Origin of the sequence: Thiobacillus denitrificans, from assembly GCF_001530125.1 — a bacterium.
Lineage (GTDB): Bacteria > Pseudomonadota > Gammaproteobacteria > Burkholderiales > Thiobacillaceae > Thiobacillus > Thiobacillus denitrificans_C.
This window is the reverse complement of record NZ_LDUG01000014.1, coordinates 1-57,671: the sequence shown is the minus strand read 5'-3', so window position 1 is coordinate 57,671 and position 57,671 is coordinate 1. Positions and strand designations below refer to the sequence as shown.

Here is a 57,671-nt window from a genome sequence, read left to right as displayed (position 1 = left end):
CGGATCGGCACTGCCGCCGCCAGCGCGGGATCGGGCTCGATGCGCACCGTGGCCTGCGCGTAATAGCCGCTCATATCCAGCGCCGCCTGGTAGTCCAGCAGATCCTGCACGCGATACGGCTGGCCCGGCTTCAGCGGGCTCAGATTGCGGATGATCGACTCGGGGTAACGCTGGCTGCCGCTGATGGCCGGTTCACCGTAAAAAAACGCTGGTCCGCTGTCCACCGTCGCCGTCAAATCCGCCGCCTGCGCCGCAGGATCGATACGCGCCTCGCTCGCCGCCAGACGCGCAGCAGGATAACGGACAGTCAGCAGCGGTCGCAGCAGCGCCACCTTGGCCGCATCCCAGTCGGCCTGGCGAAACGGCATCCCCGGCTGCAGCGTGAAACTGGGCTCTGAACGCGCGCGCAATCGCGGCCCCGCCTCGCCCGCATCGGCCAGCGCCCCGGCATAGTCGATCTTCACCGTGCGGACCCGGGTGCGTGGCCCCGGCGTCACCCTATAGCGCAGCACCCAGTCGTTCCCCACCTGCGTCAAGCTGCTGTCGATCTGCGGCGAGAAATACCCCTCCGTCGCCAGCAACTCGCGCGCGGTTCCCGCACTCACACTGCGCAACCGCTCCAGTTCCGCCTCGTCCAGCACCTCGCCCAGCCGCGCCGCGCGCGCCGCTTCCAGGTACTGAACCAACAGTGGCTTGAGTTCTTCCGGCGCCTCCACCTCCACCGTCAGGGCGTGCGCCGGCGTCGCGCACAGCGCGGCAAGGAACACCAAGACTTTGAAAAGGCGAGGAGGCAAGACAGCCCACAAAAAATAAAGTCGTCAGCTCATTCTAGGGGGTGCACTGGAATCGGGCAAAAACCATGAGCGAAATAAGCGGACGACGGATACGATTGAGCGTTGGCGCCGAGGGACCGGTGCCGGCCAGGAACGGACCGTCAGGGTATTCGTACAGACAGTCCGGTTGAGAGTGGAAGCGGTCATCCAGAGATGGCGCGTGATCGGCAGGATGCGCCCAATATAGCCACTCCGTCCTGATAGTTTCTTTGTAAGACGTGGGCAATGGCACATGATTGCCGCAGCCTGATTTTCATCAGGACAAGACGCCCAGCGCGACCAGCACGACGATGACGCCCACGATTACAGCGCCTGCGCTTAGTAGCAGAACCGCCCCCGCCGCGCAGTCCTTGGCGGTCCCGATCGCGGGGTGAATCTCGGGGTGCAAATGGTCGATGAGCGACTCCAGCGCTGTGTTGAATAGCTCTGCCGCCAGCACCAGCAAGGCGATGATCAGGCATAACGCCCACCATACGGCGGATACCCGCAGCAGCAGGAGCGCGACCGGCAGGGCGAGGGCGAAGATGGTCTGGATGCGAAAGCTGCGCTCGTTTCGCCACGCTGCGGCGATGCCTTCCCAGGCAAAGCCGAGTCGTTGTCGCATCCCTCTGTTCTTCATGTCATTCACTCCGGTTGATAAACCAGCAGCACGCCTTTATCCCATACAACGTCTTCGCTGACCGACTGAGGCACGCCGTCACGCCCGACAAGTCGTGTTGGCAAACCTGAAAGACTCTCGAACAAAATCTGGCGTGGCGTGTTGAAATCCTGGCCGTCCTGCGGCAGGTTAAACCAGGCCAGCGGGCGGCTTATTCTTTCCTCTGTCACGGTGCCGACCCATATCGGTGTGCGCGGAGCCTGCAACATTTTGTCTGATGACCACAAGCGCAACACCAGACGCTGGTCTGGCTTGCCCTTGAGCGGGTAGATCAAAGCCAGCATTTCATGACGGCCGTCGTGAACATGCGGCAGCAGCGGTAATTGCATGGCCGGGCGACGGGTGTCGAACCAAAGCAACAGGCTCTTGCCGGTAACGGGCAATGCTTCCCGCCATCCTCGCGCCGCCAGCCTGGCGCGCAGGAATTCGAGCGATCCGGCCCACTGAATGGTCAGCGGCTGCTCGTACTCGCCCTCGATGTCAATGCGCCAGGCAGGCAGGGTTTGCCAGCCCTGGCTCCACCAGTCCTGCTGGGCAATCAGTGTGGATGGATGGCGAACCGCGTAGCGTATGGTATCGGTGGCGCGCTGGTTCGCTGCATGAACGCCCGCGCCCACGATGAGTGCGATAGCCGCCACGACCAGCAGGCCGCGCGCCGATACCGAAGGTGCCGGACGGCGCAAGTACGCGATGCCCAGCAGTGCCACCCATGCCACCCCGAAACTTAAGCCGCCCAGCACGTCGGACAGCCAGTGCGCGCCCAGGTAAATGCGCGAGAAAGCGATCAGCCCCCCGAGCAAGGCCATGACGCTGAACACCGCGAGTTGTCCGCGCAAGGACAATTCGCGCGCGGTCAGCACGGCCAGGAAACCGAAGATGACGATGCTCATGGCTGCATGGCTGCTGGGGAAGCCGAATGCGATCATGCCATCGTACAAAGGCAGCGGGCGCGGCAGGCCGAATCCCGCTTTGAGAATCACGGTGAGCGCCGCGCCAAAACTCGCTGCGGCGAGCCAGTAGGCGACCGGCCGCCAGGCACGTTTCCATACCAGCCATAGCAGCACTGCCGTGATGACTGAAAGCGTTACTGCGGCATCGCCCAATTGGGTGAACGCGATCATCACGCTGTCGCCCAAGGGCGTGCGTAGCCCCTGCAGCAGGTGATATAGCGTCTTGTCGACAACCACCAGTGGGTCGCCGGTAAGCACATCCTCGATAATCCCGAAAAACATCCAGGCGGCGGCGATCAATACCGCCGCGAACACCAGCAAGGCGCGGGATTCGGGGCGCGCCGGATCGAGCAGCGATGCGACCATGCCACGGAATGACCAGGTTCTCGCCGGCCGCGCGTTACCCGCCCAGGTCTGAAGTTGCGCTATCCCTTGTTCGACGCGCGGTTGCAGCCAGACCAGGCTGCGGCTGACGATCCAGATGCCGCTCCAAATCATGATCAATAGCAGCACGAGGATCAAAGCGAGACGCGTTGCCACCGCCCCCGCCAAACCCAGCGAGGCGCCGAAGACGACACCGGGCAGGATATAGGTCGGCGCCCAACCGAGCGCTGACAGGATGTTGGCCGCGTAAAAACGTGTCGGAGGCATGCCGAGCATGCCAGCCACCGCAGGAATCACGGGGCGAATCGGTCCAACGAAGCGCCCCAGGAAAATGCTCATGCCGCCATGCCGATGAAAGAACGCCGTGCCCTTTTCCAGCAGGGTCGGATAGCGCCTGAAAGGCCAGCGATTGGGCAGTTCGGCACGGTAGTGGCGTCCCAGCCAGTAGCTACCGGCGTCTCCGGCGATCGCGCCTGCGACAGCCCATACCAGCGTGACCCACAACTCCAACGAGCCGACCGCTACAACGGCGCCTGCGCCGAACATAACGAGCGCGCCAGGAATGAACAGTCCCACGACCGCGAGAGATTCGCTGAACGCGGCGAGAAAAACGGTCGCATAGGCCCACTCAGGGTGTCGGGCAATCCAGGCGATTAAAGTATTAAAGTTGGCAATGTCCACTATTGCTTGCCTTTAGCCTGAGACAAATCAGCTTACCATGCCCCCCTTGGTCGTCTGGGTGTCGCAGGGCGTTGATTTCCTGCGTGGCGGGCAGAGCCAAAACACTGCTCATCTATCCTCGCCCGGTGGCGGGTTTTGCGTCGAGCAGGACTTTGCCTATCAGGTCGGCGCGCAGCAAGAGGTTCTTTTCCTGCAAGCGGATAATGAAAAATAAGATCAGTCACTCGACCCGCACAGAAACTTTGCCCATGAAATCGAGTACACCGCCGCCGGATACCGAAAGCACCGCCATCCCTGCCCGTATACCCCTGGCCATCTGGACGCTCGGCTTTGTCAGCTTGTTGATGGATATCTCGTCCGAGATGATTCACAGCCTGTTGCCGGTCTTCCTGGTCACGACCCTGGGCGCAAGCGTATTCGTTGTAGGCCTGATCGAGGGGGTGGCGGAGGCCACCGCACTGATCGTCAAGGTGTTCTCGGGCGCGCTTTCCGACTACTGGGGGCGGCGCAAGCCCCTTGCCGTTTTTGGCTACGGGCTGGGGGCGCTCTCCAAGCCCTTGTTCGCGCTGGCAACAAGTTCCGGGCTCGCCTTCGCCGCGCGCCTGATCGACCGGGTCGGCAAGGGTATCCGGGGGGCACCGCGGGATGCGCTGGTGGCGGACATCGCGCCACCCGAACTGCGCGGGGCGGCCTTTGGCCTGCGCCAATCCCTCGACACCGTGGGCGCCTTCCTCGGCCCGCTGCTTGCATTGGGCTTGATGATGCTATGGGCGAACGACTTTCACGCCGTCTTCTGGGTGGCCGTTATCCCCGGTTTTCTCTCTGTCGCCTTGTTGCTGTTTGGCGTTCAGGAGCCCGAGACTAAACGGGCCGGCCATCCCGTCAATCCCATTCGCCGGGAAAACCTGCGCCGGCTGTCGCGCGCTTACTGGTGGGTCGTGGTAATCGGCGCCATGTTCACCCTGGCGCGGTTCTCCGAGGCATTTCTTGTCTTGCGTGCCTGGCAAGGCGGCTTGCCCGTCGCGTCAGCGCCATTGGTGCTGATCGCCATGAATGTTGTTTACGCGCTTTCGGCTTACCCATTCGGCAAGCTATCGGATGGCATGAATCACGCCAGCTTGCTCGTGTTGGGACTTGCGATTCTGATCGGCGCGGATGTCGCGCTGGCTTACAGCAACCACTGGGGCTGGGTGTGGCTGGGCATCACACTGTGGGGCTTGCACATGGGCATCACCCAGGGCCTGTTGGCGAGGATGGTGGCCGATACCGCGCCGGCAGAATTGCGGGGCACCGCCTACGGCTTCTTTAATCTGGTGAGCGGTATGGCGATGCTCGTGGCCAGTGCACTGGCCGGCCTGCTGTGGGATCGCTTCGGCGCATCGCAGACGTTCATCGCAGGGGCCGTATTCAGCGGCCTCGCATTGATGGCGATCGTGTTGCGTGGCCGCATTCCGGCGCTGCGGAGGTGACCCTACATAGCCGTTCGTTCATACTTTCTTTCCAGCCGGATTTTCACATTCCGCCTCACGTGAATGCCTACTGTTAGCCGATAGTTCCAGTTTCCTGAGCGAACAGGAATGTCTGCTTACCGCTGCGAAGCGGGCGTTGAGACTGCAAGCCCACCGGCTGTTCAGGGTCGACTGCTGCCGGTCACGCGCCATCTCTGACTGTCCGCTTCCAGTTTGGGGCTGACGGTAGACAACATATGTTCGACCTGCCAAAAGGTGGTCGCGCCCCACTTTCAGGCCAGAAGTGCCCCGACGTAGAGTCGTTGGGAGCTAACCGGATAAGCACGCAATAATCAACTTCTGCGTTACATTTTGATCCATGGTCGGGCATCCCTGCAGGTTTTGCTTGGGATACTTATTGTTCTTCCTCGAAGTTGTACGCAGGCAATGTGCTGAGCCGTCCGTCATCAACTGGGCCGCCCACCGTGAAGTGGTAGAAACTCTGCCACTCGCGTGAAGCGATGCCGAAAGCCGCATGGACTGGATCGTCGAAGTAGCAGCCGATCCCGGTGGCGCGGATGCCTGCCTCTTCGGCCTCCAGATAAAGTATCTGGCCCACCATGCCGGCCTCCCAGAACAGGTTGCGGTAGAACGAGGCGCCGTAGCTGGCCAGGCTATCCATGTAGTCGGCGATCATGGCCAGGCTGAAGGCACCATCGCCGGCGATGTCCTGGCCGCAGGAGACGGTGATCGCCAGCGCTCGACAGTCTCCCTCCTTGAGGAGGTACAAGGGGAGCCCGGGCGGGCAGTCTGGCACGCGCTGCCAACAAAATTCTGAACCCATCACTCGCTTGAGAATTTCGATCTTGTCCGGATCTCGGACGAGCACGTAGAGGCCAGGCACTAAGCCATCGACGCGGTGAACGAAGAGCCCGAGGTGGATGCGTGGTCGCCAGGGAATTGCGTCCCAGGGCATACCTTGCCGCTCATGTGTTGGGATCAACCGGGCGAACATGCGAAAGAACGCGGCGCGCGAGATCGACGTTGAGCCATCCATCGCTACCGCGCTGCGGCGGCCAAGGATGGCCTTCTCTGCGCTGAGCAGACCCTGACGGACAGGTGTCCCAAAAAGTTCATCTTCCGAAGGAAAACCGGAGAAGTCTTCCTTGATAGGCGTGCTTTCGCAGCGTCGAGTCGCCTGCGCAACCTCATCGATCACGGGCCATGCGACGCCGTGTTCTGGGCTAAGCATGTTTGCCATGCCCTGCCAAAGCACGCCAGCTTTGTAGGCCATCAGCGGCTTCGAGTCGGTCGCAAGCGGCATCGAGCCCGGTGTAATTAACACGAGCAACTCAGCTTCCTCGCGCTCTGACCCCGCAAAGTCTTCTTCGCGGTCTAGCCCCAGCAGGCTGGAGAGGGTGCTATTGCTCACGCCATTGAGGAGCATCAGTCTCCAGCCGAGCGCCGCTGCCGCGATACGCAGGCCGGCCAGCGCGTGTCCGACATCGTGCTGGCAATAGCGGAACGCACGCTCGCCGTACTTCCAGGCTTCTCGCCAATGCACCGACGACAGACCCACGAGGAAGGAGCCATCAGGAAAAGCCCCAACCAGCTCGGTCCACCGCTCCGCGTCGAGCGCTGCTCGTCGTTCAAGAGCGTGTTCCCTAGGCGCGTAGTGGTACACGGCGGCGGTCTCGCCGATCTGATCGACCGCAGGCAGTAGGGCGTAGCCTTCGGTCGGATGAAGATTCCCGCTCGAAGGATTTGCGCGCAACGGCCACTTAGTCTCGCCGACTTGCTTCCATGCCGTCAGTGAGAGTGCGTAGCGAAAAAACAGCGAGACCGACTCCAGCGACAGTGGCACTGGCGGCACAGTCGCGCTCGCATAAAGCTGCCAATAGGGCAGTGGGCAACCCGCTTTGGGCAGAGGGAGGCGAACCAGGTCCGCTCCCGCGTAGCGCCGAAACGGATCGGGCTGTGTCGCCCAGTCCATGTAACCGAGCGCGGCGGCGTAGCGATGGAAGTGATGCTTGGTCCGCTCGTGGTAGGCGACGACCACCGTTTCTGAAGATGACTCTCCCTCAAGAAGGTCGGCTCGTTTCAGTGCAGTTGGCTCCGCCGACAAGGCTGAAAGACGATGGGATGTCATGGCAATCTTAGTCATGCTGTGCCGTAATCAAAGACCCTTCGCGCTCATCAGCGGCGCGTCGCAGCTACGGTTAAAGTCATTCCTGACACGCTTCACGCTACCGCTACTCAGTGGGTGTCCGGGTCTTCAGGCTGTCGACGGCATGCACCGGAGCCCTGTCACCGTTCATCAGCTCGGCGATAGTACCGTACACCATGCGATGACTTTCCAGCATGCTCTTGCCGGCGAACACGGGCGACGTCACCTCGATGATGTAGTGGCCGCCGCCTCCGTTCACTTCGGCCCGTGAATCGGGAATTTGGCGCTCGATGGCCTCACGCAGCGCATCGATGACGGAACCTTGGAAGTCAGTTGGATGGGATGACATGTGTTTCTCCTTAATACATTAGTAACGCGGCACTGGGGCATCGTTGCCGCCTTTGATGTGTAGACGTGCCCGAGGCCTTCGTGAAGCATCTGTTGGGTAGCTGCCTGGCTGTGGATTCAACGCAGCATCGGGGGATTTCATTATCCTATTCCCACTGCCCACAAAGCTCATGAACTCGAAAGACGAACAAAGCAGAAGGGAATAAAACTGACTGCGAACGAAGATATTAACGCCTACAACCAACAGGTGTTCGTTTACAAATGTCCGCTGGCAATAGCTGAACGGACATTCGATGAATATACCTCGACTGTCTCTTGAGGGTCGATTTCGGAAGAAATCAAGGAGGCCCCGGCTCGCATCATTCTTCCCGCACTCTATGCAGGCTTGCGTCCCGCCAGCCCGCTTTCATTGCCCCTCTATTTCGGCGGCACGACCGAACCCGCGTAGAACACGTCGCACTCTCCACCCGGAAAGAGGCTCCCCACCTGCTTGAGCAACTTGACCACTGGCCCGGTGAGTGACTTGAGGGTGCTCGGGTTTTCAACCACCGGGTTCTTGAAGGCGCCATGGATGGTTTGCTGCGCCCGGATGCAGCCCTTGTCGTCGATCAAGACCACGGTCACGTCGTCGAACCGCTCGTTGACGAAATCGAGCCCGCCCTGGAGGGCGACGCGGTTCTTGTTCGTCGCGATGGCCACGTCCTGCGACAGCGCAACACCTCGCTCGACTTTCCAGTCCGAGACGAGCGTCCGGATCTCGCTGCGGCCCGCCGATCCTTGCAGGATGCTCGCGAAACTGTACCCCTTGGTGACCGCCAGGCCGACAGGCCCGGCAAAGAAGAAGGCGCCCACATCCACGAGATTGAAGGTCTGGCTGGACTCGAACCGGTCGAACTCCTGATCGAGATTGCGGCCATTGAGGATGAGATTCTTGCCACGCAGCGAGACCTGCCCCTCCATGCTCTGCTTCATTTTTCTTACGGTCTCGCCCTGCATCGACAGGTTTGCGGTGAGGTCCACCGACCCTTCCGTGGCATTTTGCGGCGACAGGGGTTTGAGGAATGCATCAACGTGGAACCGCGAAAGGGCATAGCTGACGTGGTAGCGGGGAACAGCGCCCGTAAAGTCCGCCCGTAGGTTCCCGAACCCTGCCCAGCGTAGACACGCATCGTGAAGGGCTTGAGATCGAACACCCCGCGCTGCCCGGCGACCGTGAATTTCAGGTCGGATGCGGCGTGCGCCTTGGTCCGGACCGCCCCGCAAGCGACTCCCGCCGAAAGGGAAAGCTTCTTCATGTTGCCTGGGCGATCCCTGTCCGAAAGCTGCAGGCGGCTCGCGTCCAGGGGAAAAAACAGGGCGATCGCGGTGAGGACAAGCAGTCCGATGAGCGCGCCGGTGGCATAGATAATGGCCTTAAGTGATTTTGGCATGAGTCTGATCCAGGCGCGTTCAACTTCAACCGGGAGCCTTCATGGGTTGAAGACAATTTAATCCAAAGCGTTGCTGCACGGTGGGTTTTGAAAGGCGTGTGCTACTTTGAGCAACCGGCCATAAAAAAGCGGCCCACTTCCAGGGCCGCTTTCAACTCCACTTGCAGGGCTCTGGCTAGGGTCAGCCAAGCAGCCCCCTGAAGAACAACCGAATGCTGTCCCAGATGCGGCGGAAGAAGCCGCCCTCTTCGACTGCTTCGAGCGCGACCAGCGGCGCCTGCATGACGACCTTGCCGTCACCGCTCACCAGCTCGACCTGCCCCAGTGGCGCGCCGGCGGCGATGGGAGCGACCGGCTCGTCCGCTGCCAGCACGATGCGCGTCTGGTACTCGCCGCTGGTGCGCTTGGGCAGTGCGGCGGCGAAGTCGGCAGCGACGCCAGCCTTGACCGTTCGCGCGGCGCCTTTCCAGACGTCCACGCTCTGCACCGTTTCACCCTTTTTAAAGAAAGTTTTGCTGTCGAAGAAATTGAAGCCATACGCGAACAGCTTGGCCGTCTCGGTCGCCCGCGCGGCTTCGCTGTCGGTGCCGAACACTACGGCGATCAGGCGCTGGCCGTCGCGCTTGCTCGACGCGACCATGCAGTAGCCGGCTTCCTCGGTATGGCCGGTTTTCAGGCCGTCGACGGTGGGGTCGCGCCACAACAGCAGGTTGCGGTTCGGCTGCTTGATGCCGCTCCAGACGAATTCCTTTTCGGCATACATCGCATAATGTTCGGGATCCTCGATGACGATGGCCCGTGCGAGTTTGGCCATGTCGAGCGCGCTCGAATAGTGGCCTTCGGCCGGCCAGCCGGTGGCGTTGACGAAATTCGTGTCGGCGAGGCCCAAGCGCTTCGCTTCCTGATTCATCAGCGCGGCGAAGGTGTCCTCGCCGCCCGCGAGATGTTCGGCCACTGCGATGCTGGCGTCGTTGCCCGACTGTACGATGATGCCGCGCAAGAGGTCGCTCACCGCAATCTGGTCGCCGACCTTAACGAACATTTTCGAGCCACCCATGCGCCAGGCTTTTTCGCTGATGGTGACGAGATCGGTTTCCTTGATTCGGCCACGCTGAAGTTCCAGCGCGGCGACATGCGCGGTCATCAGCTTGGTCAGGCTGGCGGGCGGCAGGCGCGTGTCGCCCTGGTGATTAACCAGGACATTGCCGCTGACTGAATCCATCAGCACCCAGGATTTCGCCACCAGTTGCGGCGGCGGAGGAAGGGAGGAATCGCTCCAGGCGGCGGGCACCATCAACACACTGAAAAGCAATACGAGTCGCTGCAGAAAATACGGGGTCGTCATGGGTTTGTCGATTAGTGAGAAAACGGGATGGACATTGATGAAACTTACAGACACGCGCAATCACGCGTAGGTTCAGGATAGCATCGCCTGCCGGTCATGCAACAGCCTGACGGCATCGCCCTGTTAAACTCGCGTCATGCCGACGCCTGCACTGGCTCCCCATGGCCGCACCTGAATCTCACCGCCTCACCCGCCAGATCGTCATTGCGATGCTCGCGGGCATCGTGCTGGGCGTTGCGCTGAATCAGCTCAGCGCGGCGCCCTGGGTGCAGAATTTTGTGGTGGACGGGCTGCTGCATGTCGTCGGTTCGGTGTTCGTGGCGGCGCTGAAGATGATGGTGGTGCCGCTGGTATTCGTCTCGCTGGTGGTGGGCGTCACTGCCCTGTCGGACCTGAAGGCGCTGGGCCGCATCGGCGCCAAGGCGCTGGCGCTGTACCTGGCGACCACCGCCATCGCGGTGTCGATTGCGCTGACGCTGGCAGGCCTGGTCGGCCCCGGACAGGGATTCGATGCCGGGGATACTGCTGCCCGCTTCAGCGGCAAGGAGGCCCCATCACTCACCCAGGTGCTGATCGATATCATGCCGACCAATCCGGTGGCGGCGATGGCCGAAGGCAATATGTTGCAGATCATCGTCTTCGCGCTGCTGTTCGGCGTGGCGGTGACGATGTCGGGCGCACGCGGCAAGCACGTGCTCAACCTGTTCAACGACCTCGACGCGGTGATCATGCACATGGTCGAGTGGATCATGCGGCTCGCGCCCTATGGCGTGTTCGCACTGATCACCCGCACCTTCGCCAGCCAGGGACTGGATCTGCTGCTGCCGCTGGCGGCCTATTTCCTGACGCTGACCGCGGCGCTGGCGATCCAGCTGTTCGGCGTCTATTCGCTGCTGCTGCGCCTGCTGGGTTCGCTCAACCCGATCACCTTCCTGAAAAAGATGCGCGACCCGGCTGCGTTCGCGTTTTCCACCGCCAGTTCCGGTGCCACCATCCCGGTCACCCTGCACACGGTGGAATACAAGATGGGGGTACCGAACAGCATCGCCTCGTTCACCGTGCCGTTGGGCGCCACCATCAACATGGACGGCACCGCCATGATGCAGGGTGTGGCCACGGTGTTCATCGCCAACGTCTACGGCATCGACCTGTCGCTCACCGACTATCTGCTGGTGGTGCTGACCGCCACCCTCGCCTCGGTCGGCACGGCCGCCGTGCCGGGCGTCGGCCTGGTGACGCTGACCATGGTGCTGGGCCAGGTCGGCCTGCCAGTCGAGGGCATCGCGCTCATCATCGGCGTCGACCGGCTGCTCGACATGATGCGCACCACGGTCAACGTCACCGGCGACTGCGTGGTGAGCTGCATCGTCGCCAAGAGCGAAAATGCGCTCGATCAGGCCGTGTTCGACGACCCGGAAGCGGGTTCGGTCGAGGCCGCCACGCGCCACGCCATTCCAACCCACCCGGCTGCCTGAACCATGCTCTATCCGCTGCTCCGCCCGGCGCTTTTCTCGCTCGACCCCGAGGACGCGCACCGCTTCACCCTTGCCAGCCTCGACATCGCGCATCGCCTCGGCCTGCTGAACCTGCTGAACCTGCTGCCGCGTGCAACCGGCAAGCCGGTGCACGTAATGGGCATCGACTTCCCCAATCCAGTTGGTCTCGCGGCCGGGCTCGACAAGGACGGCGCGCACATCAACGCGCTGGCGGCGCTGGGCTTCGGCTTCATCGAGATCGGCACGGTGACGCCGCGCCCGCAGCCCGGCAACCCGAAGCCGCGCCTGTTCCGTTTGCCGCAGGGCGAGGCCCTCATCAACCGCATGGGCTTCAACAACCTCGGCGTCGACAATCTGGTGAAGAACGTCGAGGCCAGCGGATTCACTGGCGTGCTCGGCATCAACATCGGCAAGAACAAGGACACACCGAACGAACAGGCAGTCGACGACTATCTGGCCTGCCTCGGCGCCGTCTACGCGCACGCCCGTTACGTGACGGTGAACATCTCCTCGCCCAACACGCAGGGCCTGCGCGAACTGCAGAAGGACGAGGCGCTCGATGCGCTGCTGTCGGCGATCAAGCTGCGCCAGTCCGAGCTCGCGCAGCGCCACGGCAAATACGTGCCGATCGCGCTGAAGATCGCGCCCGACCTCGACGACGCGCAGATCGCCGCGATTGCCGCACTGCTGATGATGCACCGCATCGACGCCGTGATCGCCACCAACACCACCCTCGCGCGCGATGCCGTCGCCGGCCTGCCGTATGCCGATGAAACCGGCGGCCTGTCCGGCGCGCCGGTGCGCGCGGCGTCCACCCGCGTCATTGCGGCGCTGGCGCATCACCTGAAGAACGAAGTGCCGATCATCGGCGTCGGCGGCATCCTGTCGGGCGCCGACGCGCAGGAAAAAATCGCTGCCGGCGCCTCGCTGGTGCAGTTGTATACCGGGCTGATTTATCGCGGCCCGGCGCTGGTGCGCGAATGCGTGCAGCACCTCGCCTGACCCCAACAAGGAATAAGCCCGCATATTTCTAGGGAAGCGCTGATTTATTCATATTTCGTCATTGCGACCGCGAGCGTAGCGCGGCGGGAAGCAATCCAGAATGTCTGCTAAAACAAAGCTCTCTGGATTGCCGCGTCGCTGCGCTCCTCGCAATGACGGAATTAATCAGCGTTTCCCTAGCGTGTGACCACATTGGTTATGCTGCGGGTTATCCATCCCCGCGAGGCTCACCATGCACATCGGCATCCCCAAGGAAATCAAGAATCACGAATACCGGGTAGCACTCACCCCCGAGGGCGCGCGCGAACTGAGCCTGGCCGGCCACAGCGTCAGCGTCGAGACCGGCGCGGGCGCCGTGGCGGGATTCGGCGACGATGCCTATCGCGCGGCCGGCGCGGCCATCGTGGCCACCCCGGCCGAAGCCTGGGCGGCCGACCTGGTCGTCAAGGTGAAGGAGCCGCAGCCCACCGAGCTGACCCACCTGCGCAGCGGACAACTGCTGTTCTGCTACCTGCATCTGGCCGCCGCGCCGGAACTGGCGCACGAACTGGTGGCGCGCGGGGTGACGGCGATTGCCTACGAAACCGTCACCCGGCCTGCCGGCGGCCTGCCGCTCTTGCAGCCGATGTCCTATATCGCCGGACGGCTGGCGCCACAGATGGGCGCGCTGGGACTGCTCACCTCGCACGGCGGCAATGGCAAGCTGATCAGCGGCATGCCTGGCGTGCCCCCCGCACATGTGGTCATCATCGGCGCCGGCATGGTCGGTATGACGGCCGCGCGTACGGCGGTCGGGCTCGGCGCGCGCGTCACCCTCATCGACCGCCAGACCGACACGCTCGCGCATGCCGAAATCCTGTTCGGCGCGCAGATTGAAACGCGCTTTTCCTCGCCCGAGGCAATCGCCAACAGCCTCGCGCAAGCCGACATCGTCATCGGCGCCGCGCAAATTCCTGGCCGCCACGCGCCGCGCCTGATCAGCCGCGAGCTATTGAACCGGATGTCGCCAGGTTCGGTGCTGGTCGACGTTTCCATCGACCAGGGCGGCATTGCCGAAACCTCGCGCCCCACCACCCACAGCGATCCGTTCTTCGTCGCCGCAGGCGTCGTCCACTATTGCGTCACCAACATGCCCGGCGCCGTCGCCCGCACCGCCACCGAGGCACTCACCCACGCCACCCTGCCCTACGTGCAGACCCTGGCGGCGCAGGGCCTCGCCGCGCTGGATACCGATGCCGGGCTCAAACAAGGGATGCAGGTCCACGCCGGAAAAATCACCCACGCCGGTCTGGCGCAGGATCTGGGAATAGGCCTGTAGGCGGGGCGCCCCCGCCCCGAATTTCGCACCGTCGCACCGTCGCACCGTCGCACCGTCGCAACCCCGCAACCTCCATAGCTTCGGCCCGAGGGCGGGCCTCCTACATCTCCCATCCTGCGGAAGCTCTCGGTGCTCGCAGCCCGCTTTCGCAAGTTTTTTTGCTGTAGAAATGGAATCAGGCGGCTGGCGCAACACCCGGCACCGCCAGCCACTCACGCCCCACCACACGCAGGTCGGGCGCAAAGCGGTAAACCAGCGGCACCGCGTATGGGATCTCCATCCGCTCCGTGTCCCCCGCGCTCAGTCCGTCCAGATGCATCACCAACCCGCGCAGCGTGTTGCCGTGGCTCACCACCAGCAGGCGGCGCCCCGCACGCAGCCGCGGCACCAGCACCTCGTTCCAGTACGGCAAGGTACGCCGCTGGCAGTCGCGCAGGCTTTCGCTGGCCGGCAGGTCCTGGGGGTCGAGCGCCGCATACAGCGGATCGAAACGCGGATGGCGCGGGTCATTGTGATTGAGCGGTGGCGGCGGTTCGACATAGCCACGCCACCAGCGGCGCGAGGCTTCCTCGCCCCAGGCCGCAAAAATCTCATGCTTGTCCATGCCCTGCAGCGCGCCGTAATGCCGCTCGTTCAGGCGCCAGGTGGTGAACAGCGGCACCTCGGGCGTGCCCATCGCGGCCAACAGCGCCCCGACCGTCTGGCGGGTGCGCTGCAGCACCGAGCCATGCACCTCGTCGAAGGCAAACCCCGCCTGCGCCAGCCGCCGTCCCGCCGCAGCCGCCTCGGCGAGGCCGACTTCGGTCAGCGGAATGTCGGTCCAGCCGGTAAAGCGGTCGGAGAGATTCCATTCGCTGTGGCCGTGGCGAAACAACACCATCCATTGTGCCGGCGCGTTCATTCGGGGGATTCCGTCAACACTTCGTGCAGATGGTGGCGATCCGCCCAGGCGTCGAGATGCCAGCCCTGGCCGTCGAAATGAAACCAGTTGAGCGCGCAGTTTGGAATGACGAAATCGCGCGGTGTGTGCAGCGGGCGGCCGGTGGCGCGGCGATAGATCACATCGAGAACGCCGCTGTGGCACACCGCCGCAATCGTCTGCCCGCTGTGATGCCGCACCAGCCAGTCGATGCCGTCCGCCACCCGTTCGGCAAACCGGCGCAGCGACTCACCCGTCTCGAAGTCGTAATCCAGATCGCGCGCCACATAGTGGGCATGCGCCGCCGGATATAGCCCGGCACCCTCGGCAGCCGTGATGCCCTGGAATATGCCGTAATGCCGTTCGCGCAACTGCGGCAGCACCGTCACCTCCAGGCCCTCACGCTGCGCCAGCACCTGCGCCGTTTCTATCGCCCGCACCAGGTCGCTGCTGTAGATCGCGGCAAACCGCTGGTGCGCCGCGTTGAACGCCATCGCCAGCGCCTGCGCCCGCCCCACCTCGTTGAGCGGCACATCGGTATGACCCTGGATCCGTTTCTCCACATTCCAGTCGGTTTCACCGTGGCGGATGATGCAGATGAGGGTCGTGAGGGGTTTGGGAATGAGGTGCATGAAAAAAGTGTGCGTACAAAACCATGCGGATTTTCAATCTGGCACAAAACCTGAATTGCGTCAGATTGAAAGAAAAATCGCGGGCGCCGCAGGATGATAGCCTATCGCTTGTGCCTATTGCGGGCTGAAACGGCATCGGCCCCGCCAAAGCCTTCGGCTGCGGTTTGCTCTTGGTGCGGCGAATAGGATGACTTGCTTGCGGAATAAAGCCCACCTACACTGTATTGCATATGCAATGCATAAAGGATAAGCCATGAAAAACGCGACATTACCGCCGTTGCGGGTAGACAGCGCACTGCGCGCTGCGGCCGAATCGGTACTGCAAGATGGCGAAACCCTGTCGGGCTTTGTGCTGGAAGCGGTGCGCCTGAACATCAAGCGTCGTGAGACGCAACGCGAATTCATCGCACGTGGGCTGCTGGCGCGCGACGAAGCCAAAGCATCCGGGCAGTATGTTTCGTCCGTCGAGATGCTCAAGCGCCTGGATGAATCGCTCGCCAAAGCACGTACCAATCAGACAGACCGCGATCGGTGAGCTATCAAGTCCGCTTAGCGCCCCGCGCGGCGGATGATTTGCAGCGATTGTTTGATTTTCTGGCCGAGCACGATCTGCCGGCGGCCGAGGATGCGCGCGTTGCCATCGGCAAAGCGATTGAATTTTTGCAAACCTTTCCTTTCGCTTGCCGCAAAGCGGCAAGCGATCAACCTTTACTACGTGAGATGGTGATTGAATTTGGACAGGCAGGTTATGTCGCGCTTTACGAGATCGAGAACCCTGGCATGGTGACAGTTCTGGCGGTGCGACATCAGCGCGAAAGCGATTTTCACTAGGCTGGCCGACGTGGGCGCCCAGCTTGACCCGTGTTCCCCGCTCACGCGGGGATGATGCATATTAATTGCGTGCGAACTGAGCTATACAAAATCTGAATCTGACTTAAACAGGGATGGCGTCAGTTTTCGCAAACAAACAACACTTGGTTTGCACAGCCCGTTCAAAATGGGGTGCGTCAACTTGACACATTCTTATATAAGTCGATATATTTATCCGCATATGCGAAACAGATCATCACATTCGCATGCACTAATTCAGTCATCAATCACGGGAGACGTGTATGGAAGCGACAACCTATAACTATAAGGTCGTCCGCCAGTTCGCCATCATGACGGTGGTATGGGGGATCGTCGGGATGCTGGTGGGGGTGATCCTGGCGGCGCAGTTGATCTGGCCGGATCTGACTTTTGGCATCGAGTGGCTTTCATACGGTCGTCTGCGGCCATTGCATACCAATGCGGTGATTTTCGCTTTCGGCGGTTCGGCGATGTTTGCGGTGTCCTACTACATCGTGCAACGCACCTGCCAGGTGCGGCTGTGGGCCGAAAAGCTCGCGGCCTTCACCTTCTGGGGCTGGATGGCGGTGATCGTGCTGGCTGCAATCACGCTGCCCATGGGCTACACCACCTCAAAGGAATACGCCGAACTGGAATGGCCGATCGACCTGCTGATCGCTGTGGTGTGGGTGTCGTATGCGCTGGTGTTCTTCGGCACCATCATCAAGCGCAAGGTCAAGCACATCTATGTTTCCAACTGGTTCTTCGGCGCCTACATCCTGGTGATCGCGATTCTGCATATCGTCAACAGCGCCGAGTTGCCGGTGACGATGACCAAGTCCTACTCGGCCTACGCCGGGGTGCAGGACGCGATGGTGCAGTGGTGGTACGGCCATAACGCGGTGGGCTTCTTCCTCACCACCGCCTTCCTCGGAATGATGTACTACTTCATTCCAAAGCAGGCCGGCCGCCCGATCTATTCGTATCGACTTTCCGTTGTCCACTTCTGGTCGCTCAACTTCATCTACATGTGGGCGGGCCCGCACCACCTGCAGTACACCGCGCTGCCGGACTGGGCGCAGTCGCTCGGCATGGTGTTCTCGCTGATGCTGCTGGCGCCTTCCTGGGGCGGCATGATGAACGGCATCATGACGTTGTCGGGCGCGTGGCACAAACTGCGCACCGACCCCATCCTCAAGTTCATGGTGACGGCGCTTTCGTTCTACGGCATGTCGACCTTCGAAGGCCCGATGATGTCGATCAAGACGGTGAACGCGCTGTCGCACTACACCGAATGGACCATCGGCCACGTGCACGCCGGCGCGCTGGGCTGGGTGGCGATGATCACCATCGGCTCGATGTACTACCTGATCCCGCGCCTGTTCGGCCGCGAGTCGATGTTCAGCACCAAGCTGATCGAGTGGCATTTCTGGCTGTCGACCATCGGCGTGGTGCTCTACATCGCCGCATTGTGGATTGCCGGTGTGGCGCAGGGCTTGATGTGGCGCGCATCGAACGCCGACGGCACGCTGACCTACAGCTTCGCCCAGGTGCTGAACACCATGTACCCGTTCTACGGCATCCGTCTGCTGGGCGGCGCCATGTTCTTTGTCGGCATGTTGATGATGGCGTACAACGTCTGGAAAACCGTGCGGCTGGGCCGCGTGGTGGATGACGCCCCCATCCCGCAAGCTGTCCACGCCTAAGGAGACCGAACATGATTTCGCATGAAACCATCGAAAAGAACATCGGTCTGCTGATCGTGCTGACCATTCTCATCGTCAGTGTCGGCGGCCTGGTGCAGATCGTGCCGCTGTTCTTCCAGACCTCCACCACCACCCCGGTGGCGGGCCTCACGCCCTACACGGCGTTGCAGCTGTCGGGACGCGATATCTACATCCGCGAAGGCTGCGTCGGCTGCCACTCGCAGATGATTCGCCCGTTCCGCGCCGAGACCGAGCGTTACGGCCACTATTCGGTGGCGGGCGAGTTCGTCTACGACCGTCCCTTCCTGTGGGGATCCAAGCGCACCGGACCGGACCTGCATCGCGTCGGCGGACGTTATTCCGACGCCTGGCACGTGGCGCACCTGCTGAATCCGCGCGACGTGGTGCCGGAATCCAACATGCCCGCCTACCCGTGGCTGGACCGGCCGCTGAAGGACGCCGCCATCCAGCGCAAGATGCGCACCCTGAACGTGGTCGGCCACGGCTACACCGAGCAGGAAATCAGCGACGCGCCCGCCGCACTGGACGGCAGGACCGAGATCGACGCGGTCGTCGCCTACCTGCAGGTGCTGGGCATCCACGCCCCGAAGAACTGAGTCAGCCATGGACAGCGGAATGATCAGCGGCATCGTCACGGCGGCCTTCGTCGTGGTGTTCATCGGCATCGTCTGGTGGGCCTACAGCCGCGGCAACAAGCAGCGTTTTGAAGACGCCGGCCGCCTGCCATTCGAAGAAGACGACGCCCAAGGGATACCGTCCCAGCGGGACATAACGCCCGCCAAACAAGGAGACAAGCAATGAGTGATTTCACACACGGTTTCTGGCCGATTTACATCAGCGTGCTCACCCTGGCGAGCATTATCGGCACTTGGGTGTTTCTCAGGTCGCAGACCACCCGCAAGCTCGCCCCCGGCGAAAAGCCCGAGCTGATGAAACATACCTGGGACGGTGATTTGCAGGACTTGAACAACCCGCTGCCGCGCTGGTGGCTGGGCCTGTTCTACGGAACCATGGTGTTTGCCGTTGTGTATCTGCTGCTGTGGCCAGGGCTGGGCAGCTACCCTGGCCTGCTGAAATGGACGCAGATCGGCGAATACGAGGCCGAAGTGCGAAAAGCCGAAGCCCAATTCCAGCCGGTGTATGCAGGCTTCATGCAGCAGGACGTCGTCACCGTGGCCGCCAATCCCGATGCGCGCGCCATCGGCAGGAACCTGTTCCTGACCTACTGCTCGCAATGTCACGGCTCGGATGCGGCGGGCGCCAGGGGCTTCCCCAACCTGACCGATGGCGACTGGCTCTACGGCGGCGACCCCGACACCATCCGGGCCACCATCACCGATGGCCGTTCGGGGATGATGCCGCCGATGGGTGAAGCGCTGGGCGCGCAGGGCACGAAGGAAGTGGCGAACTATGTGTTGTCGCTGGCGGGGCGCCCGCACGATGCTGCGCTGGCCGATGTCGGCCGTCCGAAATTCGCGGAAAACTGCGCGGCCTGCCACATGCCGGACGGCACCGGCATGCAGGCGATGGGATCGCCCAACCTCACCAACAATGTGTGGCGGTACGGCGGCGCCGAAGCGGCGATCATCGAGTCCATTACCAAGGGCCGCAACGGCGTGATGCCCGGCATCGACCAGACGCTCGGCACCACCTCCAACAAGGAAGCCAAGCTGCATCTGCTGACGGCTTACGTGTACGGCCTGTCGCAAAAGCAGTAAGCAGGAAACGGCCCGCCGGAATGTTCCGGCCGGCCGCTTAAACGTATTGCGCTGGCCTCATCAGTCAGTACGTTCAAGCGGCTCAGACCTTCCACGGAAAACGCAGTGACAGACGACAAGCAGCCCGCTCCATCATCCGCCGACGTCCCGATCGAACAGCAGCTCTATGCGATCCGGCAAATCATCCAGCCGCGCGCGGTGCATGGGGTGTTCGCCAACTGGCGCGTCGCGCTGGTGCTGCTGACCCAGGCGGTGTATTACGGCCTGCCCTGGCTGCAATGGGACAACCGGCAGGCGGTGCTGTTCGATCTGGCCGCGCGCAAGTTCTACATCTTCGGCCTGGTGTTCTGGCCGCAGGATTTCGTTTACCTGACCGGTCTGCTGGTCCTGGCGGCGCTGGCGCTGTTCCTGTTCACGGCGGTCGCCGGTCGATTGTGGTGCGGCTATGCCTGCCCGCAAACCGTTTACACCGAAATCTTCATGTGGGTGGAAAGCTGGCTGGAAGGCGACCACCTCGCGCGCAAGAAACTCGACAAGTCGCCGTGGAATGCCAACAAACTGCGCCGCCGCGGCCTGAAGCATTTTGTCTGGGTGCTGATTGCGCTATGGACCGGCTTCACCTTCGTCGGCTATTTCACGCCGATCCAGCTACTGGTGGCCGAAACGCTCAGTGCCAGCCTCGGCCCGTGGGAAAGCTTCTGGATTCTGTTCTACGGCTTTGCCACCTGGGGCAATGCCGGTTTCATGCGCGAGCAGGTGTGCAAGTATATGTGCCCCTACGCGCGCTTCCAGAGCGTGATGTTCGACTCCGACACACTGACCGTGACCTACGATACCTCGCGCGGCGAACCGCGCGGGTCGCGCGGCAAGAAGGCAGCCTACAAGGCACTGGGGCTGGGCGACTGCGTCGACTGCGCCGTCTGCGTGCAGGTCTGCCCGACCGGCATCGACATCCGCGACGGCCTGCAATATGAATGCATCGGCTGCGCCGCCTGCATCGACGGCTGCGACCAGATCATGGACAAGATGGGCTATCCGCGCGGGCTGATCCGCTACACCACCGAGAACGCGGTGAAAGGCAAATATCCCGACAGCGGCATCCTGAAGCATGTCCTGCGCCCGCGCACCCTCATCTACACCGTGCTGCTGGCGCTGCTTTCCGGCGCCTTCGTTTACAGCCTCGCCACCCGGGTGCCGCTGCGCGTCGACGTGATACGCGACCGCGTGGCACTGTCGAAGGAAACCGACGAGGGCCTGATCGAAAATGTCTATCGGCTGCAGATCATCAACAAGGACAGCCAGCCGCATCGCTACACCATCCAGGCACAGGGAATTAACGGCCTGAGCGTGGTGATGGCACGCCGCGAAATCGCAGCCGCCCCCTTGCAGACCATCGACATTCCCGTGAGCCTGGTGGCCGATCCGGTCGAACTGAAAGGCCGCTCGATCGAGGTGACGTTCACCATCCAGTCCATCGACGATCCACGCATCAAGGAAGCCGTCGCCACCAAATTCTTCAACAGGTGACCCTATGGTTTCGAAAATCATGAACAACACACTCAGCAACCCTGCAAGCAAGCCCTGGTATCGCGAATTCTGGCCGTGGTTTCTCATCAGTCTGCCCGCCACTGCGGTCATCGCCGGCCTCACCACGGTCTGGATCGCCTATAACAGTGCCGATGGCCTGGTGGTCGGCGATTATTACAAGGCCGGGTTGGCCATCAACCAGACGCTGGCGCGCGACGACACCGCCCGGGCACTGGCGCTGATTGCCACCCTGCAAAACGATGATGGCGCCCTGACGCTGACGCTGGCGGGCCACCTGCAAACCTATCCGGATCAACTCAGCCTCACGCTGGCCCATCCGACCCGCCAGGGCCAGGATCAGACGCTAACCCTCAGCCATGCCGGCGGCGGGCATTACCGCGCCGCGTTGCCCGTCCTGCCGGACGGGAAATGGCTCGTCCAGCTCGCCGACGCCGCGGCCACCTGGCGGCTTTCCGGTGTGCTGCACACCCCATTCAGCCAGTCCGTCACCTTGACGACGGATGCTGAATCCACCGTTCAATAATAGGGAGACTGAAATGGACGTCATATTCAATTTGCTGTTTACTAGCCCGATGGGCCTGTTGAGCCTGTTCGCCATCCTGTTCATGATCGGCATGGCGATTTACCTGGTGAGCTGGTACAAGCGCAAGATGAACGACCCGGACGAATAACGACATCCCAACGAGGAATCCGCCATGATGCAGCGCCTGATCCACATTCTGTGGCCGTCCTTCCTCGTTGCCGGGGTGGCGGACATCATCTTCACCACCCTGTTCGACCCGCTGGAGATCATCTATCGCGGCGAGGCGCTGATCGAGCATCGCATCGCCGCCTACACCATCGGTTTTTTCGTTTTCTGGCTGTTGTGCATCGCTTCCAGTGCCATGACCTGCTATTTCCAGCGCGGCGCCGACGAGATCAACCGCTGTCCGCTGCCCCCGCGCAACCGTCCCGAAGGCTGTCCCAAGCGCGATGATGGAAGCGGTTTCTGCTGACGCCTGCTAGGGAAACGCTGATTAATTCGGTGTGACTGTCATTGCGAGCGAAGCGCGGCAATCCAGCGCATTGGTTAAGCAGACATTTCTGGATTGCCGCGTCGCTACGCTCCTCGCAACGACGGATTGATCAGCATCGCCCTAGGGAAACGCTGATTAATTCGGCCCGTTCGCCCTGAGCCCTTCGGCATGGCTCAGGACAGGCTTGTCGAAGGGCATTTCACAAGATTGATTGTGCTGAATTTATTCCGCTCATGGTTCGACAAGCTCACCACGAACGAAATAAATCAGCGCATCCCTAGGGAAACACTGATTAATTCGATATAGCCGTCATTGCGAGCGAAGCGCGGCAATCCAGCGCATTGATCAAGCAGGCATTTCTGGATTGCCGCGTCGCTTCGCTCCTCGCAAAGACGGATTAATCAGCGTCTCCCTAGGCCGTTTTGGAATACCGCGGCCGCTCACCGGCAGCCTGCTTCAGATAGCGGTCAAAGCACATGCCGATGTTGCGCAGGAAAAGACGGCCAGCAGGGGTGACGCTGACCCTGTCCGCAGCGATGTTGACCAGGCCATCGTCCGCCAGCGGGCGCAGGTCGGCCAGTGCGTCGGCGAAATAGTCGGCAAACGCGATCCCCCACTCGCCGCCAAACGCAGCGAAATCGAGTTCCAGATCGCACATCACGCGGGTGATGGCTTCGCGGCGGATCTGGTCGTCGCGGGTGAGCTTGATGCCGCGCTCGACGGCAAAGCCGGTTGCGGCGATGCGTTCCTGATAGCGCTTGAGGTTCTTTTCGTTCTGCATGTAGACGTCGGCGGTCTGGCTGATGCTGGACGCACCGAAGGCGAGGATGTCGCTGTCCTTGTGCGTGGTGTAGCCCTGGAAATTGCGCCATAGCGTCCTGTTCTGCTGCGCGCGCACCAGTTCGTCGTCGGGACGAGCGAAGTGGTCGAGCCCGATATTGACGTAACCCGCCGCGCCCAGCGCCTCGTTCACCGCCTGCTGCAGGCCCAGGCGGGCCGCCAAATCGGGCAGGTCGGCGTCGCGGATCAGAAGCTGGTGTTTTTTCAGCCATGGCACGTGGGCATAGCCGAACACCGCCAGACGATCCGGTGCCCACGCCACCACCTGTTCCAGCGTGCGGCTGAAGCTTTCGACCGTCTGTTTCGGCAGGCCGACAATCAAGTCCAGGTTGATGCTGAAAAAACCCAGTTCGCGTGACCAGTCGAGCACCTGCCGGATCAGGGCCTCGGACTGGATGCGGTTGACCGCCTGCTGCACGGCCGGGTCCATGTCCTGCACGCCGAACGACACCCGGTTGAAGCCTGATTCGCGCAACGCCACCAGATGCTCGCGCGTCAGTTCGCGCGGGTCGGCTTCGCAGCTGATTTCGGCATCGGGCGCCACGGTGAAATGCTGCCGCATCATCGCCATCAGGCGGCGGATGTCGTTGGGATTCAGATAAGTCGGGGTGCCGCCACCCCAGTGCAGCTGGCGCACCACGCGCTTCGGATCGACCAGTTGTGCGGTGCGCGCCATTTCGCGGTCGAGTGAGGCGAGGTAGGGCTGGGTCTTGCTGTAATCGCGCGTCGCCACCATGTTGCAGCCGCAGTAGTGGCAAAGCGAATCGCAGAACGGGATGTGAGCATACAGCGACAGCCCGCGCTCAGGCGCCGGCGCCGCCAGCGCCTCGGCCCAGTCCGCTTCGCCAAAGCCGGTGTGGAAATACGGCGCGGTGGGATACGAGGTGTAACGCGGCCCGGCTACGCTGTACTTGCGGAGCAGTTCCAGGGTGGTCGACGTCATCTTGGCGCCCTCATAGCAGATAATGGTATCTTTTTATCACAGCACAGACCTGAAATCCAGCACGGCACCAGGCCGAGGCGCCCACCCGGTTTTGCGGTAAAGTTCAGCACTGAAAAACCGTTTGTATGAGTACGCGTCTGGAAAACACATGTCACCTACCCCATTACTGAACGTCATTCGTTTTTTTCTGCTCGCGCTACTGCTCGGCAGCACGGTTGCCCGCGCCGACGAAGCGACCGATCTGGCGCAAAGGGTCCACGAGCGCCCCAACGGGCGTGACCTCACTACTCTGGGCCGCATGGTGCTGACCGAAAAGGGCCGCGCGCCGCGCATCCGTGAGATCGTCGCGTATCGCCTCGACCAAGCGGGCGGCCAAACCGCCAACCTGATTCGCTTTGTCTATCCGGAAGACATCGCCGGAACCGGTCTGCTCAGCATAGACAAAGCCGACGGCAATACTGACCAGTGGCTGTATCTGCCCGCGCTCGACCGGGTTCGGCGCATTTCCAGCGACCGCAAGGGTGGCCGTTTCGTCGGCTCCGACCTGTATTTCGAAGACCTGCAGGAGCGCAAGCCGTCGAAAGACCACCATCGCCTGCTCGGCCAGCAGGCCGAAAATGGGATTCTCTGCGACGTGCTCGAAAGCGTGCCGACAGACCCCAAGGATTCGGCCTACAGCAAGCGCATCAGCTGGATCGACCCCGCCACCGCCATTCCGCAGCGGGTGGACTATTTCGAGAAGGACGCCAGCCCCCCCAGCAAACGCTGGCTGCTGCGCAGCAAGAAGCGCAACCAGGGCTACTGGACGCTGACCGACAGCCGCATGATCGATCTGTCCACCGGCCACGAAACCCGAATGGTCGTCGACGTTGCGCTGTACGACCAGAAACTGCCCGCCAGATTATTCACCTCGCAAGCCCTGGCCGACGAAAGCCTGGAATCGGAGTACCGCCCATGAAAAATCTGCTGCTGACCCTGAGCCTCTCGCTCGCCCTGCCCGGCCTTGCGCTGGCCGAACTACCACCGCCGCGCACCACGGTGCAGGACGCAGCGGATGACCTGCCGCCGCCACGCAGCACGACGCGCAAGCCTCGTGCTGCGCAACCGGAGGCCTCGCCTGCCGCTGCCACGCCGCAGGCGGGCAGCGCGGGCGATCTACCGCCGCCCACCGCACGCACCCGCAGGGCGACGGCACGCGGCTTTCAGCCCGTGTTCAAGGCCGGCGTCGACGACCTGCTGCTGGAAGCGGGGGCGCTGCCCGACGCACCTGAAGCCGACACCTATTCCACCCTGCGCGCCAGCGCCTATGTGCTGTGGCAGCCCAGCCGCGACTGGGAATTCCGCGCCGGCGCGCGCCTCGACGGCATGATGCAGGACGGCGGCAGCGCCGACCACGACGAAATGCTGGCCGACTACACCGACACCTACGTGCGCTACCGCAGCGGCGACACCCGCCTGACCCTCGGCGCGCAGACCATCATCTGGGGCCGCGCCGACGAAATCCCGCTGGCCGACCGCGTCAGCCGCGCCGACCTCACGCGCTTTGTTCTGGACGACCTGGCCGACCGCCGTCGCGCGCAACTGGCCGCGCGCTGGGAACAGACCTTCGGCACCTACAAGCTGGACGCGGTGTGGCTGCCGGTATTCCGCGGCGCGCAATTGCCCGATGCCGCCAGCGTGTGGAGCCCGATCAACCGCAGCACCGGCCAGATCATCGGTATCGATCCGGCACTGACCGGATGGGTGAGTGGCGCGCGCATCGATGAAGACGAGCATGGCAGCGGCGGCGGTGCCCTGCGCCTGACCAAGACCGGCGAACCGTTCGACTTCGGCGTGACGCTGGCGCGCACCCGGCAGTCGCTGCCGTATTACCGGGTCGATGTGCCCAACCTGACGCTCACCGCCGTGCATCCTTACAATACCTTTGTCGGCGCCGACCTGGAACTGGTGAGTGGCGGCTATACCTGGCGCACGGAACTCGGCTACACCGACAACGTGCCGGTGACCCGGCCCACCACCGCAATGGGCACCACGCATTCGCTCGACTGGATTGGCGCGGTGGAATTTTTCCCGGGCGGGGGCGACACCCGCGTCAACCTGCAACTGGTCGCCCATGCGCTGCAAACCGACCGCAGCATCCTCGAACTGAAGGAGTACTACGGCGCCAACGGCGAAATCGAAACGAGCTTTGGCCAGGGCCGCTGGCGGGCCGGCATGCGCTTTTCCAGCGGCATCAACGTCAAGGACATCTACCTCAGTCCCAAACTCAGCTACGTCGGCTGGGAGCCGCACGAACTGTATGTCGCCGCGCATTATTTCGATGGCGACGCGCGCACCCTGGGCGGCTTCCACCAGGATCATTCGCTGATCACGCTGGGCCTGCGCACCCGCTTCTGATGATCCGGACGGCATGACATGCTGAAACCCTGGCTCAATGGCAGACGCATGCTGCCGCCGTGGCTGGCGCTCGCCATCCTGCTCGGCCTGCAGCTGGCTTCGCTGCCTTTCCTGTTCAAGATCCATTTCAATAATTCGGGCGACATCTACTCCCCGGCGGACGCGCCCGTCATCCAGCTGCGCGAATCCCTGTTTCGTGAATTTCCCAGCGACGATGCACTGATCGCACTGTTCGAGGGCGACGAATTATTCAGCCCGGCGTTTCTGGCTGCGCTCGATCGCGTTGCCAAAAAAATGGAAACGCATCCTTCGGTTGACCGTGTGATCACGCTCACCACCATCGAGCATATCGACGCGACCGACGACGGCTTTGCGGTTTCCCTGCTGGTGGATCCCGATGACCTGGCAGCGCGCACGCCCGCCGAGTGGAAGGCCAGGGTGCTGGACGACCAACTGGCCCCGGGGGTGATCGTCTCGAAGGACGGCAAGGCCGTCGCGCTGGTGGTGCGGCCCATCGTATTGAAAGAAAGCCTCGCGCGACGCGATATCCTGATCGCGCTCGATGCCGCCATTCACGCCGAGAAACTCGACGCCTACCAAACCGCCACCGCCGGAACCGTGGCCCAGACCGTCGAGGAATTGCGCTCGCTATGGCGCGACAGCGCAATCTTCATTCCGCTCACCGTTGTGATTGGCCTGGTGCTGCTGTGGTGGGTGGTCGGGCGGGTGAGGCCGATGATCATCGGCGGGTTGGCCATGGGGACGGTCGTCTCGGTCAGCGTGGCGGGAATCGTCGCTTCAGGCCAACCCTACACGACGATCACCGCCATGATCCCCACCCTCATGGCCGCCTACACCACGGCCACCTTGCTGCATCTGTACGCGGCCATCCAGCGCGCCCGTATTGCGCGGCTGTCGCGTCCGCAACGCATCGCGCGCGCACTGAAAGATACCTTCGTGCCGGGTTTGTTCAATGTGCTGACGACCGGCGCCGGACTGTTGAGCCTGCTATGGGTGGATATTCCGCCGGTGCAGACGTTCGGATTGTCCGGCGCGATCGGCACGCTGATGGTGTTTCTGGTGGTATTCATTCTGGTGCCACCAATCCTGCTGAAATGGGACACGCCGCGCTGGCCGCGCCGCCGCTCCGGGCTGGCGCACGCACGTCGTATCGCTGCGGCGGTAGCGGTGTTCAGTCTGCGCAACGCCAGGGCAGTGCTCATCGGCACACTGTTGCTGGTGGCGGCGGCCATTCCTCTCGCCCTGCAGGTGAAAGTGGAGTCCAACCTGATCGAGTTTTTTGCGCCGGACCACAGCATCAGCCGCAGCACCGCCCGGGTCGAGGCCAAATTGTCCGGCGTGACCACGATGGAAATCGTGCTCACCGCCCCCGAACGTGACGGGCTGAAAAACCCCGCTACGCTGGCGCAGATCAAGGCCTTGCAAACCTGGCTGGAACAACAGCCGGAAATCGACCGCAGCTTTTCGCTGGTTGAAGTGGTCGAGGAAATGAACCGCGCCTTCAGCGGCGAGGACCTCGGCGATCACGCGTTGCCGACCAACCGCAAGCTGGTGGAACAACTGCTGCTGATTTATGACGGCAAGGACTTGTACGAACTGGTCAACCGCGAATTCCAGCGCGGCCGGATCGCCCTCAATCTCAATGTTCACGGCGCCAATGAAATTGGCCAGGTGATCGAACGAATCGAAGCGCATCTGGGCGCACGGCCGATCCCCGGTATCCATACCGAGATGGCCGGTTTCGGCAGGCTGTTTTCGGATCAGGAGGATCGTATCGTCGTGGGCCAGGTCAAGAGTTTCGCCTCCGCCTTCCTGCAGATCCTGCTGCTGCTGGCACTGCTGTTCCGCTCGTTCCGCGGTGCGCTGATCTGCCTGGTGCCGAATCTGGCGCCGCTGCTCTTCATTTTCGTGGTGATGGGGGCAACCGGAATCGCACTCGATGTGGCCACCGTGCTGATCGCCGGCGTCATCCTCGGCATTACGGTGGACGACACCATCCACCTCTACCACGGTTATCTGCACCGCATCCGCCGCGGCGTCAGCCCGGTGTTCGCCATCATCCGCAGCGTGGAAGCCTCGGGCCGTGCGGTTGTTGCCATTTCCATTGTTCTGATTGCGCAGTTCAGTCTGCTGGGGCTATCAGACTTCCGCCCCACTGCGCATTTCGGCATGCTGTGCGCGGTCGGCCTGTTCGCCGGCCAGGTGTTCGAATTGCTGCTGATGCCCGCCCTGCTCGGCCTGCGCTTGCGCAAGCCGCCCAAGGCCGTCAAGGCACCGTGATTTTCAGCGCGCCGAACGCGTCGCTGAACAAGCCCACCTCGTCACCCGAGGCAAACTGCCAGCCTTCCAGGTGACCAAAATCAGTTCTGGACCTGGGGTCCAGTTCGAGTTGGAAGCGATTGGCGGTCGACAAGGTGGGGTTGCGCACGGCCAGCACCACGGTCAGGTAGCGATCGCTGGTATTTTCGATCATCGCAACCAGGCCCTGACCCAGCATCGACGAGCGAAAGCCGATCACCACCGGCAGCGCGGGCTTGGCCGTTTCCAGTGCCTGCTGGACATCGGTTCCCCTGTAGGCCAGTTGCGCTTTGAGCTGCTCGATTTCGCGCAGGCTGTCGGTCAGCTGGTTGCGCGCCTCGATCAGATAGCGCTCGGCCTGCTGGCGGGTTTCGACTTCCTTCGACAGCCGCCGTTTGACATCGCCCAGATCGACATTGAGCATGAAGGCATACAGCGCCAGGCCGCACACCAGCACCAGCAGCACAGCATTCAGGCCGATGGATACGACCAGCCCGCGCCGCTTCGGCTGATTCGGAGAAGGATCTGCCATGACGTTCTCCGTGCTCAGCCGGTATTGCGCATCCCGGCGGCAATGGCATTGATCGACCGCTTCAGCGGGGTCAACCAGCTGTCCTGCTCGGATTCCCACACGCTATCGGTGCGATAACGCTTCAGCATGAGCACCTGGATGTGGTTGATCGGGTCGATGTAGGGGCGGCGGCGCGAAATCGACAGCGCCAGCGACGGGTTGTCTTCCAGCAGGGTCTCGATCTGCACGATCTGCTTGACCCCCGCCACGGTGAGCGCGAATTCGTCCGCAATCGTGCGGTAGATCGTCATGGTGTTGGGGTGATCGCACAGGCGCGCGTACTCCTCGGCGATTTCCATGTCGGCCTTGGTCAGCGCCATCTGCACGTTGGACAACAGGCTGCGGAAGAACGGCCACGCGCGATACATCGCCTGCAGGTGGACGAGGCCGTCCGGCTGGCGGTCGATGAAGCCCTGCAACGCGCTGCCGATGCCGTACCAGGCGGGCAGCGTGTGGCGCGACTGCGCCCAGCCGAACACCCACGGAATCGCACGGATCGACCCCAGCGAACGGTCGGCCTTCTTGCGGTGCGACGGCCGGCTGCCGATGTTGAGCAGGCCGATTTCGGTGACCGGCGTGCTCTCGTAGAAATAATCGATGAAGCCCGGCGTGCCGATCAAAGCACGGTAGGCGGTCTCGCCCGCCGCCGCGATGTCGCGCATCCAGTCGAGATAGTCCTGCGGATAACACACTTCGCAGTTCGCCAGCGCGGTGGCACTGGCCTTGAGCAGGCCGGTGACGCCCATGCCGATTTCGTAGTTGGCGGTTTCCGGATTGCTGTACTTGTAATACAGCATCTCGCCCTGCTCGGTGAACTTGATTTCGCCGTTCACGGTGCCGGGCGGCTGCGACAGGATCGCATCGTGGGTGGGGCCGCCGCCGCGTCCGACGGTGCCGCCGCGCCCATGGAACAGACGGCATTCGATGCCGTGCTGCCGGGTCAGCGCGATGATGGAAAGCTGCGCCTGGTAGAGATTCCAGTTCGACGCCAGAATGCCGCCGTCCTTGCATGAATCGGAATAGCCCAGCATGACTTCCTGACGGTTGCCATCGGACGCCACCAGCGAACGGTAGACCTTGTTGGAAAACAGCTGATCGAGAATCGCCTGGCTGCGCTGCAGGTCGTCCACTGTCTCGAACAGCGGCGCCACCAGAATGCGGCAGAACCACTCATGCCCGTTGTGGCCGCACAAGCCGACCAGCCGCGCCAGCAGCATCACTTCCATCACGTGCGACGCGCTGTGGGTCATCGAAATCACATAGGTGCCGAAGACTTCATCGCCGACTTCGGCCTTCAGCTTGGCCATGCGCTGGAACACCGCGAGCGCTTCGCGCGCCTCGTCGTCCAGCGCGGCATCGTTCACCTCGATCGGAGCGATGCGGCCGATCCACGCGGCCAGCCGCTGCAGCCGCTCGGCTTCGGCCGCGCCGGTGTAATCGAAATCGGGGTCGATCTGCTGCAAGACTGCGGCGACCGTGCGCGTATGCACGGTCGATTCCTGGCGGATGTCGAGCTGCAACAAATGAAAGCCGAAGCTTTCGACCAGCCGGATCAGCGCCTGCAGATCCTGCATGGCGACGATGCGGTCGCCATGGCTGATCAGCGAATCGCGCAGCAGGTAGAGGTCGTCGAGGAAAGCGGCGGCGTTTTCGTACGCCAGATGCGCGGTAAAGCTCGGTACGTCGGCCAGGCACTGGTGAACGTAGGATAGATTGGCATCCAGCCGCGCCATCATCATCGCCGCCATGCGGCGGTAGGGTTCGCGGCTGTAGATCTGCACCGCGGTGCCGCGGAACACCTGCTCGCCGAATTCGGCTTCGTATTCCAAAAGGCGCGCCAGGAAGGGCTCGGAAGGCGTGCACCAGTTGCTGCTGTGGGTGAGCGTCTGCCGCAGTTCGAGCACCCGAACACGGTATTCATCGAGCGCTTCCTGCATCTGCCTGTGCACCGTCCATTCGGTGACGTCGGCCGTCACGAAGGGGTTGCCGTCGCGGTCGCCACCGATCCACGAACCGAAGCGGATAAAGCTCGGCACGCTGATCGGGGCAACGCCCTCGGCGTTCACGCCGTAATGCTTGCGCAGCGCCTTCTCGAAATACTCGTACGCCTTCGGCACCGCTTCGAACAGGCTTTCCCGCACGTAATACAGGCCATTGCGCACTTCGTCGCGCACTTCCAGCTTGGCGCTGCGCAGTTCGTCGGTGCGCCACATCACCTGGATCTCGGCCGCCAGATGCGCTTCCAGTTCGCGCTGGTCGTTCACCCCCAGCGTCGGGCTGTACATCTGGTCGCAAATCAGGAACACCCGGCGCACCCCTTCCATCACCGCACGGCGGCGCGCTTCAGTGGGGTGCGCGGTGAACACCGGCGCGTAGTGCAGCCGGTTGAGCATGTCCTGCAGGGTGGCCACCGGGATGCCCTGCGCCTTGAGGTCGGCCAGGGTGCGGTCGAACGAGCCCTCCCACAGCGCCATCCCGTGCGACAGCATGCGGCGGCGGTTGCGGTGGGCAAAGCTTTCTTCCGCCACATTGACCAGCATGAAATAGCCGGAAAAGGCACGCACCACCAGTTCCACCTTGTCGGCCGGCATGGCGTCGATCATCGCCATTAACTCGGCGCGGCGCTGCTGGTCTTCCTGCTGGTGCAGCTCGGCAAAACCACGGCGCAGGGTTTCCACCGCCTCGAACACGTCCTCGCCGGCAAACTGCAGCAACACCTGGCCCAGCAGGGTGCCCAGCAGTTTGACCTGCGCGCGCAGGTGGTCATCGGTCAGGAGGGTTTCGGGTGCATTCATGGCAAGAGAGAGCCCGGCACAGCGGGTTTCAATGCGGCAAAGCCCGCTATTTTCGCATAGACGGCGCGCATCACCCAACCGCGCGCCGCGCGTTGCGGAACATCCGCAGCCAGGGGGCGGCACCGCTCATGCCGTCTGGCTTCCACGACAGCTGCGCGGCACGGAACACGCGCTCCGGGTGCGGCATCAGGATGCTGAAACGGCCATCCGCGGTGGTGAAGCCGGTTAATCCATCCGCCGAGCCGTTGGGGTTGGCCGGATAGGTCTCGGTCGGCGCGCCCCGATGATCGACGTAACGCAACGTGGCCTGCGCCTGCGCGACGTGCGCAGGCTCGCGGAAAACGACCCGGCCCTCGCCGTGCGACACCGCGATCGGCATCACCGATCCCGCCATGTCGGCGAAGAAAAGCGACGGCGAAGCCAGCACCTCGACCAGCGCAAAACGCGCCTCGAACTGCTCCGACAGGTTGCGCTCGAAACGCGGCCAGGCCGCCGCGCCCGGGATCAGGTCGTGCAGCTGGCTCATCATCTGGCAGCCGTTGCACACGCCCAGCGCAAAGGTGTCGGCGCGCTCGAAGAAGGCCGCGAACTGGTCGCGCGCGCGTGGGTTGAACAGGATCGACTTGGCCCAGCCGCCGCCCGCGCCCAAAACATCCCCGTAGCTGAAGCCGCCGCACGCGGCGAGCCCGGTGAAGTCGGCCAGGCTGGCCCGGCCGGACAGGATGTCGCTCATGTGGACGTCTACCGCGGCAAAGCCGGCGGCGTCGAACGCGGCGGCCATCTCGACCTGGCCGTTGACGCCCTGCTCGCGCAGCACCGCGACGCGCGGGCGCTTGCCGGTCACAATAAAGGGCGCGGCGATGTCGGCGTCGAGGTCGAAGCCCGGCGCATAGCGCAGGCCGGGATCGCCGGCATCGGCGTGGCGGGCAAATTCCTGCTCGGCGCAGACCGGGTTGTCGCGCAGCTTCGCCATTTCATAACTGGTGCGCGCCCAGGCGCTTTGCAGTTCGGCGCGCGCCTCGTCGAAAACCACTTGGCCACCGCGCAACACGCGCAGGCGGTCAGCCGCATTGGGCTGGCCGATCACATGGAATTCGCCGCGCAGACCGGCGTCGAGGAAGGCCTGCATCACCGCCTGCGTGTCACCGCGCCGCACTTGCAGCACCGCGCCGGCCTCCTCGCTGAACAGCACGTTGAAGATGCGCTGCGAGACATCGCCCGCGCACAGCGCCTCCGGTTCCGGCATATCCATATCCTCGACCTCGTGGCGAATCTGGTCGAGGCACAGTTCGTCGACGTCCAGGTCCACTCCACAATGGCCGGCAAAGGCCATTTCGGCCAGCGCGGCGAACAGGCCGCCGTCGGAACGGTCGTGATAGGCCAAGAGCCTGCCGGCGGCGTTGAGCGCCTGCACGGTGTCGAAGAACGCAGCGAGCGCCGCGGGCGCCGGCGCGTCCGGACAGCGATCGCCCACCTGTTTGTAGGCTTGGGCAAAGCTCGACGCGCCAAGGCGGCTCCTGCCCAGCCCCAGGTCGATCAGGACGAGATCGGACTCGCCGGCGTCGGTGCGCAGCTGCGGCGTCAGGTGCCGCGTCGCGTCGAGCGTGTTGGCGAACGCCGAAATCACCAGCGAGATCGGCGAGGTCACCGCCTTCTTCTCGCCGTCGGCCTGCCACACGGTCTTCATGCTCATCGAATCTTTGCCGACCGGGATGGAAATACCCAGCGCCTGGCAATAGTTCGAGACCGCCGCCACCGTGTCGAACAGCGCCGCATCCTCGCCCGGGTGGCCGGCGGGCGCCATCCAGTTGGCCGACAGCTTCACCTCGGTGAGGCCTTCCACGCGCGCGGCGGCCAGGTTGGTGATCGCCTCGACGATCGCCATGCGCCCCGACGCGGGGGCGTCGATCAAGGCCAGCGGCGCCTTCTCGCCGATGGAAAACACCTCGCCCTGCGTGGTCTGATAACCATAACCCGCCAGCGTGATCGCGCAATCGGCCACCGGAATCTGCCACGGCCCGACGCACTGGTCGCGCGCGGTCAACCCGCCGACCGAGCGGTCGCCGATGGAAATCAGGAACATCTTCGACGCCACCCCCGGCATCGCCAGCACGCGATAGACCGCGTCACGCAGATCGATGCCATCGAGTGCCAGCGGCGCGGGCATGGCCGGCTGATGGGCGACGTCGCGCGTCATTTTGGGCGGCTTGCCGAGGATCACATCCAGGCTCACGTCCACCGGCGCGTTGTCGAAATAGCTGTCGGTCACCCGCAGATGGTTGTCCTCGGTGGCCTCGCCCAGCACAGAAAATGGGCAGCGCTCGCGCTCGCAGATCGCGCGGAATTCGTCGAGGCGATCGGGCGGAATCGCCAGCACGTAGCGCTCCTGCGCCTCGTTGCACCAGATTTCGCGCGGCGACATGCCGGATTCTTCCGACGGCGCGGCGCGCAGCTCGAAGCGACCGCCGCGGCCACCGCCATGCACCAGCTCGGGCAGCGCGTTCGACAGGCCGCCGGCGCCGACGTCGTGGATCGACAGGATCGGATTTTTGTCGCCCAGCTGCCAGCAGCGGTCGATAGCCTCCTGCGCGCGCCGTTCCATTTCCGGGTTGCCGCGCTGCACCGAATCGAAGTCGAGATCGGCGGCGTTGGCGCCGGTATCCATCGACGAGGCGGCGCCGCCGCCGAGGCCGATCAGCATGCCGGGGCCGCCCAGCTGGATCAGCAGGGTGCCGACCGGCAGCATTTTCTTGTCCACATGGTCGGCACGGATGCTGCCGACGCCGCCCGCCAGCATGATCGGCTTGTGATAGCCACGCCGCTGCCCCGCGACCGTCTCTTCAAACGTGCGGAAATAGCCCGCCAGGTTGGGGCGGCCGAATTCGTTGTTGAACGCCGCCGCGCCGATCGGGCCTTCGAGCATGATCGCGAGCGGGGTGACGATGCGCTCGGGCTTGCCGTAAAAGCCGGCTTCCCACGCTTGTTCAAAGCCGGGGATGTTGAGGTTGGACACCGAAAACCCGCACAGGCCGGCCTTGGGTTTCGACCCGGTACCGGTCGCGCCCTCGTCACGGATTTCGCCGCCACTGCCGGTAGCCGCGCCGGCGAAAGGCGAAATCGCCGTCGGGTGATTGTGCGTTTCCACCTTCATCAGTACGTGGGTCAGCTCGTTGCTGTAGGCGTAGCTGCCGTCGGCGCGCGGATAGAAGCGGTCGATCTGCGCACCTTCGATGACGGAGGAGTTGTCGGAATATGCCACCACCGTGCCTTCCGGGTGCGCGGCGTGGGTGTCGCGGATCATGCCGAACAGCGTCTTTGCCTGCGCCGCGCCGTCGATCACCCACGAGGCGTTGAAGATTTTGTGGCGGCAATGCTCGGAGTTAGCCTGCGCAAACATCATCAGTTCGACGTCGGTGGGGTTGCGCCCGATGCGGACGAAGTTCTCCACCAGGTAATCGAGCTCGTCGTCCGACAGCGCCAGGCCGAGCTTGCGGTTGGCGGCTTCCAGCGCCGGGCGACCGCCGCCCAGCACGTCGATGCGGGCCAGTTCGCGCGGCAGCACGTGGCGGAACAATTGTTCCACGTCGGCCAGTGTCATCACCGCTTCGGTCATGCGGTCGTACAAGCGCGGCAGCAAACGTGCCGTCGCCTCGGCCGACAGCGCCTGGCCGGCTGCATCCAGCACATGGAAGGCCACCCCGCGCTCGATCCGCATGAAGCCGGCGAGGCCACAGTTTTTCAGGATGTCGGTGGCCTTCGACGACCACGGCGAAATCGTACCGGGACGCGGCGTGACCAGAATCAGCGGGTCATTTGCAGTCGGCGCATCGGTCGGCGTGCCGTAATCGAGCGCCTGTTCGACCAGCTGCATTTGTGCGGCGTCGAGCGCGCCATCCACTTCCAGAAAGTGCCAGTGACGTGCAGCCAGCGTACCCAGGTTCAGACCCTGCTGCGCGGCCTCGCGGCGGATTTTGTCGAGACGGAACGGGGACAGCGCGGCGGCGCCGGGAAGGGAGACGATGGCAGACATGTGCGTCTTTGCGAACGGGCAAAGACGCTATTTTAGCTGATCGGGGCGCTTCTCCGGACCGGCTTGTTGGCGAATGCCGGCCTGCTTTTGCCAGGCTTCAAGGCAATCAAGACCACAGAAATGATGGACGTAGTCCTGCACGTCCGTCACTTTGACCGCATCGGCCGGGACTTCCTTCAGACAGACCTCACAACTGACCACGGTGCAGCTGTCTTCGTCGGCGCATTGCGCCACCGGCGCTCCCGCCGGGTTGCGATGCTGGGTATCCATTCGTATCTCCTCTCACCAGCGAACAATCCCAGTTTAGGTCACCTGGACCGCCCTGCAAGCCGCCTGTCCGGATTGCAGGCGTGGAATCAGTACCCGGCTTCGCTGATCGCCTGCTTGATCATCTTGTAATCCGTTTCCTTGTCGATCACAAAGCCAGTGACCTTGCTGTGGATGGTCTGCTGCAGCGACTCAGTGGCGGCAGGCGTCAGCGCGACGGCCGCCGCCCCCAGTTTACCCTGCTCGGCTGCGCTCAGGCGGTTGCTCGCCATCAGTGTGAAATCCGGCGTGGTCGGCAGGGGATGCCATATCTCGAATTCGTCCTTTGCAACCAGCTCATTGGCGAGCTTGCTGCGCAGACTGCCGGCCTGGGCATAATCACGCTGCATGGCCAGGGCGACTTCGTCCTGCGTCTTGAAATTGAGCAGTTTCATTGAGTCGTGCTTGTTTTGCTTGAGCGTGTAGCGGGCCATCACATCCAGCCAGGATTCCTTCTCGGTCAGGGCAACGGTTTTCACGGCCACGCCCTTGCGGCGAACCAGCACGCCCGTGGCCTGATCGCGCACGCGGGCGATAGGCGAAAAATCATGGTCCAGCACAGCAACCGCCACCGACGGCGGAACAAAATAGAGATCCAGACGGCCGCTTTTCAGAGAACCCATCACGCTCCTGATGCTGCGGAACAGGGTGAGCTTGGGGGTTGCACCCAGGGCGGAAGCCAGCGCCTGCGCGAAAGGCATCGCATACGCGCGAAAATCCCCCATCAAAATGTCAGCTTTGCCGGTGCCCGGGTAAATCCCGATCCGCAGGTCGCGCCCGGCGGCATGCGCCACCAGCGGTAGCGCGGAAAGAATGGTCAGCCCCGCCAGAAAGCTACGTCTACGCATTTCAAGCTCCTAATTCATTGGTCGCCGGATATCCGGCCGACCATTAACGGCAATCAGGCTGTTATGCTGAATACCCGTTGATGCTGGTTATTTTCTACCGGTGCCCACCCCCCTGGCAGCCTGTCGGACTTGAAGAATCGAAGCGAAAATTCGGCTGGGCGAGGGCAGCCCCAAGGGATACCGTCCCGATGGGACATAATTTTGACGATTTCGCCGGGCAATAGTCGTTCTATTGCCCAAGAAAGCGGCGAAATATGAACCGGCCAGGCGGATTTGCAGCCGATTTACTTCAAGTCCGACAGGCTGCCAGGCACGGTCAATCGCACAGCACCGGCCTTGGGATTAAGATGTCAGCCCAAACGCCCGTCCTAACCGGATACCCCATCGCATGGCACACCCCGGACGCCCCGTTCATCCAGATCCTTACGCGCCCATGCCGATCGCGCCCCGCGCCCTCGTCTCCCCGCCGCTGTTCATGGCGGCCGATTGTCGGGCAATCGACCGGCATTGGGCAGCCGCTCACCCCACCACCTCGCTGATGGAACGGGCGGGCACGGCTACCGCCGAACTGGCCGGCACGCTGGCCAGCGAATCGGGCGAGTCCGTCCTGATCCTGGCCGGTCCCGGCAACAATGGCGGAGACGCGCTGGTCGCCGCGCGACTGCTCGCGACACAGGGATTCCGCGTGGTCGTCGTCAACCGCGCCGACCCCGCCCACCTGCCACCGGATGCTGCGCGCGCCTGGGCCGCCTGGCGTGAAAGCGGCGGCACAATCCTGGCGGATATCCCGCCATCGCAGCGATACAGCCTCGTCATCGACGGCCTGTTCGGCGTGGGGCTGCAACGCGACATCGGCGGCGAGGAGGCGCGCTGGATCGAAGCGGCGAATGGCTTGAACTGCCCGAAACTTGCGCTCGATGTGCCGAGCGGTCTCGACAGCGACAACGGCCGGGTCCGCGGCTGCGCCCTGCGCGCCGACCACACCCTCACCTTTCTCGGACTCAAGCCTGGCCTCTTCACCGCCGACGGCCCCGATTACGCCGGGCAACTGCACCTCGACACGCTCGGCATCGATGCGGCCGCCCTGCCTGTCACGCCGGGCATTGCGCTGACGCAGCTGGAAAGCCGCCACCACCTGCCCGCGCGCCGCCAAAACAGCCACAAGGGCCTGTTCGGCCATGTCGGCATCGTCGGTGGCGCCAGCGGCATGGTGGGCGCCTGCCTGATCGCCGGGCGCGCCGCGCTGCAGCAGGGCGCAGGCAGCGTCACCCTGGCTGTTCTGGACGAACGCGTCGTGGTCGATTACCTTGAGCCACGGCTGATGTTCGCCGTGCCGGAAAATCTGGTTGACGCGCAACCGAGCGTGCTGGCGATCGGCCCCGGACTGGGACAACAACCGCGCGCGCATGCGCTGCTGGAAACCGCCCTCGCCGCGCCCTGCCCGCTGGTGCTGGATGCCGATGCGCTGAACCTGTTGGCCGGCGACGTCGGACTGGCCAAGCAGGCCGCCCGCCGCACCCACCCCACCCTGCTCACCCCACACCCCGGCGAAGCTGCGCGCCTGCTCGGGGCAAGCAGTGCCGGCATCCAGGCAAACCGTATCAAGGCAGCGCAGCGCCTGAGCACGCAATATCACGCCCATGTCGCACTCAAGGGCGCCGGAACCATCATCGCGCATCCTGACGGCCGCTATGCCATCAGCACCAGCGGCGGCCCCTGGCTCGCCCAGGCGGGTTCGGGCGACCGCCTCACCGGCATGCTGGCCGCACTGCTGGGTCAGGGGATGGATGCAGGCAATGCGCTCGAAGCCGCCGTGTGGCTGCACGGCGAAACTGCTTCAGAACGCTAGGGAAACACTGATTAATTCGATATAGCCGTCATTGCGAGCGAAGCGCGGCAATCCAGCGCATTGATTAAGCAGGCATTTCTGGATTGCCGCGTCGCTTCGCTCCTCGCAAAGACGGATTAATCAGCGTCTCCCTAGCCATCTCGTTGTTGGGCCGCCGCCTTCACGAGATGGATGGCAGCTGTTGCATGTTTGATCAATGCAGGTTCATCAACGCTGGGGGGAGGCATGCGTGTTATTGCGATCAACCCCACGCCATCTCGTCCAGCCCGTTCCTGCTGATCGCCCGCTTGATTAAAGTACGCCAAGCCCAAGCCGATAAATAAGGTCTATAGACTTTGCATTCCAAAATAAACATGGATTACCGACTGAAGCGATGAAGCAGGGCACGCAACACCTTGGGATGGGTGCCCGGATCGGGATTGGCTTTGTCGTCGTGCTCGCCCTGATGGTCGTGCTCAGTGCGATCGGCTTGCGTTATGTGACCGAAGCCAACCAGCGTCTGAAGGACATCGCCCAGATCAACAACGTCAAGACCGAACTTGCCACGGAGATGCACAGCGCGCTGCGCGAGCGCGCGCTCTCCATGCACACCCTGCCCATTCTTGCTGACCCGTTCGACAAGGATGCCGAGATTCAGCGCTTCAACGCTCAGGGCACTGTTTATATCCGGGCACGGGATCGCCTCGAGCACATGCCGCTCAGCCCGGAAGAAAACGAGATTCTGTCCCGCATCCTCGAACTGACCCGCGAGGCGCAACCCGAGGTGCAGGCGGTCGTGGATATGTCCACCTTCATCGACGACCAGACGGCAATCTTCGACCAGATACGCAGCGTGGCCATGCCCAGGCAGCGCGCCATTGCCGAACAAGTCAGTGCCCTGCTCGACCTGCAGCGCCAGCAGACTGCCACTGCGGTGCACAATGCAGAAACCTCGTATGGCCGCGTGCGCAACCTGATGCTGGGGCTGGGCACAGCGGCGCTGCTGATCGGAATATTGATTGCCGGTTTCGTCAGCCGGCGCGCAACCCATCAGGCCAGACAACTCGCCGCCCAGGCGATGTATGACCCGCTGACCGGTTTGGCCAACCGCTCGCTGCTGCATGACCGGCTCGAGCACGAGATCGAACGGTCCAAGCGCGCCTACACCTCGTTCGGGGTGGTGCTGATGGACCTGGACCGCTTCAAGGAAGTCAACGACACCCTCGGCCACGAGGTGGGCGACAAGCTGCTGCGGGAAGTCGGGCGCCGCTTCAAGGAGGCGGTCCGCGCCGAAGACACGGTGGCGCGGCTGGGCGGCGACGAGTATGTCGTGCTGGTGCATGACCTGGATCGCGAAGGCATCCCGGCCATCGCGAACAAGCTGCTCGCCGCCCTGGACAAGCCCTTCCACTGGCAAAACCAGAGCATCGACCTCGGCGCAAGCCTGGGGGTGTCGCTCTACCCCTCCCAGTGCCGCGACGCCAGCGAGCTGCTTCGTTGCGCCGACATCGCGATGTATGTGGCGAAACGCGCAGGCAAGGGCTATGCAGTGTATGCCCCGGATCAGGTACACACCAACCGCCACGATCTCTCGCTCAAGAGCGAGTTGCGCGCCGCCATCCAGGCGGACCAGTTGTGCCTCTACTACCAGCCGCAAATCGACCATCACAACCAGCGCGTGATCGGCGTCGAGGCACTGGTGCGCTGGAACCATCCGCAGCGCGGCTTCCTCGCGCCCGACCAGTTCATCCCGCTGGCGGAAGATGCGGGGCTGATCGGCCCCCTCACCCACTGGGTGCTCAGGGCCGCGCTGACACAACTGGTGACCCTGCAGCGGCAGGGTCACGTCCTGACCATGGCAGTCAACCTCTCCGCGCGCAACCTGCACGACATGGAACTGCCCGCCAGCATTTCCGCCCTGCTTGCCGAGCATGGCATCGCCCCGCAAAACCTCATCCTCGAAATCACCGAGAGCGCGGTCATGGCCAATCCCAGCGACGGCCTCGCCATCCTCACCGAACTCGACCGCATGGGGGTGACGCTCGCCATCGATGACTTCGGTACCGGCTATTCGTCGCTGGCCTATCTCAAGGGCCTGCCGGTCGACGAACTGAAAATCGACAAATCCTTTGTGAAGGACATGGCGGAAAACGAAAACGATGCGGTGATCGTGCGCTCCACCATCGACCTCGCCCACAACCTGGGACTCAAGGTGACGGCCGAAGGCGTGGAAACCCAGGACGCCTGGTATATCCTCGACATGCTCGGCTGCGATTGCTCACAGGGTTACTTCATGGGCAGACCGATGCCGGTGGAAAAGCTGGAAGCATGGCTGCGGGAATCGACGTGGTCAAACGTTCCAACCGTCGCATTGTCCGCGCCGTAGTGGCCGACAAAAAGGCGATATTCGAAACTTTTTCCCTTCACGCAAGATTCAGTACACGCTTTCTGCACATCAACCCTGCCGCTGACGCCGATCCCGTTCGGCCAGGCTGCCCTGCACCGCCGAACAGGCGAGATTCAGCAAATATGTTTTTTCAGGTACGCCGCGAAGTCTTCGCTGACCTCGCTGTGCTTGAGCGCGTATTCGACGGTGGCCTGCAGATAGCCCAGCTTGCTGCCGCAGTCGTAGCGGGTGCCGTCGAAATCATAGGCCAGCACCTGCTGTTCCTTCAGCAAGGCGGCGATGGCGTCGGTCAGCTGCAGCTCGCCGCCGGCACCGGGCTTGAGGTGCTGGATGTGATGGAAGATGCGCGGGGTGAGGATGTAGCGACCGACCACGCCGAGGTTGGACGGTGCTTCCTCGGGTTTCGGTTTTTCGACGATGGCGTTCACCCGTGACACACGATCCGCCATGGGGCTGGCGTCGACAATGCCGTAGGACGCGGTTTCCGAAGGCGCCACCTGCTGCACGCCGAGCACCGAGCACTGGTAATACTCGTATTGGTCGACCATCTGCTTCATCGCCGCCGGACTGCCGTCGATCAGGTCGTCGGCGAGGATGACGGCGAAGGGCTCGTTGCCGATCACCGGCTGCGCGCACAGCACGGCATGGCCGAGCCCCAGCGCTTCGGCCTGGCGGATGTAGATGAAGTTGACGCCGGCCGGGCGGATCGACTGCACCAGTTCCAGATCGCGATTCTTGCCGCGCGCGGCCAGTTCGGTTTCCAGTTCGTAAGCCTTGTCGAAGTGGTCTTCGACGGTGCGCTTGGTGCGGCTGCTGATGAAGATCATGTCGGTGATACCGGCTTCCATGGCCTCTTCAACCGCGTACTGGATCAGCGGCTTGTCGACAATGGGCAGCATTTCCTTGGGGCTGGCCTTGGTGGCCGGCAGAAAGCGGGTGCCAAGGCCGGCAACCGGAAATACGGCTTTCCTTACTTTTTGCATGTGTCTTCCCTATCAATCCTTGGGTTCAAAAATCTAAAGCGTGCTGCCCGTTTTTATGATTCAGCTCCAGCAAAGCCAGCAGCCCGGCCTCGTCGAGAATGGTCACGCCGAGTTCCTGCGCTTTCGCCAGCTTGCTGCCGGCTTCCTCGCCGGCCACCACATAGTCGGTTTTCTTCGACACCGACCCGGCCATCTTGCCGCCCGCGGCCTCGATCATGTCCTTCGCGGCATCGCGCGCAAGCGTTGGCAGCGTGCCGGTCAGCACCAGCGTCTTGCCCGCCAGGATACCTGCCGATTGTTGCATGCCGGCGGACTCGGTCCAGTGCACCCCGGCGGCCCGCAGCGTGTTGACCGCTTCCAGATTATGCGGCTCGGCAAAAAACTGGATGATCGACTGCGCCACGATCGGCCCGACATCACGCACCGCCAGCAGGTCGGCTTCGGTTGCGGCGATCAGTTTGTCCAGCAAGCCGAAATGCTTCGCCAGGTCCTTGGCGGTGGTCTCCCCGACATTGCGGATGCCCAGCGCAAAGATGAAGCGCGCCAGCGTGGTGGCCTTGCTGGTCTCGATGGCCGCCAGCAGATTGGCCGCGGATTTCTCGGCCATGCGTTCCAGCCCCGCAAGGGTCTCCAGGGTCAGACCGTACACATCGGCAGGCGTGTGCACAAGTCCACGATCGACAAGCTGGTCGACCAGTTTGTCGCCCAGCCCCTCGATGTCCATGGCGCGGCGGCCGGCAAAATGCAGCAGCGCCTGCTTGCGCTGCGCCGGACAATACAGGCCGCCGGTACAGCGCACCGCCGCCTCGCCGTCCAGCCGCACCACATGCGAGCCGCACTCCGGGCAAACGGGATAGCGCTGCAGGATATTGAAGCGCGGCGGTTCGGGGTCGGGGCGCCTGTCGAGCACCACAGCGACGACTTCAGGGATGACGTCGCCCGCGCGCCGCACGATCACGGTGTCGCCGACGCGCACGTCCTTGCGGTCGATTTCGTCCTGGTTGTGCAGGGTGGCGTTGGTCACGGTGACGCCGCCGACGAACACCGGCGCCAGGCGCGCCACCGGCGTCAGCGCGCCGGTGCGGCCGACCTGCACCTCGATGCCGAGCACGGTAGTCAGCTGCTCCTGCGCCGGAAATTTGTGCGCCACCGCCCAGCGCGGCTCGCGTGTGACAAAGCCCAGCTCGCGCTGCAGGCCGAAACGGTTGACCTTGTACACCACGCCGTCGATGTCGAACGGTAGCTGATCGCGGCGCGCAGCGATGTCGTCGTGAAAGGCAATCAGCGCCGCCGCGCCTTGGCCGGTGATGCGCTCGGCACACACCGGCACGCCAAGCGCGGCCAGCGCGTCGAGCGTCCCGTTGTGGGTGGCAGGGATGCTCCAGCCCTGCACCTCGCCCAGGCCGTAGGCAAAGAAAGACAGCGGACGCTGCGCGGCAATCGCCGGGTCGAGCTGGCGGATGCTGCCCGCCGCGCCGTTGCGCGGATTGACCAGGGTGGGCTTGCCGGCTTCGCGCTGCTTCGCGTTGTAGCGCTCGAAATCGTCACGCCGCATGAACACCTCGCCACGCACTTCCAGTACGGCGGGCGGCGATTCGGTATTCAGGCGCAGCGGAATGGCACGCACGGTGCGGATGTTCTGAGTGACATCTTCGCCGGTTTCGCCGTCGCCACGAGTGGCCGCCTGAGCCAGCACGCCGTGTTCGTAGCGCAGGTTGATGGCGAGGCCGTCGAATTTCAGCTCCGCCGCGTACTCGACCGGCGGGTCGCTTTCATCCAGCCCCAGTTCCTTGCGCGCCCGCGCATCGAAGGCCCGCGCGCCGCTGGCCTCGGTGTCGGTTTCGGTGCGGATCGACAGCATCGGCACCGCGTGCCGCACTGGCGCGAAGCCATCCAGCGGCCTGCCGCCGACGCGCCGGGTCGGCGAATCGGGAGTGACGAGTTCGGGGTGTTCGGTCTCGAGCGCCTGCAGCTCACGGAACAGCCGGTCGTATTCCGCATCCGGAATCGTCGGCGCGTCGAGGACGTAGTAGGCGTAATTGTGGCGCTCGATTTCCCGGCGTAGCGCAGTAACGCGCGCCAGGACATCAGACGACGCCATCAGGAGAAGAGACGCAGCGCCCGCCGGGATCCGGATGGCACGCCGCGCGCTTCCATGCGTTCGTATATCTGCGTGAGCTGGGTGCGGATTTTTTCGATGCCGGTATCGGTCAGCGGACGCAGATTGTCGTCAACCAGAATGCCGCCAACTTCGTTGGCAAGCTTGCGGCCGAACGCCACCATGCCGTCGAACACCTTGAGGCCATCCGGCACGCGCGGCACGTCGAACTGCAGGGTGATCCCCTGCGAAGTTTGTCCCTTGATCACCGTGGCACTGAACGGTTCGGCATCATGGTTGCACAGGGCATAGAGCGGTTCGCCGCGGCTGTCGAGCAACTGGAACACACCGTCCACGCCCAGCGACATGCCGCTGCTTTCCGCCTCATGCACGATGCGCGTCAGGTTCACCGCGCCTTCGCCGCGCGCCACCACATTAAGCCCGATGAGGACGTCAACGTCGACACAGAAGCGATCGATCGCCTGAGCGCGCTCGATCGCTTCTGCCACATCGCCGCAGGCGATACGCAGACCGTGCGTCTGCGCCGTGCTTTGCAGCATGGCACACAAGGCCAAGAGCTGATCTTCCTGCACCGCGCCGTTGCGGTCGGCCAGCTGCATGGTGACCACCACCTGCTGATAATGGACCTCGCGCCAGGGCTGGATCTCTTCCCATTCCGCCGCGCCGACCGGCAGCCCCATCCAGCGCACCGCCTTGCCCAGGGTGCGCGCGTGATTGAAGGCATCGGCAAACACATCCGCCCGCACGCCATCGCTGCCGATGCGAATGCGATATTCGATCAGTTCGTCGTAGGGTGCCGCCACCGGCGGAGCGGCCGGGCGCGGCAGGGTGGGCGGAGGCGGGGGGGCGATGGATGATGCTGCGCGCAGGTCAGGCGCCGCGTCACCAAGCGGTGCGGGCGCCGCCGCCGGTGAGGGTGCCGAATCGATCTGCAAATGGGGCTCGCTGGCTTCGGCGACTTCATTCAGTCCGCCGGCGTCAAAGACGGGCTCACGCAGCGCGGGCTCGACCCGCTTGTGCATGTCGCGGGGCGTTGCGCCGGGCTGCATCAGCGCATCGCCCACCGGCGCCTGAAAAGCCGCGTCGGCCTGTTTCCGGAAGCGGCGCTCCTGGATCCAGTTGAACAGCAGCACCGCCGCCACGATGACCGCGCCAATGACCAACAAGCTGATTTGCAAATCACTCATTTACTTTTCCCGACTGAACGGAGTGGGCGGACACCACGCGGACGAACCATTCGTCCGGCGCAATCATGCCCAGTTCATTGCGCGCACGCTCTTCGATGGCGTCGCGTCCCTGCTTGAGGTCGCCGAGCTCGGCCTGCAGGCCGGCATTGCGGGTTTGCAGACGCTGATTCAGCGCCTGCTGGGTGTCGATTTTGTGCGCACGCTCACGCACCTTCAACCAGCCGCCCTCGCCCAGCCACAGCGGATATTGCAGCAGCAAAAGCGAGGCCGCCAGCACCCAGGTCAGACCCTGGCTGCGTATGCGCGCGATCCATTCAGCCGCGCTGGCGGAAAGCATCGCGTCCGGGGTAGCTCGCCGTGTCGCCGAGTTCTTCCTCGATGCGCAGCAGCTGGTTGTACTTGGCCATGCGGTCGGAACGCGACAGCGAACCGGCCTTGATCTGGCGCGCGTTGGTCGCCACCGCCAGGTCGGCAATCGTGGTGTCCTCGGTCTCGCCCGAACGGTGCGAGATCACCGCAGTGTAGCCCGCCTGCTTGGCCATCTCGATCGCCTGAAAGGTTTCCGACAGCGTGCCGATCTGGTTGACCTTGATCAGGATCGAATTGGCGACGCCCTTGTCGATGCCTTCCTTGAGAATTTTCGCGTTGGTGACAAACAGATCGTCGCCCACCAGCTGCACGCGCTTACCAAGCTTCTCGGTGTGGATCTTCCAGCCGTCCCAGTCGCCCTCGGCCATGCCGTCTTCGATACTGATGATGGGGTACTTGTCGCACCAGGCTGCCAGGTAATCGGTGAATTCGGCAGAGGTCAGCTTCAGGCCTTCAGATTCGAGGTGGTAGAGGCCGTCCTTGTAGAACTCGGACGCGGCGCAATCGACACCGATGGCGACGTCGATGCCGGGTTGCAGGCCGGATTTTTCGATCGCCTGCACGATCAGCTTCAGCGCCGCCTCGTGCGAGTCCAGGTTGGGCGCAAAGCCGCCTTCATCACCGACGGTGGTCGCCATGCCGGCGTCGTCCAGCAGCTTTTTCAGCGCATGGAAGACTTCCGCGCCGTAGCGCAGGGCTTCGCGGAAGCTCGGCGCGCCGACCGGGATGATCATGAATTCCTGCATGTCGATGTTGTTGTTGGCATGCGCGCCGCCGTTGATGATGTTCATCATCGGCACCGGCAAGGCCATCGGCGCAGCACCGCCGAGGTAGCGGTACAGCGGCAGCCCGGCCTGTTCGGCGGCGGCGCGCGCGCACGCCATCGACACCGCCAGCAGCGCATTGGCACCGAGGCGCGATTTGTTCTCGGTACCGTCGAGATCGATCATGGTTTGATCGATGAAGGCCTGGTCTTCGACGTCGAGGCCAATGATGGCTTCGCAGATTTCGGTGTTGATATGTTCGACGGCTTTCAGCACGCCACGGCCGAGGTAGCGCGACTTGTCGCCGTCACGCAGCTCCATCGCTTCGCGGCTACCGGTGGACGCGCCCGAGGGCACGGCGGCACGGCCCAGCACGCCGGATTCCAGCAACACGTCGGCTTCGACAGTGGGATTACCGCGGGAGTCGAGAATTTCCCGGGCGATGACATCAATAATGGCGCTCAATTTCTTTTCCTTGATCAGTTTTGTCCGCTTCGCGGCTCAGGTCTTCATCACTTTGTGTTCGATAAAACCACGCTGTTTCACCAGCGCGTCGATTTCCTTCAGCGTTTCCAGCAGTTCCTTCATCATGTCGAGCGGCCACGCATTGGGGCCGTCGGACAGCGCGCATGCCGGATCCGGATGGGTCTCCGCAAACACGCCCGCCACCCCGGCAGCGACTGCCGCGCGCGCCAGCACCGGCACGAATTCGCGCTGGCCGCCGCTGGTCGTGCCCTGCCCGCCCGGCTGCTGCACCGAGTGGGTGGCGTCGAATACAACCGGGCACTGCGTGGCACGCATGATCGCCAGCCCACGCATGTCCGACACCAGCGTGTTGTAGCCGAAGCTGACGCCGCGCTCGCACACCATGATCTGGTCGTTGCCGACCTCGCGTGCCTTGTCGACCACGTTCTGCATGTCCCACGGCGCCAGGAACTGGCCCTTCTTGATGTTGACCGGCAGCCCCGTGCGCGCGACGTTCTGGATGAAGTTGGTCTGGCGGCAGAGGAAAGCCGGGGTCTGCAGCACGTCGACCACGGCGGCCACTTCGGCGAGCGGCGTGTCCTCGTGCACGTCGGTCAGCACCGGCACGCCGATCTGCTTCTTGACCTCGGACAGGATGCGCAGTCCCTCCTCAATCCCCGGCCCGCGGAAGGACTGGGTCGACGAGCGGTTGGCCTTATCGAACGAGGATTTGTAGATGAACGGGATATTCAGCGCCGCGCACATTTCCTTCAGCGCGCCGGCGGTGTCCATCGCCAGCTGCTCGGATTCGATCACGCAGGGACCGGCGATCAGGAACAGCGGATGCTCGATCCCGGCTTCAAAATGACAGAGTTTCATGCAGGCTCCTGTTGCTGATGTGCCAGCGCGGCCTTCACAAACGAGATGAACAGCGGATGGCCGTTGCGTGGATTGCTGGTGAATTCGGGGTGGAACTGGCAGGCGACGAACCAGGGATGGACCGAGGTCGGCAGCTCGACCATTTCGCACAGGTCGGTGCCCGGCGCGCGTCCGGCGACCACCAACCCCTTGGCCTCGAGTTCTGCCAGCAGGGTGTTATTGACTTCATAGCGGTGACGGTGACGTTCGACAATGCTGGCCGCGCCATACACCTCGCGCGCCAGGGTGCCGTCCTTCAGTTCGCACGGCTGACCGCCCAGGCGCATGGTGCCGCCCAGATCGGACTGCTCGCTGCGCTTTTCGACCTGGCCGCCGCGGTCCAGCCATTCGGTGATGAGGCCGATCACCGGATGCGTGGTGGCCGGCTCGAATTCGGTCGAGTGGGCGTCCGCCATGCCGGCGACGTCGCGCGCGAACTCGACCACCGCCAGCTGCATGCCCAGACAAATGCCCAGATATGGCACCTTGTTTTCGCGCGCATAGCGGATGGCGGCAATCTTGCCTTCGACCCCGCGCTTGCCGAAGCCGCCGGGCACGAGGATCGCGTCCATACCCTTGAGGCAGTCGACGCCGGATTTCTCGATCTGTTCGGAGTCGATGTAGTGGATTTTTACCTTGCTGAGGGTATGCATGCCGGCATGGATCATCGCTTCCGACAGCGACTTGTAGGACTCGGTGAGGTCGACATATTTGCCGACGAAGGCGATATTGACGGTGTGTTCGGGGTGCTCCAGCGCGTTAACCAGCTTTTTCCATATAGTCAGATCGGCCGCACGCGCCAGAATTTTCAGCTTGTGGCAGACGATCTCGTCGAGCATCTGGTCGTGCAACATCGCCGGAATCTTGTAGATCGAATCGGAATCCAGCATCTGGATCACCGCCTCCGACCGCACATTGGTGAACAGCGCAATCTTGCGCCGCTCGTCGGCCGGAATTTCGCGGTCGGCACGACACAGCAGGATGTCGGGCTGGATGCCGATTTCGCGCAACTCCTTCACCGAATGCTGGGTCGGCTTGGTTTTCAGCTCGCCGGCGGTCGCGATGTAGGGCAGCAGCGTCAGATGGATGAAACAGGTGTTTTCAGGGCCGTCTTCAAACCCCATCTGGCGGATGGCTTCGAGGAACGGCAGCGACTCGATGTCGCCCACGGTGCCGCCGATCTCGACCAGCGCCACGTCAGCGCCTTCCGCACCCGCGCGGATGGCGCGCTTGATCTCGTCGGTGATGTGCGGGATGACCTGCACCGTGCCGCCGAGATAATCGCCGCGGCGCTCCTTGTCGATCACCGACTTGTATATCTGGCCGGTCGTGAAGTTGTTGCGCCGGCTCATGCGTGCGCTGGAAAAGCGCTCGTAATGGCCCAGATCGAGGTCGGTTTCCGCGCCGTCGTCGGTGACGAACACCTCGCCATGCTGAAACGGGCTCATGGTGCCGGGGTCGACGTTGATGTACGGATCGAGCTTTAACAGGGTGACACGGATACCGCGCGATTCGAGCAGCGCAGCGAGAGAAGCGGAGGCGATTCCTTTCCCGAGGGAAGAAACCACCCCACCAGTGACAAACACATACTTCGTCATTTTATGAGCGGGGGCGGGTGATGGCGGATTCTACTTCATCGCCGATGATGGCTCAATGACAGGCCGGCTCAATGACGCAGCAGCCGCCGCCAGGTGGCGACCATCGTGTCGGGATTCAGCGAAATCGAGCCGATTCCCTGCGCCACCAGCCAGTCGGCCAGATCGGGGTGGTCGCTCGGCCCCTGGCCGCAGATGCCGATGTATTTGCCGTGCCGGTTGCAGGCGGCGATGGCCTCGGCCAGCAGCTTTTTCACCGCCGGATTGCGCTCGTCGAAGCCTTCGGCCACCAGCCCGGAGTCGCGGTCGATGCCTAAAGTCAGCTGAGTCAGGTCATTGCTGCCGATGGAAAAGCCGTCGACGTACTGCAGGAAGTCGTCAGCCAGCAGTACGTTGGACGGAATCTCGCACATCATGATCAGCCGCAGCGCCTGGTCGCCGCGTCGCAGGCCGTTTGCTTCCAGCAATTTCACGACCGCAGCGCATTCCTCCACCGTGCGCACGAAGGGGATCATCACTTCGACGTTGGAAAAGCCCATGGTCTCGCGCACCTTTTTCAGCGCCCGGCATTCCAGTTCGAACGCCGGGCGGAACAGCGTTGACACGTATCGCGCCGCGCCGCGCAGCCCCAGCATGGGGTTTTCCTCCTTCGGCTCATAGCGGTCGCCGCCCACCAGGTTGGCGTATTCGTTGGACTTGAAATCAGACAAGCGCACGATCACCGGTTGCGGCCAGAACGCGGCCGCCAGCGTGGCGATGCCCTCGGCCAGCTTGTCGACGTAAAACGACACCGGGTCAGCATAGCCAGCGGTGCGCAGATCGATTTCGTCGCGCACGGCCGGCGTCTGGCCGGCATAGTCGAGCAGCGCCAGCGGATGCACGCCGATCATTCGCGCGATGATGAATTCCAGTCGCGCAAGCCCGATGCCGTGATTGGGGATCTGCGCGAACTCGAAGGCGCGCTCGGGATTGCCGACGTTCATCATCAGCTTCACCGGCGGCTCGGCCAGGGTCTCGCTTTCCAGCGTCTCCACGGTAAACGGCAGCTTGCCCGCATACACCATGCCGGTGTCGCCCTCGGCGCACGACACTGTCACCGTTTCGCCGTCCTTGAGCACGGTGGTGGCCTCGCCGGTGCCGACCACCGCAGGAATGCCGAGTTCGCGCGCGACGATGGCGGCATGGCAGGTGCGGCCGCCGCGGTTGGTGACGATCGCTGCCGCGCGCTTCATCACCGGCTCCCAGTCGGGGTCGGTCATGTCGGTGACCAGGATGTCGCCCGGCTGCACCCGGTTCATTTCGGCCGGGCTGGCAATCAGCCGCACTTCGCCCGCGCCAATCTTTTGGCCGATGGCGCGGCCGCTGATGCGCACTTCGCCGCTCGCTTCCAGCGTGTAGCGTTCGCCGCCGCCGTTGGCGCGCGCCTTCACCGTTTCCGGCCGCGCCTGCACGATGAAGAGTTCGCCGGTTTCGCCGTCCTTCGCCCACTCGACGTCCATCGGGCGGCCATAGTGTTTTTCGATGGCGACGGCCTGGCGCGACAGTTCCAGCACCTCGTCGTCGGTCAGCGAATACTGCCGCCGCAGTTCGTCCGGCGTGTCCTCGATCACGGTCGCGCCGTCACGCCACACCATGCGGGTCGCTTTCTCGCCCAGCTCGCGCCGCACCACGGCGGGAAAGCCCTCCGCCAGTTTCGGCTTGTGCACGTAGAACTCGTCCGGATTGACCGAGCCCTGCACCACGGTTTCGCCGAGACCGTAGGCCGCGGTGATGAACACCACGTCGCGGAATCCGGATTCGGTATCGAGCGTGAACAGCACGCCCGAACACGCGATGTCGGAGCGCACCATGCGCTGCACCCCGGCCGACAGCGCCACCTCGGCGTGGGCAAAGCCGTGGTGCACGCGGTAGGCGATGGCGCGGTCGTTGTAGAGCGAGGCGAAAACCTTCCTCACGTACCGCAGCAAGTCGTCGGCGCCACGCACGTGCAGATAAGTTTCCTGCTGGCCGGCAAACGAGGCATCGGGCAGGTCTTCGGCAGTGGCCGACGAGCGCACCGCCACCGACACTTCGCTGCCGAGTTCGGCATAGGCCGTGCGCAGGCCCGTTTCCAAATCAGGCGGCAAGGCGGCCGCCTCGACCCAGCCGCGGATTTCCGCGCCTGCCGCGGCCAGCGCCGTCACGTCCGCCACGTCGAGCGCCGTCAGCCGCGCATTGATGCGCGCGCGCAAATCGTTGTCCTCAAGAAAATCCCAGAATGCCTGCGCGGTGGTGGCAAAGCCGCCCGGCACCTTGACCCCTGCGCCGGACAGATTGCGGATCATTTCGCCGAGCGATGCGTTCTTGCCGCCCACGCGCGGCACATCCGCCATCGACAGGCTGTCCAGTGACACAATGTAATCAGTCGACACTCGCATCATCCACTCCATGAAAAACCACAGCGTTTTCTGCGTATCCGATCACACCGGCGTCACCGTCGAAGCGGTGGCGAAGAGCGTGCTGGCGCAGTTCCCTGCACTTGAGTTTAGCCTGATTGCGCTACCTTTCATTGACAGCCCGGAAAAGGCGCAGGCTGCCGCCGCGCAGATTGCCGCCATCCCCGGCGCCCTGGTGTTTTCCACCCTGAGCGACCCGGCCCTGCGCGCCATCCTGCGCGACAGCCGCGCCAACCTGTTCGATGTCTTCGGCTTCGTCGTCCCCGCCGTTGAAACCGCGCTGGGCCAGGCCGCCACCCCCAGCGGCGGGCGCACCCACGGCATGGCGAACAATTACGAATCGCGAATGGATGCGGTGAATTTCAGCCTGGCGCTGGACGACGGCCTGCAGCCGCAACGGCTCGACCAGGCCGACCTGATCCTGGTCGGCGTCTCACGCGTCGGCAAAACCCCTACCGCGCTCTACCTCGCCCTGCAATACGGCCTGCGCGTCGCCAACTATCCGCTCACGCCGGACGACCTCGAACACGGCAGCCTGCCCGATGTCCTGCTCGCCAATCTGCCGCGCCTGCGCGCCCTGACCCTGTCGGCCGAACGCCTCGCCGCCATCCGCCAGGCGCGCTACCCCGACAGCCGCTACGCCAGCCTGCAGCAATGCCGCGACGAACTCGCCGCCGCCGAGCGGCTGTTCACCCGCCACGCGGTGCCCGTCATCGACACCACCCGCATGTCGGTGGAGGAAATCGCGGCGCGCCTGCGAAACCTGCCTTAAGCCTGGCCCCGATAGTCGTTTGTTAAGCCCCACCCTATTTTTCAGCGGGTAAATGCCGTTGATGACATCAAGGGGAGACAGGCTGGTTTGCCGGTCCCAGACCATGCGGCGCATTCTTGATCAACTCATGCTGCGTGGCATGCCCTGATATGCCGTGTGGCCCGGCCATAGCTATTTCCGACACCTGAAGCCACGGAACACGATTTCACCATGCAAGCTGAAGCCCGCATGATCATCAACCCTGCCGTGAAGCGCATCGCACGTCCCACGGCCTGGAAGCTCGCCCTGCTGGGCGGCTTCGTCACGCAATTGCTGCTGATCGTGTTCGTCACCGTCATCGGCCTGCAACAGCTGGGCGTCACCACCGACAATCTGAACAAGGTGGTCGACGTGCACATGCGCAACCAGGAACTGACCAAGACCATGGTGACGGCTGCGCGCGAGCGCACCCTGACCATGCTGATACTCACTCAAGTGGATGACCCGTTCGACCAGGACGCCTTGATGATGCAGTTCTACAACCAGGGCGGGCGTTTCGCCACAGCCCGCCTGGCCTTGCTGGAACAACCCCTGAACACGCGGGAACGCGAACTGATCGCCGAGCAGGGACGCCTCACCAGCCTGGCAGTGCCAATCCAGAACGAAATCATCGACCTGATCGCCGCCGGACGCTCCGCAGAGGCGGGCGAGATGGTGATCAAGCAGGCGATTCCCATCCAGAACCAGGTCATGGTCGCGCTGTCGCAGCTCGATGCCGAAACGCACCGGGTATCGACGGCCGCCAGCAACCAGGCGCGCGCGGAACATGGCGTCGCCCGCTGGTGGATATATCTGCTGTCGGGCGCCGCGCTGCTGCTGGGGCTGCTGGTCGCCACGGTGGTCTTCTACTTCTCCGCCCGCATCAGCCGCGAACGCGAGCAGCTGGCCACCCACGACACCCTGACCGGCCTGCCCAATCGCATGCTGTTCAAGGATCGCCTGGAGCAATCGCTGATCCGCGCAAAACGGCACCAGACGCTGGTCGGCGTGATGTTCATCGACCTCGACCGGTTCAAGCGGGTCAACGACACGCTCGGGCATGCCATCGGTGATCTGCTCATTTGCGAGGTCGCCCGACGCCTGCGGCAGACGGTTCGCGCCGATGACATCGTGGCGCGGCTGGGGGGCGACGAGTTTGTCGTGGTCATCAACGATGTGGTCGCGCTCACGCCCATCCTGCAGGGGGTCGAAAAGATGCTGGGGGTGGTGATCGAACCCTACACCCTCGACGGGCGCGAGATCTTCAGCAGTTGCAGCATCGGCGTCAGTGTTTATCCGAATGACGGCGCCACCTCCGTCGATCTGCTCAAGCACGCCGACACCGCGATGTACCACGCCAAGAACAACGGCAGAAATCGTTTCCAGCTCTACGACACGGCGATGAACGCGATGGCCGAGGAAAGGCTGCAGCTTGAGACCGATCTGCACCACGCACAGGAACGCGGCGAACTGGTCTTCCACTACCAGCCGCAACTCAACCTGGAGAGCGGGCGCATTCATGCCGTCGAGGCACTGATCCGCTGGCAGCACCCGGACAAAGGGCTGCTCGCCCCGGCGGCTTTCCTCAGCATGCTGGAAGAAACCGGCGGGATCGTCAGCGTCGGCCGCCAGCTTCTGCTGGCTGCCTGCCAGCAGACTGCCCGCTGGCAGGCAGCCGGATTCACCGACCTGAACGTTGCCGTCAACCTCTCCGGCAGGGAATTCTGGCACGACACCCTGATCGCAAATGTGAGTGACGCGCTGGCACAATCCGGCCTGCCTGCGCACGCCCTGCAGCTCGAACTGACCGAAGGCATCTTCATGGAAGACGTCGACGCTGCCGTGGACAGGATACGGGCTTTGAAAGCATTGGGAATTGCTGTGTCCGTCGACGACTTCGGCACCGGTTATTCATCACTGGCCCACTTGAAGCGATTCCCGCTCGATGTCCTGAAAATCGATCGCTACTTCGTCAAGGACTTGCCGAACGCCCCGGCCAACGAAGCCCTCATCAGATCGATTCTCGCCCTGTGCAAGGGACTGGGGCTCGGCACTGTCGCCGAAGGGATCGAGACCCGGGCGCAGCTCGAATCGCTGCGCAAACTCGGTTGCCAGATCGTGCAGGGGTATTTCATCAGCCGGCCGGTTCCTGCGGATCAGATCATCGCGCTGCTGGGCCGCGACTGGCTGCAGGCATTCGACCTCGCTGCCTGACCGCGCAGCGGAAATCAGGTCCTGCGCTGGCGCACGGCCTCGAACACGGCCACCGCCAGCGCCGCTGACGCATTCAGGGACTCGATCCGGCCTGTCATCGGGATATGGGCGCGCACCTTCGCCGCCTCGCACACCGCCGCTGTCAAGCCCGCGCCCTCGTTGCCGGCGACCAGGGCGAGCGAGCCGCCGAGGTCGAGCGCATAGAAGTCGCTGTCCTCGGCCAGGGCAAGCGCGACACTCAGGCCGGCAAAGGCATTCAGCCACGCCGCCACATCCACCCCGCCTTGCAGCGGCAACACAAACTGGGCCCCCTGCCCGCCGCGCAAGGCCTTGGGCGACCACGGGTCGTGGCAGCCCTTCGACAGCACCGCCAGCGTGGCGCCCGCCGCCGCGCCGGTGCGCAACATGGCGCCGAGGTTGCCGGGGTCCTGGATGTCTTCCAGCACGATGACCAGCGGGGTAGCGTCGATGACGGGCGGGTTGAGCCAGGCCGCCTCGGCGAGCACGCCGCTGGGCGTGGCGACGGGCGACAACTCGGCGAACAGCGCGTCGGGCAGCACAATGGCTTTGGTTTGCTGGCAACGCGCAGCCAGCGCGGCCAGCTTGCCGGCGTCGAACGATGCCGCGCGCACCAGGGTGTGCGGCTGCCCCCCGGCGTCGAGATAAGCCGTCAGCAGATGCTCGCTGTCGAGCAGCGTCATCCGCGCCTCGCGCCGCGCACGCGCCGATTCGGCAAGCTTCTTCAGCCGCTTGAAGATGGGGTTGTCGCGCGAGGTGATGGCGGTTTCAGTCATGGACGAATTATTGAATAGAAATTCAAAAACCTGAATTTCCATTCAACAACAGCCGAGCTTGAATGCTATGGATTCGACACACCACGATTTCTGCAATCGCACTCAATTACCAAAAATGGCAGCATCTTTCAAGAACTCAGGTGTCGAATCCATAACTGCGATTCGCCGTGGCGGACTACACTCATACCATGCGCATCGCCCTCATCACCCCCTACGGCCGCGAACATCGCAACGGCAACTGGCACACCGCCGCGCGCTGGGCGCGCTTTCTGCGCGAGGCGGGCCACACAGTGCGAACGCAGGTGGAATGGGATGGCCGCGCCGCCGACCTGATGCTGGCGCTGCATGCGCGGCGCAGCTTTGCCTCGATCCGCGCGTTTGCCGAGCGCTTCCCGAGCCGGCCGCTGTTGCTGGCGCTGACCGGCACCGACCTCTACCGCGACATCCACGAAGACCGCGAAGCCCAGCAAGCGCTGGAGCTTGCGCACCGCCTGATCGTGCTGCAGAATCGCGGCGTCGACGAGCTGCCCCCGCATCTGGCTGCCAGGACGCGGGTGATCTATCAATCCGCACCCGATATTCCCCGCCAGCCCGCGCCCGCCCACACCTTCGAGGTGCTGGTGATCGGCCACCTGCGCACGGAAAAAGACCCGTTCCGGGCGGCGCTGGCGACGGCCTATCTACCCGAGCATTCGCAAATCCGGGTGACGCACTTGGGCGGCGCGCTCAGCGAAGACATGGCCGAAACCGCGGAAATGGCGCAAGGCAAGCTGCCGCGCTGGCGCTGGCTCGGCGACGTGCCGCACAGGACGGTGCTGAAGCACCTGTCGCGCGCGCGCCTCATGGTCATCAGTTCGGTGCTGGAAGGCGGTGCCAACGTCATCTGCGAAGCGCTGGCGGCGGATGTGCCGGTGCTGGCCTCGCACATGCCCGGCAACGTCGGCATGCTGGGCGAGGACTACCCGGGCTATTTTCCGGTGGGCGACGAACGGCGGCTGGCCGGGCTGCTGTCGATGGCCGAAACCGACCCCGATTTTTATGCCGATCTGCTTGGTCACGCGCGCGCCCGGCGTGGGCTGATGCGCCCGGAGCAGGAGGCCAGCCGGCTACGGCAGGTGGTGGCGGAATTCGAGCAAGGCCCGGGCTAGTTCTACTGTGTTATAAATAATGCGATGATTCAGGCATAGGAATTAGCGAGGTGGAGGCTACATGGGGCTGAGTCTTGAATCGCGGTTTGAAGCGTATTGCGACGAACTGGTAAAAGCGCTGTCGCATGCGGACCGTAGTCAGCCAGCGCGCTGGTATC

Annotated in this window: 46 protein-coding genes and 1 pseudogene (1 of these 47 running past the window's edge); 23 read left to right on the top strand and 24 right to left on the bottom strand. The window is 63.4% G+C overall.

The features are described 5' to 3' along the window. The 3 genes from ABW22_RS03740 to ABW22_RS03730 form a co-directional block, all read right to left on the bottom strand. Positions 1 to 794 carry the beginning of an autotransporter assembly complex protein TamA gene (locus tag ABW22_RS03740; RefSeq protein ID WP_059752067.1) on the bottom strand. 946 nt of this gene lie to the left of the window's left edge, so 794 of the gene's 1,740 nt are visible here — the first part of the coding sequence; the start codon lies at positions 792 to 794; its stop codon lies off the left edge, out of view. Between the two features lie 295 nt (positions 795 to 1,089). Next, positions 1,090 to 1,437: a diacylglycerol kinase gene (locus tag ABW22_RS03735; RefSeq protein WP_202813905.1), complete on the bottom strand. Its 348-nt coding sequence runs from the start codon at positions 1,435 to 1,437 to the stop codon at positions 1,090 to 1,092. 20 nt (positions 1,438 to 1,457) lie between these two features. After that, complete coding sequence (locus ABW22_RS03730) at positions 1,458 to 3,506, bottom strand: bifunctional DedA family/phosphatase PAP2 family protein (protein ID WP_059752065.1); 2,049 nt, start codon at positions 3,504 to 3,506, stop codon at positions 1,458 to 1,460. Positions 3,507 to 3,589: 83 nt separating this feature from the next. Between ABW22_RS03730 and ABW22_RS03725 the strand changes: the two genes are divergently transcribed. Further along, on the top strand, positions 3,590 to 4,975 hold the full coding sequence (locus tag ABW22_RS03725) for an MFS transporter (protein ID WP_237763221.1): 1,386 nt from the start codon (positions 3,590 to 3,592) through the stop codon (positions 4,973 to 4,975). 394 nt (positions 4,976 to 5,369) lie between these two features. Here ABW22_RS03725 and ABW22_RS03720 read toward each other — a convergent pair whose 3' ends face one another. The 4 genes from ABW22_RS03720 to ABW22_RS03700 form a co-directional block, all read right to left on the bottom strand. After that, positions 5,370 to 7,118 carry a SagB/ThcOx family dehydrogenase gene (locus tag ABW22_RS03720; RefSeq protein ID WP_202813904.1) on the bottom strand — a complete coding sequence of 583 codons (1,749 nt, stop codon included), beginning with the start codon at positions 7,116 to 7,118 and terminating at the stop codon, positions 5,370 to 5,372. 88 nt (positions 7,119 to 7,206) lie between these two features. Then, the gene (locus ABW22_RS03715; RefSeq protein ID WP_059752063.1) at positions 7,207 to 7,470 is read right to left on the bottom strand and encodes a BolA/IbaG family iron-sulfur metabolism protein; all 264 of its coding nucleotides are present in this window, start codon (positions 7,468 to 7,470) and stop codon (positions 7,207 to 7,209) included. A 416-nt stretch (positions 7,471 to 7,886) separates the two neighbouring features. After that, positions 7,887 to 8,732 carry an AsmA-like C-terminal region-containing protein gene (locus tag ABW22_RS16655; protein WP_082708490.1) on the bottom strand — a complete coding sequence of 282 codons (846 nt, stop codon included), beginning with the start codon at positions 8,730 to 8,732 and terminating at the stop codon, positions 7,887 to 7,889. Between the two features lie 348 nt (positions 8,733 to 9,080). Further along, the gene (locus ABW22_RS03700; RefSeq protein WP_059752058.1) at positions 9,081 to 10,244 is read right to left on the bottom strand and encodes a D-alanyl-D-alanine carboxypeptidase family protein; all 1,164 of its coding nucleotides are present in this window, start codon (positions 10,242 to 10,244) and stop codon (positions 9,081 to 9,083) included. A 161-nt stretch (positions 10,245 to 10,405) separates the two neighbouring features. Here ABW22_RS03700 and ABW22_RS03695 point away from each other — a divergent pair, with 161 nt between their 5' ends. From ABW22_RS03695 to ald, 3 genes are all read left to right on the top strand, one after another. After that, entirely contained in the window at positions 10,406 to 11,719 is a 1,314-nt protein-coding gene (locus ABW22_RS03695; protein WP_059752057.1) for a dicarboxylate/amino acid:cation symporter, read from the top strand. 3 nt (positions 11,720 to 11,722) lie between these two features. Continuing rightward, on the top strand, positions 11,723 to 12,742 hold the full coding sequence (locus ABW22_RS03690) for a quinone-dependent dihydroorotate dehydrogenase (RefSeq protein WP_059752055.1): 1,020 nt from the start codon (positions 11,723 to 11,725) through the stop codon (positions 12,740 to 12,742). A 232-nt stretch (positions 12,743 to 12,974) separates the two neighbouring features. Next, positions 12,975 to 14,060 (top strand): alanine dehydrogenase, encoded by a 1,086-nt coding sequence (ald, locus tag ABW22_RS03685; protein ID WP_059752053.1) that lies wholly within the window; start codon positions 12,975 to 12,977, stop codon positions 14,058 to 14,060. 175 nt (positions 14,061 to 14,235) lie between these two features. On the opposite strand, the gene ABW22_RS03680 is transcribed toward ald, so the two are convergent. Both ABW22_RS03680 and ABW22_RS03675 read right to left on the bottom strand, forming a co-directional pair. Further along, entirely contained in the window at positions 14,236 to 14,961 is a 726-nt protein-coding gene (locus tag ABW22_RS03680) for a 2,3-bisphosphoglycerate-dependent phosphoglycerate mutase (protein WP_059752052.1), read from the bottom strand. Continuing rightward, positions 14,958 to 15,611: a histidine phosphatase family protein gene (locus ABW22_RS03675; protein ID WP_059752050.1), complete on the bottom strand. Its 654-nt coding sequence runs from the start codon at positions 15,609 to 15,611 to the stop codon at positions 14,958 to 14,960. The genes ABW22_RS03680 and ABW22_RS03675 overlap by 4 nt, the downstream gene beginning before the upstream one ends. A 128-nt stretch (positions 15,612 to 15,739) precedes the next feature. On the opposite strand from ABW22_RS03675, the pseudogene ABW22_RS18405 reads away from it, so the two are divergent. From ABW22_RS18405 to ABW22_RS03630, 11 genes and pseudogenes are all read left to right on the top strand, one after another. Then, positions 15,740 to 15,802, top strand: a pseudogene (locus ABW22_RS18405) (type I-E CRISPR-associated protein Cas6/Cse3/CasE); the annotation flags it as partial. A gap of 62 nt (positions 15,803 to 15,864) precedes the next feature. Next, a complete protein-coding gene (locus ABW22_RS03670) occupies positions 15,865 to 16,146 on the top strand; it encodes a YlcI/YnfO family protein (protein ID WP_059752048.1) in 282 nt (93 codons plus the stop codon). Next, the gene (locus ABW22_RS03665) at positions 16,143 to 16,442 is read left to right on the top strand and encodes a type II toxin-antitoxin system RelE/ParE family toxin (RefSeq protein ID WP_059752046.1); all 300 of its coding nucleotides are present in this window, start codon (positions 16,143 to 16,145) and stop codon (positions 16,440 to 16,442) included. Before ABW22_RS03670 ends, ABW22_RS03665 begins: the two co-directional genes overlap by 4 nt. Positions 16,443 to 16,723: 281 nt before the next feature. Further along, positions 16,724 to 18,145, top strand: a complete 1,422-nt coding sequence (gene ccoN, locus ABW22_RS03660) for a cytochrome-c oxidase, cbb3-type subunit I (RefSeq protein ID WP_059752045.1) — start codon at positions 16,724 to 16,726, stop codon at positions 18,143 to 18,145. Positions 18,146 to 18,159: 14 nt separating this feature from the next. Then, positions 18,160 to 18,762, top strand: a complete 603-nt coding sequence (ccoO, locus tag ABW22_RS03655; protein WP_419184915.1) for a cytochrome-c oxidase, cbb3-type subunit II — start codon at positions 18,160 to 18,162, stop codon at positions 18,760 to 18,762. A gap of 19 nt (positions 18,763 to 18,781) precedes the next feature. Then, complete coding sequence (locus ABW22_RS03650; RefSeq protein WP_237763220.1) at positions 18,782 to 18,967, top strand: cbb3-type cytochrome oxidase subunit 3; 186 nt, start codon at positions 18,782 to 18,784, stop codon at positions 18,965 to 18,967. Then, positions 18,964 to 19,884 (top strand): cytochrome-c oxidase, cbb3-type subunit III, encoded by a 921-nt coding sequence (gene ccoP / locus ABW22_RS03645; RefSeq protein ID WP_059752039.1) that lies wholly within the window; start codon positions 18,964 to 18,966, stop codon positions 19,882 to 19,884. The genes ABW22_RS03650 and ccoP overlap by 4 nt, the downstream gene beginning before the upstream one ends. Positions 19,885 to 19,989: 105 nt before the next feature. Beyond that, a complete protein-coding gene (gene ccoG, locus ABW22_RS03640) occupies positions 19,990 to 21,411 on the top strand; it encodes a cytochrome c oxidase accessory protein CcoG (RefSeq protein WP_059752038.1) in 1,422 nt (473 codons plus the stop codon). A 19-nt stretch (positions 21,412 to 21,430) separates the two neighbouring features. After that, on the top strand, positions 21,431 to 21,955 hold the full coding sequence (locus ABW22_RS03635) for a FixH family protein (RefSeq protein WP_059752085.1): 525 nt from the start codon (positions 21,431 to 21,433) through the stop codon (positions 21,953 to 21,955). Positions 21,956 to 21,968: 13 nt separating this feature from the next. Continuing rightward, a complete protein-coding gene (locus ABW22_RS16650) occupies positions 21,969 to 22,103 on the top strand; it encodes a DUF3149 domain-containing protein (protein ID WP_082708488.1) in 135 nt (44 codons plus the stop codon). Positions 22,104 to 22,127: 24 nt separating this feature from the next. Next, the gene (locus tag ABW22_RS03630; protein WP_059752036.1) at positions 22,128 to 22,427 is read left to right on the top strand and encodes a hypothetical protein; all 300 of its coding nucleotides are present in this window, start codon (positions 22,128 to 22,130) and stop codon (positions 22,425 to 22,427) included. A gap of 433 nt (positions 22,428 to 22,860) precedes the next feature. Here ABW22_RS03630 and hemN read toward each other — a convergent pair whose 3' ends face one another. Beyond that, positions 22,861 to 24,231, bottom strand: coding sequence for an oxygen-independent coproporphyrinogen III oxidase (gene hemN / locus ABW22_RS03625; protein WP_059752034.1), 1,371 nt, complete (start codon positions 24,229 to 24,231; stop codon positions 22,861 to 22,863). A 148-nt stretch (positions 24,232 to 24,379) separates the two neighbouring features. Between hemN and ABW22_RS03620 the strand changes: the two genes are divergently transcribed. From ABW22_RS03620 to ABW22_RS03610, 3 genes are read left to right on the top strand one after another with little or no spacing between them, the layout of a single operon-like run. Continuing rightward, on the top strand, positions 24,380 to 25,189 hold the full coding sequence (locus ABW22_RS03620) for an outer membrane lipoprotein-sorting protein (RefSeq protein ID WP_059752032.1): 810 nt from the start codon (positions 24,380 to 24,382) through the stop codon (positions 25,187 to 25,189). After that, entirely contained in the window at positions 25,186 to 26,628 is a 1,443-nt protein-coding gene (locus ABW22_RS03615) for a DUF1302 family protein (RefSeq protein WP_059752030.1), read from the top strand. Before ABW22_RS03620 ends, ABW22_RS03615 begins: the two co-directional genes overlap by 4 nt. Before the next feature lie 18 nt (positions 26,629 to 26,646). Continuing rightward, positions 26,647 to 28,929, top strand: a complete 2,283-nt coding sequence (locus ABW22_RS03610) for an efflux RND transporter permease subunit (protein WP_059752028.1) — start codon at positions 26,647 to 26,649, stop codon at positions 28,927 to 28,929. Here ABW22_RS03610 and ABW22_RS03605 read toward each other — a convergent pair. The 5 genes from ABW22_RS03605 to ABW22_RS03585 all read right to left on the bottom strand — a co-directional run bounded on the left by ABW22_RS03605 (position 28,916) and on the right by ABW22_RS03585 (position 37,497). Next, complete coding sequence (locus ABW22_RS03605) at positions 28,916 to 29,479, bottom strand: hypothetical protein (protein ID WP_059752026.1); 564 nt, start codon at positions 29,477 to 29,479, stop codon at positions 28,916 to 28,918. The genes ABW22_RS03610 and ABW22_RS03605 overlap by 14 nt on opposite strands. Positions 29,480 to 29,493: 14 nt before the next feature. Continuing rightward, a complete protein-coding gene (gene ppc / locus ABW22_RS03600) occupies positions 29,494 to 32,313 on the bottom strand; it encodes a phosphoenolpyruvate carboxylase (protein WP_059752025.1) in 2,820 nt (939 codons plus the stop codon). A gap of 70 nt (positions 32,314 to 32,383) precedes the next feature. Continuing rightward, a complete protein-coding gene (purL, locus tag ABW22_RS03595) occupies positions 32,384 to 36,343 on the bottom strand; it encodes a phosphoribosylformylglycinamidine synthase (protein WP_059752023.1) in 3,960 nt (1,319 codons plus the stop codon). Positions 36,344 to 36,370: 27 nt separating this feature from the next. Then, entirely contained in the window at positions 36,371 to 36,613 is a 243-nt protein-coding gene (locus ABW22_RS03590) for a DUF3330 domain-containing protein (protein WP_059752022.1), read from the bottom strand. An 86-nt stretch (positions 36,614 to 36,699) separates the two neighbouring features. Beyond that, entirely contained in the window at positions 36,700 to 37,497 is a 798-nt protein-coding gene (locus ABW22_RS03585; RefSeq protein WP_059752017.1) for a PhnD/SsuA/transferrin family substrate-binding protein, read from the bottom strand. Between the two features lie 433 nt (positions 37,498 to 37,930). Here ABW22_RS03585 and ABW22_RS03580 point away from each other — a divergent pair, with 433 nt between their 5' ends. Both ABW22_RS03580 and ABW22_RS03575 read left to right on the top strand, forming a co-directional pair. Beyond that, positions 37,931 to 39,346 carry a bifunctional ADP-dependent NAD(P)H-hydrate dehydratase/NAD(P)H-hydrate epimerase gene (locus tag ABW22_RS03580; RefSeq protein ID WP_059752015.1) on the top strand — a complete coding sequence of 472 codons (1,416 nt, stop codon included), beginning with the start codon at positions 37,931 to 37,933 and terminating at the stop codon, positions 39,344 to 39,346. Between the two features lie 400 nt (positions 39,347 to 39,746). Then, positions 39,747 to 41,711, top strand: coding sequence for a putative bifunctional diguanylate cyclase/phosphodiesterase (locus ABW22_RS03575; protein ID WP_059752013.1), 1,965 nt, complete (start codon positions 39,747 to 39,749; stop codon positions 41,709 to 41,711). Between the two features lie 134 nt (positions 41,712 to 41,845). On the opposite strand, the gene galU is transcribed toward ABW22_RS03575, so the two are convergent. The 8 genes from galU to ppsA all read right to left on the bottom strand — a co-directional run bounded on the left by galU (position 41,846) and on the right by ppsA (position 52,549). Next, the gene (gene galU, locus ABW22_RS03570; RefSeq protein WP_059752012.1) at positions 41,846 to 42,715 is read right to left on the bottom strand and encodes a UTP--glucose-1-phosphate uridylyltransferase GalU; all 870 of its coding nucleotides are present in this window, start codon (positions 42,713 to 42,715) and stop codon (positions 41,846 to 41,848) included. Between the two features lie 25 nt (positions 42,716 to 42,740). Beyond that, positions 42,741 to 44,816 (bottom strand): NAD-dependent DNA ligase LigA, encoded by a 2,076-nt coding sequence (gene ligA, locus ABW22_RS03565; protein ID WP_059752010.1) that lies wholly within the window; start codon positions 44,814 to 44,816, stop codon positions 42,741 to 42,743. Next, positions 44,816 to 46,021: a cell division protein ZipA C-terminal FtsZ-binding domain-containing protein gene (locus ABW22_RS03560; protein WP_059752009.1), complete on the bottom strand. Its 1,206-nt coding sequence runs from the start codon at positions 46,019 to 46,021 to the stop codon at positions 44,816 to 44,818. The genes ligA and ABW22_RS03560 overlap by 1 nt, the downstream gene beginning before the upstream one ends. Then, positions 46,014 to 46,358, bottom strand: coding sequence for a cell division protein FtsB (ftsB, locus tag ABW22_RS03555; RefSeq protein ID WP_059752007.1), 345 nt, complete (start codon positions 46,356 to 46,358; stop codon positions 46,014 to 46,016). Before ftsB ends, ABW22_RS03560 begins: the two co-directional genes overlap by 8 nt. Beyond that, positions 46,336 to 47,619 carry a phosphopyruvate hydratase gene (gene eno, locus ABW22_RS03550; protein ID WP_059752004.1) on the bottom strand — a complete coding sequence of 428 codons (1,284 nt, stop codon included), beginning with the start codon at positions 47,617 to 47,619 and terminating at the stop codon, positions 46,336 to 46,338. The genes ftsB and eno overlap by 23 nt, the downstream gene beginning before the upstream one ends. A gap of 36 nt (positions 47,620 to 47,655) precedes the next feature. Continuing rightward, complete coding sequence (gene kdsA / locus ABW22_RS03545) at positions 47,656 to 48,498, bottom strand: 3-deoxy-8-phosphooctulonate synthase (RefSeq protein WP_059752002.1); 843 nt, start codon at positions 48,496 to 48,498, stop codon at positions 47,656 to 47,658. Next, entirely contained in the window at positions 48,495 to 50,135 is a 1,641-nt protein-coding gene (locus ABW22_RS03540; RefSeq protein ID WP_059752000.1) for a CTP synthase, read from the bottom strand. Before ABW22_RS03540 ends, kdsA begins: the two co-directional genes overlap by 4 nt. 68 nt (positions 50,136 to 50,203) lie before the next feature. Further along, positions 50,204 to 52,549, bottom strand: a complete 2,346-nt coding sequence (ppsA, locus tag ABW22_RS03535) for a phosphoenolpyruvate synthase (protein WP_059752084.1) — start codon at positions 52,547 to 52,549, stop codon at positions 50,204 to 50,206. Between the two features lie 10 nt (positions 52,550 to 52,559). On the opposite strand from ppsA, the gene ABW22_RS03530 reads away from it, so the two are divergent. Continuing rightward, positions 52,560 to 53,339: a pyruvate, water dikinase regulatory protein gene (locus ABW22_RS03530; RefSeq protein ID WP_059751998.1), complete on the top strand. Its 780-nt coding sequence runs from the start codon at positions 52,560 to 52,562 to the stop codon at positions 53,337 to 53,339. Positions 53,340 to 53,549: 210 nt separating this feature from the next. Beyond that, positions 53,550 to 55,571, top strand: a complete 2,022-nt coding sequence (locus tag ABW22_RS03525) for a putative bifunctional diguanylate cyclase/phosphodiesterase (protein ID WP_059751996.1) — start codon at positions 53,550 to 53,552, stop codon at positions 55,569 to 55,571. A 14-nt stretch (positions 55,572 to 55,585) separates the two neighbouring features. Here the strand turns inward: ABW22_RS03525 and ABW22_RS03520 are convergent, their stop codons facing one another. Beyond that, positions 55,586 to 56,365, bottom strand: coding sequence for a TrmH family RNA methyltransferase (locus ABW22_RS03520; protein WP_059752082.1), 780 nt, complete (start codon positions 56,363 to 56,365; stop codon positions 55,586 to 55,588). 167 nt (positions 56,366 to 56,532) lie between these two features. Here ABW22_RS03520 and senB point away from each other — a divergent pair, with 167 nt between their 5' ends. Beyond that, the gene (senB, locus tag ABW22_RS03515; RefSeq protein WP_237763219.1) at positions 56,533 to 57,513 is read left to right on the top strand and encodes a selenoneine biosynthesis selenosugar synthase SenB; all 981 of its coding nucleotides are present in this window, start codon (positions 56,533 to 56,535) and stop codon (positions 57,511 to 57,513) included. Positions 57,514 to 57,671: the final 158 nt, after the last annotated feature.

What these genes read in the sequence shown, in the direction of transcription:
- ABW22_RS03735 (WP_202813905.1), bottom strand. Translation starts at nt 1,437, where the DNA reads ATGCGACAACGACTCGGCTTTGCCTGGGAAGGCATCGCCGCAGCGTGG.
- ABW22_RS03720 (WP_202813904.1), bottom strand. Translation starts at nt 7,118, where the DNA reads ATGACTAAGATTGCCATGACATCCCATCGTCTTTCAGCCTTGTCGGCG.
- ABW22_RS03715 (WP_059752063.1), bottom strand. Translation starts at nt 7,470, where the DNA reads ATGTCATCCCATCCAACTGACTTCCAAGGTTCCGTCATCGATGCGCTG.
- ABW22_RS03700 (WP_059752058.1), bottom strand. Translation starts at nt 10,244, where the DNA reads ATGACGACCCCGTATTTTCTGCAGCGACTCGTATTGCTTTTCAGTGTG.
- ABW22_RS03695 (WP_059752057.1), top strand. Translation starts at nt 10,406, where the DNA reads ATGGCCGCACCTGAATCTCACCGCCTCACCCGCCAGATCGTCATTGCG.
- ABW22_RS03690 (WP_059752055.1), top strand. Translation starts at nt 11,723, where the DNA reads ATGCTCTATCCGCTGCTCCGCCCGGCGCTTTTCTCGCTCGACCCCGAG.
- ald (WP_059752053.1), top strand. Translation starts at nt 12,975, where the DNA reads ATGCACATCGGCATCCCCAAGGAAATCAAGAATCACGAATACCGGGTA.
- ABW22_RS03680 (WP_059752052.1), bottom strand. Translation starts at nt 14,961, where the DNA reads ATGAACGCGCCGGCACAATGGATGGTGTTGTTTCGCCACGGCCACAGC.
- ABW22_RS03675 (WP_059752050.1), bottom strand. Translation starts at nt 15,611, where the DNA reads ATGCACCTCATTCCCAAACCCCTCACGACCCTCATCTGCATCATCCGC.
- ABW22_RS03670 (WP_059752048.1), top strand. Translation starts at nt 15,865, where the DNA reads ATGAAAAACGCGACATTACCGCCGTTGCGGGTAGACAGCGCACTGCGC.
- ccoN (WP_059752045.1), top strand. Translation starts at nt 16,724, where the DNA reads ATGGAAGCGACAACCTATAACTATAAGGTCGTCCGCCAGTTCGCCATC.
- ABW22_RS03650 (WP_237763220.1), top strand. Translation starts at nt 18,782, where the DNA reads ATGATCAGCGGCATCGTCACGGCGGCCTTCGTCGTGGTGTTCATCGGC.
- ccoP (WP_059752039.1), top strand. Translation starts at nt 18,964, where the DNA reads ATGAGTGATTTCACACACGGTTTCTGGCCGATTTACATCAGCGTGCTC.
- ABW22_RS03635 (WP_059752085.1), top strand. Translation starts at nt 21,431, where the DNA reads ATGAACAACACACTCAGCAACCCTGCAAGCAAGCCCTGGTATCGCGAA.
- ABW22_RS16650 (WP_082708488.1), top strand. Translation starts at nt 21,969, where the DNA reads ATGGACGTCATATTCAATTTGCTGTTTACTAGCCCGATGGGCCTGTTG.
- ABW22_RS03630 (WP_059752036.1), top strand. Translation starts at nt 22,128, where the DNA reads ATGATGCAGCGCCTGATCCACATTCTGTGGCCGTCCTTCCTCGTTGCC.
- hemN (WP_059752034.1), bottom strand. Translation starts at nt 24,231, where the DNA reads ATGACGTCGACCACCCTGGAACTGCTCCGCAAGTACAGCGTAGCCGGG.
- ABW22_RS03620 (WP_059752032.1), top strand. Translation starts at nt 24,380, where the DNA reads ATGTCACCTACCCCATTACTGAACGTCATTCGTTTTTTTCTGCTCGCG.
- ABW22_RS03615 (WP_059752030.1), top strand. Translation starts at nt 25,186, where the DNA reads ATGAAAAATCTGCTGCTGACCCTGAGCCTCTCGCTCGCCCTGCCCGGC.
- ABW22_RS03610 (WP_059752028.1), top strand. Translation starts at nt 26,647, where the DNA reads ATGCTGAAACCCTGGCTCAATGGCAGACGCATGCTGCCGCCGTGGCTG.
- ABW22_RS03605 (WP_059752026.1), bottom strand. Translation starts at nt 29,479, where the DNA reads ATGGCAGATCCTTCTCCGAATCAGCCGAAGCGGCGCGGGCTGGTCGTA.
- ppc (WP_059752025.1), bottom strand. Translation starts at nt 32,313, where the DNA reads ATGAATGCACCCGAAACCCTCCTGACCGATGACCACCTGCGCGCGCAG.
- purL (WP_059752023.1), bottom strand. Translation starts at nt 36,343, where the DNA reads ATGTCTGCCATCGTCTCCCTTCCCGGCGCCGCCGCGCTGTCCCCGTTC.
- ABW22_RS03590 (WP_059752022.1), bottom strand. Translation starts at nt 36,613, where the DNA reads ATGGATACCCAGCATCGCAACCCGGCGGGAGCGCCGGTGGCGCAATGC.
- ABW22_RS03585 (WP_059752017.1), bottom strand. Translation starts at nt 37,497, where the DNA reads ATGCGTAGACGTAGCTTTCTGGCGGGGCTGACCATTCTTTCCGCGCTA.
- ABW22_RS03580 (WP_059752015.1), top strand. Translation starts at nt 37,931, where the DNA reads ATGCCGATCGCGCCCCGCGCCCTCGTCTCCCCGCCGCTGTTCATGGCG.
- ABW22_RS03575 (WP_059752013.1), top strand. Translation starts at nt 39,747, where the DNA reads ATGGGTGCCCGGATCGGGATTGGCTTTGTCGTCGTGCTCGCCCTGATG.
- galU (WP_059752012.1), bottom strand. Translation starts at nt 42,715, where the DNA reads ATGCAAAAAGTAAGGAAAGCCGTATTTCCGGTTGCCGGCCTTGGCACC.
- ligA (WP_059752010.1), bottom strand. Translation starts at nt 44,816, where the DNA reads ATGGCGTCGTCTGATGTCCTGGCGCGCGTTACTGCGCTACGCCGGGAA.
- ABW22_RS03560 (WP_059752009.1), bottom strand. Translation starts at nt 46,021, where the DNA reads ATGAGTGATTTGCAAATCAGCTTGTTGGTCATTGGCGCGGTCATCGTG.
- ftsB (WP_059752007.1), bottom strand. Translation starts at nt 46,358, where the DNA reads ATGCTTTCCGCCAGCGCGGCTGAATGGATCGCGCGCATACGCAGCCAG.
- kdsA (WP_059752002.1), bottom strand. Translation starts at nt 48,498, where the DNA reads ATGAAACTCTGTCATTTTGAAGCCGGGATCGAGCATCCGCTGTTCCTG.
- ABW22_RS03540 (WP_059752000.1), bottom strand. Translation starts at nt 50,135, where the DNA reads ATGACGAAGTATGTGTTTGTCACTGGTGGGGTGGTTTCTTCCCTCGGG.
- ppsA (WP_059752084.1), bottom strand. Translation starts at nt 52,549, where the DNA reads ATGCGAGTGTCGACTGATTACATTGTGTCACTGGACAGCCTGTCGATG.
- ABW22_RS03530 (WP_059751998.1), top strand. Translation starts at nt 52,560, where the DNA reads ATGAAAAACCACAGCGTTTTCTGCGTATCCGATCACACCGGCGTCACC.
- ABW22_RS03525 (WP_059751996.1), top strand. Translation starts at nt 53,550, where the DNA reads ATGCAAGCTGAAGCCCGCATGATCATCAACCCTGCCGTGAAGCGCATC.
- ABW22_RS03520 (WP_059752082.1), bottom strand. Translation starts at nt 56,365, where the DNA reads ATGACTGAAACCGCCATCACCTCGCGCGACAACCCCATCTTCAAGCGG.